Genomic DNA, 57,671 nt, shown 5'->3' on the forward strand with positions numbered 1-57,671 from the left:
GCGAGGCTTGCCCGCGAAGGCGGCCTGACAGCCGCCCAATCTCTTGCAGGCATACGCCAACCCACTGTGGGAGCGAGCCTGCTCGCGATGACGGCCTTACAGGCAAAGATGTTTATTGATCGCTAAAAACATCAGAACCTTCCCACAAGTCTTTCAGGTTGTCCGTCGGAAGTGGCCTCTCTAATCTCCAAAATCCGTTCTTACCCATATATTGCAAGACTACTTGGAGAATCAGATGACGAAGCCCGCTAGCGGCCACGTCCTCTCATCCGCCTTGGACACATTGGTCAAACGTCCTCTAAATCAAGCAGATGACGCGGCGCTTGTCAGCGCGGCCAAAGCTGTTTGGTACTCAAAATTGAATCTTGAGAGTGAAGTTTCAATTTTTCTGAGTCGCCACACAGACGAGGTCGAGCTTCGTCGTGCAGCCTACTTGCTCGAGCGACTTACTCGTTTTTCGTGCGTGTCTGATGGTCGCGTGTCGGAAACTCTCAATGCCCTTGAGCTATTTGAACACTCGGCTTCCAGAGAAGTATCACCACAATCGGCCGTTTCGCTTCGCCATCGCCGTGATGACCTCGCCGTCACTTGGGGGTTAAGTGAGGGGCTTGGGTCTGAAGGCTCAATCCCTCATGTCTTTCCAGACTCGGCACTACGAAGCTGAACAGCGCGCAACGTTTTCCTGAGCTTAAGCTGCATTACAAGAACCCGGCCTAGGTCGGGTTTTTGCTGTCCGCTTGGATAAGTGATGGTGTTTATTCGTCAGGCAAAACATCAGAACCTTCCCACAAGTCTTTCAGGTTGTCCGTCGGAAGTGGCCTCTCTAACCTTCCGATGTCGCTGCCAATTCAGCGACCGGGACTGCAAGCCCGAAGAATCGTTAGGCGCTTATAGGCGCCGCATCAATAAGTGATGTCGGTCGCTCCAATTTTTTAGGAGCTCCACCATGATTGAAGACAATCCCAATTCCCCGGAAACAGACGTAGAAGATGTGGAAACAAACATTGAAAACGAATCCGTTTCCCCCTACGCCTGCCTCAATTCCAAAAAACTCCACGACGCCGCGATCCGTGCACTCGATCACTATCTCGCGCCACCTTCCCGGAAGAAGGCCAAAGCCGGCCAGCGTCCAAGTACGATTTTCGTGGTCGCGCCGAACGTAGATTCCGAAACGCTGCTGGCCCATGCCTGTGAGACCCTGGCTTCGGCGAATGTCATGGCCAGTGAGTTGGCGTTCGACGTCACTGGGCCGGCGTGCAATCTGGCCCTGGGGATTCAGCAGATGATTTCGTTGGCGGAGTTGTCGGTGAACCGGGTGTTGGATCAGGTGGATCCGCAGGGGTAGCACAATGAAAAAAGCCCGTTGGACCTGTGGCGGTCAGCGGGCAGATTTTCATTGGTCGTGAGGGCCTCTTCGCGGGCAAGCCTCGCTCCTACGGGGTATGTGTCGGTTGCCCCCCGTAGGAGCGAGGCTTGCCCGCGAAGACTGACTCTCAGGCGCCAAAAATCTAAACCTTGGCACTCACCTCACTGCGATTAACCAAAGCTTCCAGCGCACAACTCAAACTCGCTGCCTTGTCGCCAATCAACAGATGCCAAACTCCACCATCCAACTGACTGACACCCATGCAACCCAGCGCTTTCAACTGACCCTCCGACAACGCCTTGCCATCCGCCAGTTGCAACCGAATCCGGGTCATCGCCACGCAATCCATTTGCAGCACATTGTCGCCGCCGCCCAGCGCCTTCAGCCATTGCTGGGCTTCTGTGTTCGCCACGGTGGCAGTTTCAGGTACGTCGATAACAGCAACGGGGGAGGTGATAACCGCGCGCCCCAAAGCCGGCATCGCCAACCGTATCTCATCGGCAATGCTGTCTGCCATCGGCCCAACTACGACCTGCAAACTTCCACCCTTACCCGGACGAACAACAGCCATCGCGCCCAACGCTTTCAAGTCCGCATCGGATGCCTTATTGCGATCAACCATGTCCAGCCGCAACCGTGTCGTGCACGCACCCACCGTGATCAGATTCTGCGCACCGCCCAGCGCCTTGATGTAAGCCCCGGCGCGCTCGTTCTTGGTGATCACAACTTTGTCGCCAGTCGGAACATCTTCACGCCCCGGCGTCTTCAAATTGAACCGGCGAATACAGAAATCAAACACCACGTAGTAGATCACCGCATACGCCAGCCCTACCGGAACCACCCGCCAGCCATTGGTGGATTCACCCCAGCCCAGAATCATGTCGATGAAGCCGCCTGAGAAGGTAAAGCCCAGGTGAATGTTCAGCAGGTTGGTGATCGCCATCGACAAACCGGTCAGCAGCGCATGCACCAGATACAGCATCGGCGCGAGGAACATGAAGGCGAATTCGATCGGTTCGGTCACGCCGGTCAAAAATGAGGTCAGGGCCATGGACAGGAAGATCCCGCCCATGACTTTGCGTCGTTCTGGCAAGGCGTTGCGGTACATCGCCAGGCAGGCGGCGGGCAGGCCGAAGATCATCATCGGGAACATGCCGGTCATGAACTGGCCACCTTTCGGGTCGCCGGCAAAGTAGCGTGACAGGTCGCCTGTCACCAGGGCGCCGGTGGTGGGGTCGGTGAAGTTGCCGAACACGAACCACGCCATGTTGTTGAGGATGTGGTGCAGGCCGGTGACGATCAGCAGGCGGTTGAACACGCCGAAGACGAAAGCACCGAAGCTGCCGCTCTCCATCATTAACGTGCCGAAGCCATTGATGCCGTGCTGGATCGGCGGCCAGATGAACCCAAACACGACGCCCAGGCCGACGGCGGCGAACCCGGTGACGATCGGCACAAAACGCCGACCGCCGAAGAATGCCAGGTACTCCGGCAACTTGATGTCTTTGAAGCGGTTGTACAGCGCGCCGGCCATCAGGCCAGCGACGATCCCGGCGAGCATGCCCATGTTGATGCTCGCATCGAGCACTTTGAGGGTGGATATCATCACCAGATAGCCAATGACCCCGGCCAGGCCTGCGGTGCCGTTGTTGTCCTTGGCGAAACCGACCGCGATGCCGATGGCGAAGATCAATGCCAGGTTGGCGAAGATCACCTGACCGGCGTCGTGGATGATCGCGATGTCCAGCAGGTCGGTGTCGCCCAGGCGCAGCAGTAACCCGGCAATCGGCAGGATCGCGATCGGCAGCATCAGCGCACGACCGAGGCGCTGCAGGCCTTCGATGAAATATTGGTACATGGCGAATCTCCCTGGATTTTGTTGTAGTTGTTCAGCTCAGAGGCCAGTGCTGATGACAAGCGTGACGCACCGCGCTGGCGCTGCTCAGCTTGAGCAGGTCCTGGCTGATGCGTCGGCATTCGCTGGCGTCGAGGTGGCGGACGCGGTCCTTGATTTCGCCGATCTGCACCGGGCTCACCGACAACTCGCTGACCCCCAGCCCAATCAACACTGGCGTGGCCAACGGATCGGAGGCGAGGGCGCCGCAGACGCCGACCCAACGGTTGTGCACAGCCGCGCCGGCGCAGGTCTGGGAGATCAGCCGCAGCAATGCCGGGTGCATCGCATCGACGCGGGAGGCGAGGCCAGCGTGGTCGCGGTCCATGGCCAGGGTGTATTGGGACAAATCGTTGGTGCCGATGGACAGGAAGTCCGCGTGTTCGGCCAGTTGCTCGGCCAGCAATGCGGCGGCCGGAACTTCGATCATCACACCCAGCTCCGGGCGTTGGCTAAGGCCGAGTTCGCCGCACAGCGCATCCAGACGCTGGCGGATGTGCAGCAATTCATCGACTTCGGTGACCATTGGCAGCAGGATCCGGCAGCGCGACAACGGGCTGACCTGCAGCAGTGCGCGCAATTGCTGATCCAGCAGTTCCGGGCGGACCTGAGCCAGACGAATGCCGCGTAAACCGAGCACCGGATTTGCTTCCACGGGCAGCGGTAAATAGTCGAGTTGCTTGTCGCCGCCTACGTCGATGGTGCGGATGATCACCGATTTGTCGCCCATGGCATCGAGCACAGCCTGATAGGCGATGCGCTGTTCCTGTTCGTCCGGCGCGGTGTTGCGGTCCACAAACAGAAATTCGGTGCGCAGCAGGCCGACGCCATCGGCGCCATTGGCCAGTGCATCGGCCGCTTCAGCGCTGGAAGCGACATTGGCGGCGACTTCGATTTGCAAACCATCCAGTGTCAGTGCCGGGGTGTGAGCCTGCGCCTGTTGAAGAGCGCGACGTTGTTGATGATCGAGTTGCGCCTGATGCACCTCGACCAGGCGCTCGGCGTTCGGCATCAGTTCGAGACGTCCGCCGTCGGCATCCAGCACCACCGCTTGACCTTGCTCCTGATCGAGCAGCGTCGAACCCAGCGCAACCATGCACGGCAAGCCTTTGCCGCGAGCGAGAATCGCCACATGGGAAGTCGCGCCACCTTCGGCCATGCACAACCCGGCCACACCTTGCTGGCTCAGTTGCAGCAGGTCGGATGGCGTCAGCTCATGGGCCGCGACAATGGCGCCGGCCGGCACGTCGTAATGCCAGGTTTCACCGAGCAGGGCGCGCAGCACGCGTTGTTTGAGGTCGCGCAGGTCGTTGGCCCGTTCGGCCAGCAACGGGCTGCCGAGTTGCTGAAGCACCTCGCATTGCACGTCGATGGATTGGCTCCAGGCGTGAGTCACGGCGCTGCCGTGGTCGATGGATTGATGAGCCGCGTCAAGCAGCGCCGGGTCTTCGAGCAGCGCCAGATGCGCGGCGAAGATCGCTTCTTCGTCGGTTTTTTTGTGCTTCTTCGCTTGGCTCAACGTGTTGTCGATTTCACCGCGTACCTGAGTCAGGGCGGTGTTCAGGCGCTGACGTTGTTGCTCCGGCTGATGATTGCCGGTATCCATCGGCAGGCTGATCGAGTTCAGACGAAACAACGGCCCAGCCACCAGACCGGGAGCTGCACACACGCCGTGCAACACGCCCGCTTCGGCAGGGCGATTGCGTTGGATTTTCGGTGCTGGCGCAGCGGCGTGGCTGTCTTCGGCCAAGGCTGTGGATAACGCCGCCAACAGGGCTTGCAGCGCAGCCTCGGCGTCCGGTCCCTGGCAACTGACTCTGATTTCATCTTGCTCACCGACGGCCAGCCCCATCAGGCCGATCAAACTGTCGCAAGCGGCCGATTTGCCGGCGAAGTGCAGCCAGGATTTGCTCGTGAACTGTTGGGCGGTCTGGCGGATCAGTGCGGCGGGCCGGGCGTGCAGGCCGCCGCGATGGGCGACATGAATATGCCCCTGAACCTCGATGCCGACGACCTCAATGTCGATCTGCACACCGTTGACCGCTTTCGGCACGATGTGCAATAGCGGATCGCCGACCTTCACCGATTTCAGCGTAATCGGCCGCGCCTGAAAGTCTTGGCTGTTAGTCAGGATCATCAGGCTGACCAGGCTTTTGCACTGCTGCGCGACCTGGTCCAGGTCATAACGCAACAACGGCTGGCCATTGCTGACGCGCGCACCTTCCTTGACCAGCATCGAGAAACCGACGCCCTGCAATTCGACCGTATCGAGGCCCAGGTGCAGCAGCAACTCGGCACCGTTATCGGCGCGCAAGGTGATGGCGTGGCCGGTGCGGGCAACGTGGATCACGACCGCTTCACAGGGCGAGTACAGGGTGTCGTTCAGCGGGTCGATGGCAATCCCGTCGCCCATGGCGCCGCTGGCGAACACCGGGTCCGGGACTTTGGCGAGTGTGAGCACCGGGCCGCTGAGCGGGGCGCTGAGGGTCAGCTCTTTATTGTTGTTGTGCATGGCTCGGTCTCATCAATAAAAACTACGGTTCGGATCAACTCGCCCTGTACGGATCAACTTGTCAGCTCCTACGGAGGTATTCATCCGCCAGCAAATAGGCATGGATACCCATCGGTTCAGTGCGTGCGTGTCACTTTGCTCAAATGACGTGGCTGATCGGGGTCCATGCCGCGGGCGACGGCCAAGCCTGCGGCCATGACGTAGAAACTCTGGATCGCCAGAATCGGGTCCAGGGCCGGGTGTTCGGCGCGGCTCAGGGGCAGGTCGCGCTCGGCGACGTCATCCGGCGCGGCCAGTAGCACGCGGGCGCCGCGTTGGCGCATGTCGGCGGCCAGGCTCAGCAACCCGGCCTGCTCGGCGCCGCGCGGGGCAAAGATCAGTAATGGGTAGTTCTCGTCGATCAGCGCCATTGGGCCGTGCCGGACCTCGGCGCTGCTGAAGGCTTCGGCCTGGATCGCCGAGGTTTCCTTGAATTTGAGGGCCGCTTCCTGGGCGATGGCGAAACCGGCGCCACGGCCGATCACCATCAATCGCTGGCAATCACGCAACGCATCAATGGCCAGGCTCCAGTCCTGTTGCGCCGCGTCGCGCAGACCTTCCGGCAGGGCAAGACCTGCTTCCAGCAACTCCACGTCTTCTTTCCAGTGGGCGATCAGGCGGGCACTGGCGGTGAGGGTGGCGATAAAACTCTTGGTCGCGGCGACGCTGCTTTCGGTGCCGGCGCACAGCGGCAGGCTGAATTCGCAGGCGGCTTCCAAGGGCGAGTTCTCGGCGTTGACCATGGAGATGCTCAGGGCGCCGCGCTTGCGCAGCAGACGCAGGCTGTTCACCAGATCCGGACTTTGTCCCGACTGCGAGAAGGCGAACGCGACTTGGCCACTGACCTTCAACGGTGCTTGCTGCATGGTCACCACCGACATCGGCAACGACGCGACCGGGATGCCCAGTTGCTGCATGGTCAGGTAGGCAAAGTAGCTCGCGGCATGGTCGGAGCTGCCGCGAGCGACAGTCATCGCCACTTGCGGCGGCTGACGGCGCAGGCGTCCGGCGATCTCGATCATCGGCGGGTCGAGCTGCTGCAACTGGGCTTGCACGGCCTCGAACGAGGACAGCGCCTCTTCAAGCATTTTTGAAGTCAATGTCTTCTCCTTCGACCATGACGGCGGTCAGTGTGAGTGAGCGGTCCAGCCGCACGCAGTCGGCCCAGGCGCCGGGTTGCAGGCGTCCGCGTTCTTGAAGGCCGAGGTAGTCGGCGGGGAATTGCGAAAGTCGTTGCGAGGCCTCGCTGATCGGTAAACCGATCTTCACCAGGTTGCGCAGGGCTTGATCCATGGTCAGGGTGCTGCCGGCCAGCGTGCCGTCGGGCAGGCGCACACCGCCCAGGCATTTGGTCACGGTGTGGCTGCCGAGTTTGTATTCGCCGTCCGGCATGCCGGCCGCGGCGGTGGAATCGGTGACGCAATACAGGCACGGGATCGAGCGCAGCGCCACGCGGATCGCGCCGGGGTGCACGTGCAACAAGTCCGGAATCAGCTCGGCGTATTTGGCGTGGGCCAGCGCCGCGCCGACGATGCCCGGCTCGCGGTGATGCAGCGGGCTCATGGCGTTGTAGAGGTGGGTGAAACTGCTGGCACCGGCCGCAAGCGCAGCGACGCCTTCCTCATAGCTGCCCAGCGTATGGCCGATTTGCATACGCACGCCGCGAGCGCTGAGGGCGCGGATCAAACCGTCGTGACCGGCGATTTCCGGGGCGATGGTGATCACCCGGATCGGCGCCAGCGCCAGGTATTCTTCGACTTCGGCCATCAACGCGGTGTGGGCGAAATTCGGCTGAGCGCCGAGTTTGCCGGGGTTGATGTATGGGCCTTCGAGGTGCACGCCGAGGACTCGGGCACTGCCTTTTGGCCGCTGCTCGCAGAACTCGCCGACGTCCTTGAGCACTCGCGAAATCTCTTCGTTCGGCGCAGTCATGGTGGTCGCCAGCAGCGATGTGGTGCCAAACCGCACGTGGGTTCTGGTGATGGTTTCGAAGGCGGGCGCGCCTTCCATGATGTCTTTACCGCCGCCGCCGTGAACGTGCAGATCGATGAAACCCGGCAGCAGGTAAGGCAGGTCGTTGTCCGCTGGGTCGCACGGCTGGCCTTCGATAGACACGACCTTGCCGTGTTCGTGGATCAGCCGGCCGCGAACCCAGCCGTGGGCGGTGAGGATGTTGTCTTCGGACATGATCGGTTCTCGTTTGCTCGTTTAGCGACGAAGCTCTTTATCTGCGGAGCTCTGCGACAAAGTCGTAGTAGTCGTTGCGGCAATAGGTGTCGGTGACTTCGATGGGCGTGTTGTCTTCCGTGTAGCCGACCCGGGTCATCAGCAGCATGGCGGTGCCGGGAGCGATACCCACCAGGGCGGCGAATTCGTCCGAGGCGTTGATCGCCTGAATGTGTTGCAGGGCGCGGACTACCGGTTTGCCGATGCCGTCGAGGTATTCGTAGAGTGAATCGCCCACCGCTTGCGGCTTGGGAATGATCGAGGCGGGCAGGGTGCTCATCTCGATCGCCATCACTGTGTCGTCGGCTTTGCGCAAGCGTTTGAGCCGCGCGACTTTGTCGTTGGGCGACAGGCCAAGGCGGATCAGTTCTTCGTGGGTTGGCGGGGTGATTACCCGTTCCAGCCATTGCGAGCCGGGGACGAAGCCCTTGAGCCGGAGCATTTCACTGAACCCCGAGAGTCGCGACAGCGGTTGTTCCAGGCGTGGCGTGATGAACGTGCCTGAGCCTTGATTGCGCCGGATCAGGCCTTGCTCGAACAGCACTTCCAGTGCTTTGCGCGCGGTGACGCGGGAGATGCCCAGCAGTTCGCTGAGATTGCGCTCCGACGGCATGGCCTGCTCGGCTTTCCACTGGCCGGCATGGATCGCCGCTTCCAGATTGCGCGCCAGTTGCAGGTACAACGGCGTGGGCTGGGTGTCGTCAGGGCGTAGGGCCTGGAGGTCATTCATGTAGGTTTGGTCCGATGCGGATGTGGGATTGTTGTCGCCCGGTTGTGGGACGAAACCTAATACCACTTAAATACCATGTCAATGCCAGTACTTTACTGTGGGCGCGATAAAGCCTGGTGTGCTGGAGGCTCTTAAGGGAGGCTGGTTCTAAGTGGTATTAGAGAAGGGGGTTTTGAAAGCAAAGATCGCAGCCTTCGGCAGCGCCTACAGGGGGAATTGGTATCTACCCGGTAGGCGTTGCCGAAGGCTGCGATCTTTTGAATTTATTTTTCGATGCCGACCGAAGGTAGTCACTCGATCGTTCCTACGCTCTGCGTGGGAATGCCTCTACGGACGCTCCGCGTTCGGCTTTAAGTGGGACGCGGAGCGTCCCAGGCTGCATTCCCACGCGGAGCGTGGGAACGATCATCAAGAAGCTCGTCGCCAGCTTTGAAGGTAGCCGTTAAGGGCGAATCTCAATCATCGTGCCATCCGGCACCAAACCCCAAACCTCGCGCATGTCCATATTGCGCATGGCGATGCAGCCATCGGTCCAGTCCAGTGTATGGAACAGGTCTTCGGGGTTGTCTTCGGTGTCTGGGGTGCCGTGGATCATGATCATGCCGCCAGGCTCGACGCCTTCGCGCCGGGCACGGGCGGAGTCGCTGATATTAGGGTAGGAGATGTGCATCGCCAGGTTGAAACGTTCGCTGATCTTGCGCCAGTCGACCCAATAAAAGCCTTCGGGGGTGCGCTTGTCGCCCTCCATCAGCTTCGGCCCCTTGGGGCGTTTCCCCAGGGAAATGCGATAGGTCTTGATCGGCTTGCCATCATTGATCAATTGCAATTGATGGGCTGATTTGAGAACCAGAACTTTATCGATGACTTTGCCATCCAGCGTTTCCGTGGAGGAAGCCTGGGTGACAGCGACGAACGATAAGCAAAAAACAGCAAGCAACCAGCGCATTGAAACGATATCCCTAGGAGGTGTCGCGACTATTTATTTTATAGGTGCTTTTATGTGTAGCAGCTTTAAATGATGGCAGGCTGGACCAGCGGCGGGATCGATTCGGACCGCACGGGGTAGACCTCCGTCCGCCGGTCAGCGAAGAAGCATTCTAAGGTACGGCCCACCGTGCGGAAAGCCAGTTCGGCCCAAGGGATGTCGGCTTCTTCGAACAGTTGCACTTCCAGGCTCTCGGGACCCGCGGAAAAATCCAGGTCCACCAGCTCTGCGCGAAAGAATACATGCACCTGGCTGATGTGTGGCACGTCGATCAGCGTATAGATACTGAGGTTGCGCACCCGGGCACAGGCTTCTTCGGCGGTCTCGCGAATGGCGGCCTGTTCGATGGTCTCACCGTTTTCCATGAACCCGGCGGGCAGGGTCCAGTAACCGCGCCGTGGCTCGATGGCGCGACGGCACAGCAGCACCTTCGAACCCCAGACCGGCACGCAACCGGCGACGATATTGGGGTTCTGGTAATGGATGGTATGACAGCTATCGCAGACAAAACGCAGGCGCGAATCGCCTTCGGGAATACGCTGGGTTACCGGGTTGCCGCACTGGCTGCAAAATTTCATGCTTGGGTTCCTGAATGCTGCGCCTATCTTGGCGTGCAGCGGTGTCGGTCGGCAAGTTGTCGTTTCGCGACATGAGGCTGTTCGGGGCTTGGGCGGCCGGTGCGATTGGTGCATGATGCAGGGTAAGGCACAGATCGAGAAGACTCATGCTGGACGAGCTACTGCACCGGGTAAGCAATCACACGCCGCGTACGCTGGAAACAGACCGACGTTTCCCTGAAGCCGCGGTATTGGTGCCTATCACGCGCAGTGACGAACCGGAACTGGTCCTGACCCTTCGCGCCAGCGGGCTCTCGACCCATGGCGGCGAAGTCGCCTTTCCTGGCGGTCGACGCGACCCCGAAGACCCAGACCTGATTTTTACCGCCCTGCGCGAAGCCGAAGAAGAAATCGGCCTGCCGCCGGGGCTGGTTGAAGTGATCGGCCCGCTGAGCCCATTGATCTCCCTGCACGGCATCAAGGTCACGCCCTATGTCGGCGTGATTCCGGATTTCGTCGAATACCAGGCCAATGACGCCGAGATCGCCGCGGTGTTCAGTGTGCCGCTGGAATTCTTCCGCAAGGACCCGCGCGAGCACACCCACCGCATCGACTATCAGGGCCACAGTTGGTACGTGCCGAGCTACCGTTATGGCGAATACAAGATCTGGGGACTGACGGCGATCATGATTGTCGAGTTGATCAACCTGCTCTATGACGCGAAAATCAGCCTGCATCAACCCCCCAAGAGTTTTATCAACACCTGAAGCCATCGTTCGCATGGCATGAGTCTGCGGCTGCCTGAGCCTTTGAGGACAATAAGATGAAATACCGCCTGGGCGACGCCCGCGTCGACACCCATCCGCAGAGCTGGGTCGCCCCCAATGCCGTGCTGGTGGGCAAGGTCAAACTGGAAGAGGGCGCCAACGTCTGGTTCAACGCCGTGTTGCGTGGCGACAACGAACTGATCCTGATCGGCAAGAACAGCAATGTGCAGGACGGCACCGTGATGCACACTGACATGGGCTACCCGCTGACCATTGGCACCGGCGTGACCATCGGCCACAACGCGATGCTTCACGGCTGTACGGTGGGCGATTACAGCCTGATCGGTATTAATGCGGTGATTCTCAACGGCGCGAAAATCGGCAAGAACTGCATCATCGGCGCCAACTCGCTGATCGGTGAGGGCAAGGAAATTCCGGACGGTTCGCTGGTCATGGGCTCGCCGGGCAAAGTCGTACGCGAGTTGACCGAGCCGCAAAAGAAGATGCTCGAAGCCAGCGCCGCTCACTATGTGCACAACTCGCAGCGCTACGCCCGCGATCTGGTCGAGCAGGAAGAATGAGCACCACTGAACGACCGGTTCCATCGCCGTGCGTGAACATTTGTGCGCTGGATGAGGATGACATTTGCACCGGGTGTCAGCGCACGGTGGAAGAAATCACCCGCTGGAGCCGGATGGACAACGCAGAGCGGCGCAAGGTGTTGGGGTTGTGTCATGAGCGGGCGAAGTCGAGTGGGTTGATCTGGATGCTGCCATCCAAATCCGATTCCTGATGGTTGTACGCGGTTCTGTGGCGAGGGGGCTTGCCCCCGTTGCGCTGCGAAGCGGCGCTAAACCTGCGACTTTGTTCTTTCAGGCGTATGGCATTTGCTGATTTCACGACTGCTGCGCAGCCGAACGGGGGCAAGCCCCCTCGCCACAAAGCTCCCTAGCCACAGGTTATCTATGCGTTGAGGATGAAGTACCCTGTGCACCAAAATCGACAGGTACTTTCGCCCCATGCTCTTCCTGATCGCCTACATCAGCAGCGTCGTGCTGATCAATTACGCCTTCTCCAGCGCCCCGCACCTGGACATCATCTGGTCGGCCTGGGGTGGGCTGGTGTTCGTGTTGCGGGACATGGTGCAAACCCGTTTCGGCCACGGCGCGATCGCGGCGATGCTGGTGGCGTTGGTGCTGTCCTATGTCACTTCTGACCCGTCTATCGCACTGGCCAGCGCGATCGCATTCGCCGTGTCCGAGTGCATCGACTGGCTGGTGTTCAGCATCACCAAGCGACCATTGCATGATCGCCTGTGGATAAGTTCGGCCCTGAGCATTCCCCTCGACACCTTCATCTTCTTCGGCATGATCGATGCCTTCACTCCGGCCGTGATCCTCACCGCCATGGGTTCGAAGTTCGCAGGTGTGACAGTCGTGTGGCTGATCATGGCCTGGCGCTTGCGTAATCAGGCCGTCGTCAGCAGAAGCTAAACCCTCAGGTTCATGTAAAATGCCGCGCTTTCTCCCCATGGGAAGCGTGCCAGGCACCGCATCCCTCGATGATCCGCTTCTTGAGGACCTGAGATGACCCGTATCGGAACTCCATTGTCGCCAACCGCGACCCGCGTATTGCTGTGTGGCTGTGGTGAGTTGGGCAAGGAAGTGGTGATCGAGCTGCAACGCCTGGGCGTTGAAGTGATTGCTGTGGATCGCTACGCCAATGCGCCAGCCATGCAAGTCGCCCATCGCAGCCATGTGATCAACATGCTCGACGGCGCAGCCCTGCGTGCAGTGATCGAAGCCGAGAAGCCGCACTTCATCGTGCCGGAAATCGAAGCCATCGCCACCGCGACCCTGGTGGAGCTGGAGTCCGAAGGCTTCACCGTGGTTCCGACCGCTCGCGCCGCGCAGTTGACCATGAACCGCGAAGGTATCCGTCGCCTGGCCGCCGAAGAGCTGGGCCTGCCGACCTCGCCGTACTACTTCGCCGACACGTTCGAGGACTACAGCAAGGCTGTCGACGATCTGGGTTTCCCATGCGTGGTCAAACCGGTCATGAGTTCCTCGGGCAAAGGCCAGAGTCTGCTGCGCAGCGTTGATGACGTGCGCAAGGCCTGGGATTACGCTCAAGAAGGTGGTCGCGCCGGTAAAGGTCGCGTGATCATTGAAGGCTTCATCGACTTCGACTACGAAATCACCCTGTTGACCGTGCGCCACGTTGGCGGCACTACATTCTGTGCGCCGGTTGGCCACCGTCAGGAGAAGGGCGACTACCAGGAATCCTGGCAACCACAAGCCATGAGCCCGGTTGCTCTGGCTGAATCCGAGCGCGTTGCCAACGCCGTGACCGAAGCCCTGGGTGGCCGTGGTCTGTTTGGCGTCGAGTTGTTCATCAAAGGTGATCAGGTGTGGTTCAGCGAAGTCTCGCCGCGCCCGCATGACACCGGTCTGGTGACCCTGATTTCCCAGGACCTGTCGCAGTTCGCACTGCACGCACGGGCGATCCTGGGCCTGCCGATTCCATTGATCCGCCAGTTCGGTCCATCGGCTTCGGCGGTGATTTTGGTGGAAGGGCAGTCGACTCAGACCGCATTTGCCAATTTGGGCGCTGCGTTGAGCGAGCCGGATACCGCGTTGCGTCTGTTCGGCAAGCCTGAGGTCAATGGCCAGCGTCGGATGGGTGTGGCGTTGGCGCGTGATGAGTCGATTGAAGCGGCTCGTGCGAAAGCGACCCGTGCTTCTCAGGCCGTTGTTATAGAGCTGTAAACCGAGGCGCGCCATTCGCGGGCAAGCCTCGCTCCTACAGGTCATTTGTTGAACGCACTACTGTCGTTTGACGTGATCCCTGTAGGAGCGAGGCTTGCCCGCGAAGCTTTTGGCTTCAAGCAACCCGATTCAAATCGTTATGCCGCGTCTCCTTCAGGCACAGCACAGCAATCAGACTGAGCACCGCCGCCCCCGACACATACCCGCCGACATAACTCAAACCGCCCATCGCCACCAGTTTCTGCGCAAAGAACGGCGCCGCTGAGGCTCCGACAATGCCGCCCAGATTGTAGGCCGCCGACGCGCCGGTATAGCGCACGCGGGTCGGAAACAGCTCCGGCAGCAGTGCACCCATCGGCGCAAACGTCACGCCCATCAGAAACAGTTCAATGCACAGGAACAGCGCCACACCCCAGGTCGAGCCTTGGGTCAGCAGCGGTTCCATCAGGAATCCGGACAGAATCGCCAATACGCCACCGATGATCAGCACCGGTTTGCGCCCGAAACGATCACTCGCCCAAGCCGACAGCGGTGTCGCGGCCGCCATGAACAGCACGGCGAAACACAGCAGGGCGAGGAAGGTTTCGCGGGTGTAGCCGAGCGTAGAAACACCATAGCTCAGCGAAAACACCGTCGAGATATAGAACAGCGCGTAACACACCACCATCGCCCCGGCACCCAGCAGCATCGGCGCCCAGTATTGGCTGAACAGCTCGACCAGCGGGATCTTCACCCGTTCCTGACGAGCCATGGCATTGGCGAATACCGGGGTTTCGTGGAGCTTGAGGCGCACATACAGGCCCACCATCACCAGCGCGGCACTGAGCAGGAACGGAATCCGCCAGCCCCACGAACGGAACTGCTCGTCGTTCAGGCTCATGGCCAGGGTCAGGAACAGGCCGTTGGCCGCCAGAAACCCGATCGATGGGCCGAGTTGCGGAAACATGCCGTACCAGGCGCGCTTGCCTTTGGGCGCGTTCTCAGTGGCCAGCAATGCGGCGCCGCCCCATTCACCGCCCAGCCCCAGGCCCTGGCCGAAGCGCAGCACGCAAAGCAGGATCGGCGCCCAGGCGCCAATGCTGTCGTAACCCGGCAGCACGCCGATCAACGTGGTGCACACGCCCATCAGTAGCAGGGAGGCGACCAGTGTCGATTTACGCCCGATGCGGTCACCGAAGTGGCCGAACAGCGCCGACCCCAGTGGCCGCGCAAGGAAGGCGATACCGAAGGTGAGGAACGCCGACAGCATCTGGGCGGTGCCGGAGGTTTGCGGAAAGAACACCGGGCCGATCACCAGCGCCGCGGCGGTGGCATAGACGTAGAAGTCGTAGAACTCGATGGCCGTGCCGATGAAACTCGCGGTGGCTACCCGGGTGGCGGAGTTGGTTGGTTGAGCAGGCGTGGTGTCGCTGAACGTTGTGCTGGTCGTCATGCGGTAATCCCTGACAGTCATGTGCCCCAGTGGAGCGAATTATTATGGTCGAATACCCAGGGATGTGGGTTTAACGCAGAGTGCGGGTAGCACGGGGTATGGCGGGGCTGGGTAAGCGGCTCGATTATAGGAAGGCGGCTAATGATTCAACAAGCGGCTTGGAGGATGCGATGGCTTCTGTGGCGAGGGAGCTTGCTCCCGCTCGGGCGCGTAGCGGCCGCAAACGGCTGAATGCATTCTTTCAGGCTAATCGCGCTGTCTGTGATCGGGCCTGCTTCGCAGTCCAGCGGGAGCAAGCTCCCTCGCCACAGGCAAGCCCCTAGCTACAGGGTGGGGCTGTCAGATTTTGGAAAGGGCTGGCACTGAGCTGGTATGCCAGATCAACACCCGCGTGACGCGATTGTCTTCCGTCTCCAGAATCTCCAGCCGATAACGCCCGATCTTCAGGCAAACCGCGCTGTCCGGAATCGTTTCCAGCGCCTCGGTCACCAACCCGTTGAGGGTTTTCGGGCCATCGCTGGGCAGGTGCCAACCAAGGCTTTTGTTCAATTCGCGAATCGACGCCGCACCCTCGATGACCAAACGCCCATCGGCCTGCGGATGGATGTGCGGGTTATCCAGGCTGTGCTGACTTTCGAATTCACCGACGATCTCTTCGAGAATGTCTTCCAGGGTCACGATGCCCAGCACTTCTCCGTATTCGTCGACCACCATGCCCAAGCGCCGCTGCTGCTTGTGGAAGTTCAGCAATTGCAGCTGCAGTGGGGTGCTTTCCGGTACGAAGTACGGTTCGTGGCTGGCTGCCAGCAGCGCTTCCCGCGTCAGGCTTGAATCCGCCAGCAAATGACGGATCTGCCGGGTGTTGAGCACCGCTTCGACCTGGTTGATGTCGCTGTGGAATACCGGCAGGCGGGTGCGTCTGTTATGGCGCAGTTGCTCGATGATTTCTTCGAGGGAATCGTCCAGATTGATTCCGTCGACGTCACTGCGCGGCACCAGAATATCGTTGACCGTGATGTTATCCAGCGCGTGGATACCTGACAGCGAATGCGGGCGAGTGGCGGCGTGTTCGTGATCGTCGTGCCGATCTGCCGGTACCTCGTCTTCGCTTTGCTGCACCACATTGATTTTGCGGGCGAATGGTCGCATCAGCAGTTGGCTGATGGCATTGAGGAGCCAGGCAGCCGGGTAGACGATCTTCAAGGGTATGCCGAGCAGTGTGTTGCCCAGGCTCAGGACAGCATCCGGATAGCGCGCGGCAAGGGTGCGCGGCAGGTAGTCGGCGAACACCAGCAGCACCGCGCTGGCACCGAGACAGGCGATCCATGGACCGTTTTGTGCCCAGGTGAAAATCGCCAGCAAGGTGCTGATGACCACCACCAGCGCGCGACACAGGGTGTTGCAGAGGATCAGGCTGTTGAGTGGGAAACTCAGCTTGGCCACGGGTTTGTCGCTCGAGCGCGAGGCCGTGCGCTGGGCCAGCAGTTGCTGTTGTGCAATTTCGATGGCGGTAAACAGCCCCGACCATAAAATCAGCAGGGCCAGCACCGCGAGCATCGGCCCTATGGGCAAGTCGTCCATTAATGCCGCCCGTCAGATATGCAGAATGTATTCGCGGACCAGCTTGCTGCCGAAGTACGCCAGCATCAGCAGGCAAAAACCGGCAAGGGTCCAGCGGATGGCTTTGTGTCCGCGCCAGCCGAGGCGGTTACGCCCCCAAAGCAGCACGCTGAACACGATCCAGGCCAGGCACGCCAGCAGGGTTTTATGCACCAAATGCTGGGCGAACAGGTTCTCGACGAACAGCCAGCCGGAGATCAGCGACAGCGACAGCAGGCTCCAGCCGGCCCAGAGGAAACCAAACAGCAGGCTTTCCATGGTTTGCAGCGGCGGGAAGTTCTTGATCAGCCCGGAAGGATGCTTGTGTTTGAGTTGATGGTCCTGAACCAGCAGTAACAAAGCCTGGAACACCGCGATGGTGAACATGCCATAAGCGAGGATCGACAAGAGGATGTGGGCGAGAATGCCGGGCTCTTCGTCAATGATCTGCACCGTACCGGCGGGGGCGAACTGTGCCAGCAGCACGGTGGCGGCGCCCAGCGGGAACAGCAATAGCAGCAGGTTTTCCACCGGGATCCGCGAGCAGGCCAGCAGGGTCAGGGCGATGACCGCCGCGGCGATCAGGCTGGCGGCGCTGAAAAAGTCCAGGGCCAGGCCGATCGGTGTCAGCAGATAGGTGATCAGGCTGACGCTGTGGGCCAGCACGGCCAGCACACCGAGCGTGACCAGCAGGCGCTTGTTCGCCTTGGCGCCGGTGGCCAGACGAGTGCCCTGATAGAGGGTCGCAGCGGCATATAAGCAGGCGGCGGCGAGGGTGGTAAGCAAACTGGGTGACAAGGGGAGCATAAATCCTGTTAGGCAAGCCCGAAAGGCGCTGAGTTTGGCATAGAACCCACACAGCACGAAAGACCATGCAACCTGACGGCGAGGTGTCCGCCAGACGCAGTCTTCGCTATAATCCGCGACCTGCCCACGCCGCAGGCTCGCCGAGCACATGTTTATTCCGGTCTGGGCCGCCATTATCCCGGTCTACACAGGGCCTGAAAGGATCGCGCAATGTTTGAAAACTTAACCGACCGTCTCTCGCAGACGCTGCGCCATGTCACCGGCAAGGCCAAGCTGACCGAAGACAACATCAAAGACACCCTGCGCGAAGTGCGCATGGCGTTGCTCGAGGCCGACGTCGCCTTGCCGGTGGTCAAAGACTTCGTCAACTCGGTCAAGGAGCGCGCTGTCGGCACCGAGGTGTCGCGCAGCCTGACGCCGGGCCAGGCCTTCGTGAAAATCGTCCAGGCCGAACTCGAAAGCCTGATGGGCGCGGCCAACGAAGACCTGAACCTGAGCGCCGTTCCTCCTGCCGTCGTGTTGATGGCCGGTTTGCAGGGTGCGGGTAAAACCACCACCGCCGGCAAACTGGCGCGCTTCCTTAAAGAGCGCAAGAAGAAGTCGGTCATGGTCGTGTCCGCGGACGTTTACCGTCCGGCGGCGATCAAGCAGCTTGAAATGCTCGCGGGTGAAGTGGGCGTTACCTTCTTCCCGTCCGACCTGAGCCAGAAGCCGGTCGAGATCGCGCAAGCCGCTATTAAAGAAGCAAAACTGAAATTCATCGACGTGGTCATCGTCGATACCGCCGGTCGTCTGCACATCGACGAAGAGATGATGGGCGAGATCAAGGCGCTGCACGCCGCGATCAACCCGGTCGAAACCCTGTTCGTGGTCGATGCAATGACCGGCCAGGACGCCGCCAACACGGCCAAGGCCTTCGGCGATGCGCTGCCGCTGACCGGTGTGATCCTGACCAAAGTCGACGGCGATGCCCGTGGCGGTGCCGCGCTGTCGGTACGTGCCATCACCGGCAAGCCGATCAAGTTCATCGGTATGGGCGAGAAGAGCGAAGCGCTCGAACCGTTCCATCCTGAGCGTATTGCGTCGCGCATCCTTGGTATGGGCGACGTGCTCAGCCTGATCGAGCAGGCCGAACAGACCCTCGACAAAGACAAGGCCGATAAACTGGCCAAGAAGCTGAAGAAGGGCAAGGGCTTCGATCTCGAAGACTTCCGTGATCAGCTGCAACAGATGAAAAACATGGGTGGCCTCGGTGGCCTCATGGACAAACTGCCGAACATCGGTGGTGTGAATCTGGCGCAAATGGGCAACGCCCAGGGCGCGGCAGAGAAGCAGTTCAAGCAGATGGAAGCCATCATCAACTCCATGACCCCGGCCGAGCGCCGCGACCCTGAGCTGATCAGCGGTTCGCGCAAGCGCCGGATCGCCATGGGTTCCGGCACTCAGGTGCAGGACATCGGTCGCTTGATCAAGCAGCACAAGCAGATGCAGAAGATGATGAAGAAGTTCTCCGCGAAAGGCGGAATGGCCAAAATGATGCGCGGCATGGGCGGTATGTTGCCCGGCGGCGGCATGCCGAAAATGTAAAAAATTCGCGCCGGCAGTCATGTCGGCGCTGCCCACATGGAAGTGGGATCTCCAGCAAACCCGCACTTGGCGGGAGCTGACTGGCCGTTTTCAACGACGGCTCTATAGCAAATCTGGATGGCGACCGATAGGCCGCCGGAAAAAGACATTTGCAAAAGTCCGGATATTCCTTAGAATATGCGGCCTTTCGGGCACCTATGCCCGCTGTGCCTTTAGATTTGCAGCACCGACTACAGGAACGATGTTCACATGCTAACAATCCGTCTTGCCCTTGGCGGCTCCAAAAAGCGCCCGTTTTACCACTTGACCGTAACCGACAGCCGCAACCCGCGTGACGGTTCGCACAAGGAACAGGTTGGTTTCTTCAACCCTGTTGCTCGTGGTCAAGAAGTTCGTCTGTCCGTGAACCAAGAGCGCGTAGCCTACTGGCTGAGCGTTGGTGCACAACCTTCTGAGCGCGTTGCTCAGTTGTTGAAGGAATCTGCTAAGGCTGCGGCCTGAGCAATATGAGCGCGACGCCAGCTGTTGCCGATGATTTGATCGTTATTGGCAAAATTTATTCTGTTCATGGCGTTCGCGGCGAAGTGAAGGTGTATTCCTTTACTGATCCGACTGAAAACCTGTTGCAGTACAAAACCTGGACGCTCAAGCGCGAAGGCAATGTGAAACAGGTCGAGCTGGTCAGCGGACGTGGGAACGACAAGTTCCTGGTCGCAAAGCTCAAGGGTCTTGATGATCGTGAAGAAGCACGTCTTCTGGCTGGTTATGAGATCTGTGTGCCGCGCAACCTGTTCCCTGAATTGACCGACGGCGAGTACTACTGGTACCAGCTGGAAGGTCTGAAGGTTATTGATCAACTCGGGCAATTGCTCGGGAAAATCGATCATCTTCTGGAAACCGGCGCCAATGATGTAATGGTGGTCAAGCCTTGCGCTGGCAGCCTGGATGATCGCGAACGCCTGTTGCCCTATACGGAGCAATGCGTGTTGGCTGTCGACCTTGCCGCAGGCGAGATGAAGGTGGAATGGGATGCGGACTTCTAAGCGTGGCTAACTTGCGCGTAGAAGTGATCAGTTTGTTTCCCGAGATGTTCTCCGCCATCAGCGAGTACGGCATCACCAGTCGGGCGGTGAAACAGGGGCTGTTGCAGCTCACCTGTTGGAATCCGCGAGACTACACGACGGATCGACATCACACTGTGGACGATCGCCCATTTGGCGGTGGTCCGGGCATGGTGATGAAGATCAAGCCCCTGGAAGATGCATTGGTTCAGGCCAAGGCAGCAGCCGGGGAGGCGGCGAAGGTAATTTACCTGTCCCCCCAAGGCCGTCAACTGACTCAGTCGGCGGTACGCGAGTTGGCGAATCTGGATGCATTGATCCTGATTGCCGGCCGCTATGAAGGCATTGACGAGCGTTTTATTGATGCTCATGTCGATGAAGAGTGGTCGATTGGCGACTATGTACTGTCTGGCGGCGAGCTGCCGGCGATGGTCCTGATCGATGCGGTTACACGACTGCTGCCTGGAGCTTTAGGGCATGCAGACTCCGCCGAGGAAGATTCCTTTACGGATGGTTTGCTGGATTGCCCGCACTACACCCGACCGGAGGTGTATGCGGATCAGCGTGTTCCCGACGTATTGCTAAGTGGCAATCACGCGCATATCCGGCGTTGGCGTTTACAGCAGTCCCTTGGTAGGACCTTTGAACGACGCGCCGATCTTCTGGAAAGCCGCTCGCTTTCTGGAGAAGAGAAGAAGCTGCTCGAGGAATATATCCGCGAGCGGGACGATAGTTAACAACGTATCGATGGTAGATCCGACGATTTACCTTAGGAGCACAGCATGACTAACAAAATCATCCTTGCACTCGAAGCAGAGCAGATGACCAAAGAGATCCCTACCTTTGCCCCGGGCGACACCATTGTCGTTCAGGTGAAAGTGAAGGAAGGCGACCGTTCGCGTCTGCAAGCGTTCGAAGGTGTTGTTATCGCCAAGCGTAACCGCGGCGTAAACAGTGCTTTCACCGTTCGTAAAATCTCCAACGGTGTTGGCGTAGAGCGTACTTTCCAGACCTACAGCCCGCAAATCGACAGCATGGCCGTTAAGCGTCGCGGTGACGTACGTAAAGCCAAGCTGTACTACCTGCGTGACCTGTCCGGTAAAGCAGCTCGCATCAAGGAAAAACTGGCTTAAGTCCAGCTTCCGATGCAGAAAAAAGCAGCCTACGGGCTGCTTTTTTGTTGCCTGCGATTTACCTGTAGGAGCGAGGCTTGCCCGCGAAGACGGACTTACATTCAACATTGATACTGGCTGATATGACGTCTTCGCGGGCAAGCCTCGCTCCTACAGGGGGGCACGACGTGGTCACCGCAATTGCATCAGCACTGTGAAGGCCTCTGCAGCTATGAAAGACTTACTCTCGGATTCCAGCTACCTGAGCCTTTATGCCCGCCATCGATCATCCACTAATAGACCAATTCCTAGACGCTCTGTGGCTGGAGAAAGGCCTTTCCGATAACACCCGCGATGCCTACCGCAGCGACCTGGCCCTGTTCAACGGCTGGTTGCAGGAAAAAGGGTTGGAGTTGATCAATGCCGGCCGCGAATTGATCCTCGATCACTTGGCCTGGCGTCTGGAGCAAAACTACAAACCCCGCTCGACAGCGCGATTTCTCTCCGGCGTGCGTGGCTTCTATCGCTATTTGCTGCGGGAAAAGCTGATTGCAGTCGATCCGACCTTGCGCGTCGATATGCCACAACTGGGTCGACCATTGCCTAAGTCCTTGTCGGAAACGGATGTGGAGGCCTTGTTAAAAGCACCTGATCTGAGCGAAGCCATCGGCCAGCGCGACCGCGCCATGCTCGAAGTGCTTTACGCCTGTGGCTTGCGGGTCACGGAGCTGATCAGCCTGACGCTGGAGCAGGTCAACCTGCGCCAGGGCGTGCTGCGGGTGATGGGCAAGGGCAGCAAGGAGCGGCTGGTGCCGATGGGTGAAGAGGCGATTGTCTGGGTCGAGCGCTACATGCGCGATGCCCGTGGCGAGCTGCTGGGCGGACGTCCCAGCGATGTGCTGTTCCCCAGCCTGCGTGGCGAGCAGATGACCCGACAAACCTTCTGGCACCGCATCAAGCACCAGGCCAAGGTCGCCGGTATCGGCAAGTCGTTGTCGCCGCATACCCTGCGCCATGCCTTCGCCACGCACTTGCTCAACCATGGTGCCGACTTGCGGGTGGTGCAAATGCTGCTCGGCCACAGCGATCTCTCGACCACCCAGATCTATACTCACGTCGCCCGCGCACGTTTGCAGGACCTGCACGCCAAACATCACCCACGCGGCTAGCGCAGCTCCTGGCATGGGAATGCTGGCCTGTGGTGAGGGGGCTTGCCCCCGTTGGGTTGCGAAGCAGCCCCTTTTTGGCGATCTCTATCCGATATATGGACCGAGGCGTGAGGATTGACGACTGCTGCGCAGCCGAACGGGGGCAAGCCCCCTCGCCACGGGGGCCTTATGTGGTAGGCTTTGCCGGTTTGTACGATGGGCGGTTATGACCCGGTGTTTCGGCACGGGTGTTCTGATCGTCCCATTTGTCCGCCTTCAGGAGTTCTCATGCGTCTGACCCAGATTTTCGCCGCCGCAGCCATTGCGTTGGTCAGCACCTTTGCCGTCGCCGATGACGCGGCCGACAAAGCCATTCGTAAAAGCCTGGAAAACCTCAAGCTTGACGTGCCGGTCGAAACCATCACCGCCAGCCCACTGCCAGGTCTGTACGAAGTCAAGCTCAAGGGCAGCCGCGTGCTTTACGCCAGCGCCGACGGCCAGTATGTCGTTCAGGGTTACCTGTTCCAGCTCAAGGACGGCAAACCGGTCAACCTGACCGAGAAGACCGAGCGCCTGGGCATTTCAAAACTGATCAACAACATTCCAGTGGCTGAAACCGTGGTTTATCCGGCCATCGGCGAAACCAAGTCGCACATCACTGTTTTCACCGACACCACCTGCCCGTACTGCCACAAGCTGCACGCGGAAGTGCCGGCGCTGAACAAGCTGGGTATCGAAGTGCGTTATGTTGCGTTCCCGCGCCAAGGCCTGGGCTCGCCGGGTGACGAGCAACTGCAAGCCGTGTGGTGCTCCAAGGACAAGAAAGCCGCCATGGACAAAATGGTCGATGGCAAGGAAATCAAGGCCGCCAAGTGCGAGAACCCGGTCTCCAAGCAGTTCGCCCTCGGTCAGTCGATTGGCGTGAACGGTACACCGGCCATCGTTTTGGCCGACGGACAGGTCATTCCGGGCTACCAGCCTGCGCCACAAGTCGCCAAACTGGCATTGGGCGCGAAATAATTTCGCATCGTCATGGTCAGCCTTTGACGATCATGGTTCGGCGGCAATATTGTCGGGCCATTAATAGAGAGCCGCGAGTATGCGGTTGTTTTCACGGCCGGCCTTGAGTCGGCCGTTTTATGGGGAGTTCACAGTGAAACCGGTCAAAGTAGGCATCTGTGGGTTAGGGACCGTCGGTGGCGGTACCTTCAACGTACTTCAGCGCAACGCCGAGGAAATTTCTCGTCGTGCCGGGCGTGGAATCGAAGTGGCACAAATTGCCATGCGCACGCCAAAGCCTCAGTTCCAGACGACCGGTATTGCGATTACCAACGATGTGTTCGAAGTGGCCACGAACCCTGAGATCGACATCGTTATAGAGCTGATGGGCGGCTACACCGTTGCCCGCGAGCTGGTACTCAAGGCCATCGAGAATGGCAAGCATGTGGTCACCGCGAACAAGGCACTGATTGCCGTTCACGGTAATGAAATTTTCGCCAAGGCTCGCGAGAAGGGCGTCATCGTGGCGTTCGAAGCGGCCGTGGCCGGCGGCATTCCGGTGATCAAAGCGATCCGTGAAGGTTTGTCCGCCAACCGCATCAACTGGGTGGCCGGGATCATCAACGGCACTGGCAACTTCATCCTCACCGAAATGCGTGAGAAGGGCCGGACCTTCGAAGACGTCCTCGCCGAGGCGCAAGCCCTGGGTTACGCCGAAGCGGATCCGACCTTCGACGTCGAAGGCATCGATGCGGCTCACAAGCTGACGATCCTGGCGTCTATCGCGTTCGGCATTCCGCTGCAATTCGACAAGGCTTACACCGAAGGCATCACCAAGCTGACCACCGCTGACGTGAACTACGCCGAAGCGCTGGGCTATCGCATCAAGCACCTGGGCGTGGCGCGCAGCACCGCGGCCGGTATCGAGCTGCGTGTGCACCCGACGCTGATCCCGGCCGATCGCTTGATCGCCAACGTCAACGGCGTGATGAACGCGGTGATGGTCAACGGTGACGCCGCCGGTTCGACCTTGTTCTACGGCGCCGGCGCCGGCATGGAGCCGACGGCTTCGTCGGTGATCGCCGACCTGGTGGACGTGGTTCGCGCCATGACGTCCGACCCGGAAAACCGCGTACCGCACCTGGCCTTCCAGCCGGATTCGCTGTCGGCCCATCCGATCCTGCCGATCGAAGCCTGCGAAAGTGCTTACTACCTGCGCATTCAAGCCAAGGACCATCCGGGCGTGTTGGCTCAGGTGGCGAGCATCCTGTCGGAGCGCGGTATCAACATCGAATCGATCATGCAGAAAGAAGTCGAAGAGCATGACGGTCTGGTGCCAATGATCCTGCTGACTCACCGTGTGCTGGAACAGCACATGAGTGACGCGATCACCGCCCTGGAAGCGTTGGAAGGCGTGGTCGGCCCGGTCGTACGGATCCGCGTCGAGCACCTGAACTAAATTAAAGCAGCGGCAAGCTGCAAGCCTCAAGCGACAAGTTAAGGCGGTCTGGCGTTAACTTGTAGCTTGAAGCTTGAAGCTTGAAGCCCAAACCGAAGGTTTGCCCCTATGCGTTATATCAGTACCCGCGGCCAGGCACCGGCCCTGAATTTTGAAGACGTCCTGCTGGCAGGTTTGGCCACGGACGGCGGCCTGTACGTGCCGGAAAACCTGCCACGTTTCACCCAGGAAGAGATCGCTTCCTGGGCCGGCCTGCCGTATCACGAGCTGGCCTTCCGGGTGATGCGCCCGTTCGTGACCGGCAGCATCCCTGATGCCGATTTCAAAAAGATTCTTGAAGAAACGTATGGCGTGTTTTCCCACAACGCCGTTGCGCCACTGCGTCAGCTCAATGGCAACGAATGGGTACTGGAGCTGTTCCACGGCCCGACCCTGGCATTCAAGGACTTCGCCCTGCAACTGCTGGGTCGTCTGCTCGACTACGTGCTGGAAAAGCGCGGCGAACGTGTGGTGATTGTTGGCGCTACCTCCGGTGACACCGGCTCGGCGGCGATCGAAGGTTGCAAGCACTGCGAAAACGTCGACATCTTCATCCTGCACCCGCACAACCGTGTGTCCGAAGTGCAGCGTCGCCAGATGACCACCATCTTCGGCGAGAACATCCATAACATTGCCATTGAAGGCAACTTCGATGACTGCCAGGAAATGGTCAAGGCCAGCTTCGCCGACCAGAGCTTCCTCAAGGGCACGCGCCTGGTGGCGGTGAACTCGATCAACTGGGCGCGGATCATGGCCCAGATCGTTTACTACTTCCACGCAGCCCTGCAACTGGGTGGCCCGGCGCGTTCGGTGTCGTTCTCGGTGCCGACCGGCAACTTCGGCGATATCTTCGCCGGTTACCTGGCGCGCAACATGGGCCTGCCGATCAACCAGTTGATCGTCGCCACCAACCGCAACGACATCCTGCACCGCTTCATGAGCGGCAATCAGTACGTCAAGGAAACCCTGCACGCCACGCTGTCGCCGTCCATGGACATCATGGTGTCGTCGAACTTCGAACGCCTGCTGTTCGACCTGCACGGTCGCAACGGCGCGGCGATTGCCGGTTTGATGGACACCTTCAAGCAGGGCGGTGGTTTCAGCGTCGAACAGGAACGCTGGACCGAAGCACGCAAGCTGTTCGATTCGCTGGCCGTGGACGACGCCCAAACGTGCGAAACCATTGCCGAAGTCTTTGAGCAAACCGGCGAGCTGTTGGACCCGCACACTGCCATCGGCGTGAAGGCCGCGCGCGAATGCCGTCGCAGCCTGGATATCCCGATGGTGATCCTGGGCACGGCCCATCCGGTCAAATTCCCGGACGCAGTGGAAAAAGCTGGTGTAGGAAAAGCGCTCGAACTACCTGCACATCTTTCTGATTTGTTTGAGCGAGATGAGCGTTGCACCGTGTTACCGAACGACTTGAAAGCCGTGCAGGCCTTTGTCAGTCAGCATGGCAACCGCGGCAAGCCGCTGTAACCGGTAAAAGCTGTCACATTTTGAAGCCCGTCTCCTGACGGGCTTTCTCATTTCTGCATGCCACAATTGCCGGGTTTCGTAAAAGAAGAGCCGCCCATGAAGGACGGGCGAGACGATCACCAAGGAAGTGGCAATGCTGTTTTTCAGAGGGTTTAAACCAGCCGTGTGCTGGATGTTTTTGCTGGGCGCCCTGGGCTTTGGGCAATGGGTAAAGGCCGCACAATTGGCGACACATGAACCCCGGGAGTCAGCCACCGTCGCACGCATTGAGCTGAATGCTCAGGAGCGGCAATGGATTGCTGAACATCCGATGGTTATCGTCGCGTCGGCGCAGTACCCGCTGTACCTGTTCAAGGATGAGCACGGTCACTGGAGCGGTTTGAACAACGATGTGCTCAACCGCATCAGCGCCATGACAGGGTTGCGGTTCGTCCATGAAGAGTCTTTTTCCACCGACCAACTGCTGGAGCGGCTGGAAAGCGGCGCGGCGGACATGAGCACGACACTGGCAATGAATGACGAGCGCAAGGTGTTTCTGGATTTCAGCCATGCGTTCGGCGGGGCGGGCTGGGTACTCGTGGGGCTGGCCGGCACGCCTGCGTTACAGTCCCTGGAACAGCTTTCGAAAAGAGTTCTGGTACTGCCGGCCCGGCACGCTCTGGAGGGGACGATTCGTCGTGACTACCCGGCGATCGAGCTGCGCTCGGTCAAAACCTACGCTGAAGCCCGGGCACTGGTGGAAAGTGGCGAGGCCTACGCCACCATTGAAAACGAAATCGGAGCGCAGCTCTACCCTTCGGGCCGGCTCAAGGTAGGGCATGCGGTGGAAGGCAAATGGGAGGCTGATCATTTGGCCGTCCGCAAAGGACAGCCGCAGTTATTGAGTATCCTCAACAAGGCGCTGGAGGCATTTCCACCCGCCGAGTTACTCGCCATACGGCTGCAATGGCTGAATGGAATTGCTCCGGTACACGCGCCCTCGGCCTGGCAGCGGATAACCCAGTGGGGTTGCTGGAGCCTGTTCATCGTTAGCCTGTTCGGCTTGCTCTCATTGCTTTGGAACCGCCGGCTCGCTGCACTGATCAAGCAATGTCGGGACGCCGAGAAAGACCTCAATGACCAGCTCGCATTTCAGCACGCATTGATAGACGCCATGCCCGACCCGATGTTCGTGCGTGATCTGGAAGGGCGTTTGATCATGTGCAACAAAAGCTATGAGGAGCGCTTGTCGACCCGTTTCGACCAGGTTCAGGGGCGACAACTGATCGAACTCGATGTCTTGCCCAAAGAGACTGCCGAGCAGTTGCACGCCGAGTTCATGACTCAGCTCGGTACTCGCAAGACCCGCTTCAGCGAACGTCAGTTGATGTTCAAGGACGGAGTCAGGGATATCTACCAGTGGACGGTGCCGTTCTACAGTGCGGACGGTCAATTGCGAGGACTGCTGGGCGGATGGAGCGATATCGGCCAGCGCATAAGGCAGGCATGAATTGGCAATACCTGTCAGTTAAGTGAAGGCCAAGACCTGTGGCGAGGGGGCTTGCCCCCGTTGGACTGCGAAGCAGTCCTAAAACCTGCAACCTCATTCTGCCAAGCACACCGCATGCACCGAATTTGCGACTGCTTCGCAGCCGAACGGGGGCAAGCCCCCTCGCCACAGGTTTTGCACTTGGCATCCTTTCTTAACTGAGTGGCATGAATAATCTGTTTTTTTACTGTCATCTTTACCGTGCATGCTCTATCTACCAGAGGCGCCGGTGCGCCTGTCGTTGGAATCCAGAACTTTCTTCTCGGGCCTGTGGTCATTTACTGTGGACACACCCCAGGCACTTTGTTTTCGGACTATTGAGTGGTGATCGAGATGGAAAGTATCAGTCTATTGCTCGGTGAGGCTCTAAGCCCGTATCAGGTCACGTTGACCCCATCGGGTGCCCATGGCGAATGCCTGGTGACACTGAAAAGTGCGAGCGGCGCTACGGTGGTCGAACGGACGTTCAATCAGGCCCAGTTAACCGATAAACGTCTGCTGACGGATGTCGTCGACGGGCTGCACCGTGACGTGCTGATCGCTGAAGGACGCCTGGAGCCCTGTGTCATCGCGGCGTTGCGCAATGCTGCTCAGGACAAGATCCTGGCCAGCCGAAATTGAATTGTTTTTTGTGGGAACCTTCCTGCGCCAAGGTCAGTCAGACCATGTAACAGCAGGATCAAGCATTGTGCTCCGGTGCTTGTAGCTTGTTGTTACTGGTCTTTATGTAGGCCACGTTTAACCCCGAGTCGTCTCCCCACTTCTCGGGGTTTCTTTTTGTCTGCGATTTGTCACTGCGCGGCCTGACGCTCGAAAAAGGCTTTGGTTTCTTCCAGGTAGTCCTTGCGTCTTTGCGGATCGAGCCAGTCGGCGTACAGCGGGTCCAGGCGCTCGCGGGGCAGGGCGCGCAATAGCTGATTGATTTCACTGATTGCCTGTCGCCCCTGGGGCGTATTCGAGCAACCGATGTACCCGGACAAGTATTTGCCCGTGCCTTTGACCGAATAGAATTCCAACTGCTCATCGGTAATATTTTCCTGACGAGCCTGATAGCGGATTTCCGGCCAGTAACCCAAGACCACCTGCAAACGACCCAGGCGCTGCATCTGCAACAGACTGCCGAGGGCGTTGTTGCCGTAGTGGGGCATCAGCGCGCCGGGCGGCGCCTGTTGCAGCAGCGTGTCGAGGAACTGACCGTAACGGCGCTCGGCGACCACACCGACTTTCTCTCGACCGCTGGCCAACAGTGCTGCCAGATCGACTTCATCACCAAAGAGAAAGGGCTCCAGCACCGACCGATCTTCACGTCGAATCACCAGCCCATTGCTGACGGCCCGGAAGGCTGGAATGGAAAAGGCGATCCATTGTTCGCGCTCCTTGCTCCAGATCAGCGAGGGATCGCAGGTAAAGGATTCTTCATGGAGCATTTGCATGCCGCGGGCGCGATTGACCCGCATCAGAGTGTGTTCGTACTGCGGCATACCGGCGATCAACAGCGGCATCAGTTGATCGATAACCCCCTGGCCTTTTTTCGGGCCTTCGAAGATCGTCACGGGCGGCAGATCGCGCAGCAGCCAGAGCAAATGTTCTTTAGGTTGCGCCAGGGCCGGAGATATCAGCCCCGCCAACAGCCCGAGCACCGCCAGCACACGCCCGATGCCGGCGTAATCGATTGCGGATGAAAGCAGGCGCTTCAGCTTAGATGGCCCCGTCTTCACGTAGCCGTGCGATCTGTGCCGGGTCGTAGCCAAGGTCGTGGAGGACCTGCGCATTGTGCTCACCCAGCTGCGGCCCGACCCATTCGGAGCTGCCGGGCGTCTCAGAGAGTTTTGGCACAATGCCGGGCATCTTGAAGTCCTTGCCGTCGGGCAGCTTGGCTTGCAGGAACATTTCCCGGGCCAGGTACTGCGGATCACTGAACATGTCTTCGGCACTGAAGATCCGGCTGGCGGGAACGTCGGCCTGATTCAGTTGCTCGATCACCGCGTCCAGTGGCAGTGAGTTGACCCAGCGATCAATCACCCCGTAAATTTCGTCGCGACGGCTATCGCGTCCGTCGTTGCTGGCCAGCACAGGGTCGTTGGCCAGGTCTTCGCGACCGATGATCAGCATGAAACGCTTGAAGATCGCATCGCCGTTGGCGCCGATCTGCACGTGTTTGCCATCGGCGCTGGTGTGAATGGAGGAGGGCGTGATGCCCGGCATGATGTTGCCGGTGCGTTCGCGGATGAAGCCGAACACATCGAACTCTGGAACCATGCTTTCCATCATGGCGAAGATCGCTTCGTACAACGCCACATCCACCACTTGTCCCAAACCGCCATTGACCTCGCGATGACGCAAGGCCATCAGTGCACCGATAACGCCCCAGAGCGCGGCAATCGAATCACCGATGGAAATACCGGTGCGCACCGGCGGCCGGTCCTCGAACCCGGTGATGTAGCGCAGGCCGCCCATCGACTCACCGACCGCACCGAAGCCCGGCTGATCTTTCATCGGCCCGGTCTGGCCAAAGCCCGAAAGCCGCACCATCACCAGTTTCGGGTTCAGTGCATGCAAGACTTCCCAACCCAGGCCGAGTTTCTCCAGCACGCCGGGGCGAAAGTTCTCGATCAGGATGTCCGCTTCGCTGAGCAGCTGTTTCAGAATCGCCAGGCCATCCGGGTGTTTCAGGTTCAGGGTCAAAGACTTTTTGTTACGCGCCTGAACGAACCACCACAGCGAAGTGCCTTCATACAACTTGCGCCATTTGCGCAACGGGTCGCCGCCGTCCGGGGACTCGATCTTGATCACTTCGGCGCCGAACTCGCCGCAAATACGCGAGGCAAACGGCCCGGCAATCAACGTACCCAATTCGATGACTTTCAGACCGGAGAGCGGTTTGTTGGAAAACGGCATGCTGAATCCTGTAGGACAAAGGCTGAGCGGATGCAGAGTTTTAACATAGGCCGACGTCCATCGCCCAAAGTTGATCGCCTTCAATTCGTGGATTGCCTGTTGCATCGGTTAGACTTGCCGCCTTTCCTCGTATCAAGAAGCCCGTTCATGGCCCAGCCGTCCACGACCTACAAGTTTGAACTGAACCTCACCGACCTCGACCGCAGTGTCTACGAGAGCGTGAAGCAGACCATCGCCCGTCACCCTTCGGAAACCGAAGAGCGCATGACCGTGCGGCTGCTGGCCTACGCCTTCTGGTACAACGAACAGCTGTCCTTCGGTCGCGGTCTGTCAGACGTGGATGAGCCAGCGCTGTGGGAAAAGAGCCTGGATGATCGTGTCCTGCACTGGATCGAAGTCGGTCAGCCAGACGCCGATCGCCTGACCTGGTGCTCGCGCCGTACCGAGCGCACCAGCCTGCTGGCTTACGGGAGTCTGCGTGTCTGGGAAACCAAAGTGATCCCGGCGATCAAAAACCTGAAAAACGTTCACATCGCCGCTGTGCCCCAGGAAGTGCTGGAAACCCTGGCCAAGGACATGCCACGCGTTATCAAGTGGGATGTGATGATCAGCGAAGGAACGATTTTCGTCACCGACGACCGTGGTCAGCACGAAGTCCAGTTGCAGTGGCTGAGCGGTGAACGCGGTTGATTATTCGCCGTTGAACCGCGTTACCCGGTTTTATCCTACGTATTCAAGAGAAGCACCTGTCACCCCATGCGCATCGAACCTCGCCTGTTGCCCGACACCCTGCCATTCCTTGGCGATATTCCACCGCTGCTGACTCGCCTTTACGCAGCGCGGGGCGTGCAGTCCGAGGCTGAACTGGACAAGAGCCTGGCGCGGCTGATTCCGTACCAGCAACTCAAAGGCATCGATGCGGCGGTGGATTTGCTGGTGACGGCCCTGGAGCAACGTCAGCGGATTCTGATCGTCGGCGATTTCGACGCCGATGGTGCGACGGCCAGCACCGTGGGCATGTTGGGGTTACGCCTGTTGGGCGCGGCGCATGTCGACTATCTGGTGCCGAACCGGTTCGAGTACGGCTACGGCCTGACGCCGGAGATCGTCGAAGTGGCGCTGACCCGCGAGCCGCACCTGCTGATCACCGTGGACAACGGCATCTCCAGCGTCGAAGGCGTGGCGGCGGCGAAAAAGTCCGGGCTCAAGGTACTGGTCACCGATCACCACTTGCCCGGCGATGAACTGCCCTTGGCCGATGCCATCGTCAATCCGAATCAGCCGGGTTGCGAGTTCCCGAGCAAAGCCTTGGCCGGTGTCGGGGTGATCTTCTATGTACTGATGGCCCTGCGCGCGCGCTTGCGCAGCCTGGGTTGGTACGAGAGCAAGCCGCAACCGAACATTGGCGAGTTACTGGACCTGGTGGCGCTGGGCAGCGTCGCCGACGTGGTACCGCTGGATGCCAACAACCGGATTCTGGTGCATCAGGGCCTCGAGCGGATTCGCGCCGGGCGTGCGCGGCCGGGGCTCAAGGCGATCCTGGAAGTGGCCAAGCGTGACCATTCGCGCATTACCTCCACCGACTTGGGGTTCATCCTCGGCCCGCGTCTGAACGCGGCAGGGCGACTGGACGACATGAGCCTGGGCATCGAATGCCTGCTCACCGAAGACGCGAGTGCTGCCCGTGAAATGGCCGCTCAGCTCGACGGCATGAACCAGGACCGCAAATCCATCGAGCAGGGCATGCAGCGTGAGGCGCTGGCCCAGCTCAAGGATCTGCCGGTGGAGTCGATGCCGTTCGGCCTGTGCCTGTTCGATCCCGAGTGGCACCAGGGCGTCATCGGAATCCTCGCCTCGCGTATGAAAGAGCGCTATTTCCGTCCGACCATTGCCTTTGCCGATGCCGGCGATGGCCTGCTCAAGGGCTCGGGGCGTTCGGTGCAGGGCTTTCATATTCGCGACGCCTTGAGCGTGGTCGCGGCGCAACATCCGAACCTGATCAGCAAATACGGCGGCCACGCCATGGCGGCAGGCCTGACGTTGCCGGAAGCGAATTTTCCGTTATTTGCCGAGGCCTTTGACGCTGAAGTGCGTCGGCAAATGCGCGAAGAAGACCTGACCGGGCGTCTGCTGTCTGACGGCACCTTGGCGGTCGAAGAGTTTCACCTGGAACTGGCCCGCGCCCTGCGTCACGCCGGGCCGTGGGGGCAACACTTCCCGGAGCCGCTGTTTCATGGGGTGTTTCAACTGGTTGAGCAGCGCGTCGTCGGTGAACGACACCTCAAAGTGGTGCTGAAGAGTGAATGCGGTTCGGTGAAGCTTGATGGAATCGCCTTCGGTATCGACCGTGATATCTGGCCGAATCCGACCATCAAGTGGGTGGAATTGGCCTACAAACTCGACCTCAATGAGTTCCGTGGGAACGAGACCGTTCAGTTGATGATTGCTCACATCGAACCGCGTTAAGGCCTTCGCGGGCAAGCCTCGCTCCTACAGATCACCGAAATCTGTAGGAGCGAGGCTTGCCCGCGAAAGCAATTTCCCTCACACCGAATCTCTCTAAACCCTCCCTCATCCCCCGATGTCGACTAGTCTCTAAGCACTGCTTGATTATCCTTGTGACGTCTTGTCGAATTTTTTGCCCGCGGGGGCGGGTGCTGCACCTTTTTTCCTGTCACTCGTCGACTATTCAAACAGAACCCTGGAGCCTGCCCACTGATTCGAGAGGTGCCCCATGAGTCTGCTGCTTGAACCCTATACCCTTCGTCAATTGACCCTGCTTAACCGCATCGCGGTGTCACCGATGTGCCAATACTCCAGCGTCGATGGGCTAGCCAATGACTGGCATCTGGTCCACCTGGGCAGCCGTGCTATCGGCGGCGCTGGTCTGGTATTCACCGAAGCCACGGCGGTCACCGCTGATGGGCGCATTACCGCCCAGGACCTCGGCCTCTGGAATGATCAACAGATCGAACCCTTGCAACGTATTACGCGCTTCATCGCCGCCCAGGGCGCCGTTGCCGGCATTCAGTTGGCGCACGCCGGGCGCAAGGCCAGTACGCATCGGCCGTGGCTCGGCAAGCATGGCAGCGTCAAGCCGGAGGACGGCGGCTGGACCCCGGTCGGCCCTTCGCCGATCGCTTTCGACCCTCAGCACACACCACCCAAGCAACTCGATGAGGGCGAGATCGCTGAGGTAATCCAGGCCTTCGTCGATTCAGCCAAACGGGCGCTGACCGCCGGTTTCAAAGTGGTCGAAGTACATGCCGCCCACGGTTACCTGTTGCACCAATTTCTTTCGCCCCTGAGCAATCAGCGACGCGATCAGTACGGCGGTTCGTTCGAGAATCGGATTCGGCTGGTGCTGCAAGTCACCGAAGCGGTGCGTGCCGTGTGGCCTGAAGAGTTACCGGTGTTTGTGCGAGTGTCGGCCACCGATTGGGTGGAAGATGGCTGGAACCCCGATGAAACCGTGGAGCTGGCGCGACACCTCAAAGATCTGGGCGTGGACCTGATCGATGTCTCATCGGGCGGGACGGCGGTGAACGCCGAGATTCCTACAGGCCCCGGTTATCAGACCCGTTTCGCCGAGCGCGTACGCAAGGAGTCAGGCATTGCCACTGGCACCGTAGGAATGATCACCGAACCGGCCCAGGCCGAGCACATTCTGCGTACCTGTCAGGCCGACATCATCTTTCTCGCCCGGGAACTGTTGCGTGATCCGTATTGGGCGCTGCATGCCGATGATGATCTGGGCGGGCACAAGGCTGTCTGGCCGGCGCAATATCATCGGGCGACCCATCGTGACCAGCCGATTCATGAATCGGATTTGCGTGACTGAAGGGGGCTGTAAACCAAAAAGCCCCGGTCGTGTTGACCGGGGCTTTTTTGCGTTTCTGTGCTGAGATATTTGTTGTCTGTCAGGCCGTCTTCGCGGGCAAGCCTCGCTCCTACAAGGCGGAGCGTTCATCACCGATCCCGTAGGAGCGAGGCTTGCCCGCGAAGGGGACCGCCCAGACAACCTCTTACCCTCAGGTGTACTTACGCTTATCAGGTGCAGGCGGGAAATACTGGTACAACCAGGTTTCACTCAACGTCCGGTCATTGGTGCGAATGAACAACCGCAGTTCCACCGGAGCCACGCTGTCATTGGTCGGGTACCAGTCGAAGGTAATGCGGTAGCCCTTGATGTCATCGAGCACCAACACGTTGAAGTCCTTCACTTGCCCATTCGAGCAGGTCACCACCGGCTCGATCCCCGCGCCTTCGGGCAAGCGGTCCAGACCACCACCGGTGAAATCCACGGCAAAGCGTCGTGCCCAGACCTCTGGGTAATGCTCGCCCGGCGCCCAGCCTTCAATGAAACCGCCCATGCCCGAACGGGTCGCGTTGACCCGTGCCAGAGGCGTACTCACCGGCGGCAGGGCACTCCAGTAGAGCTTGTAGCCATAGTTGAGGGAGTCCCCGGCCGCGACCGGTTTTTTCGGCGTCCAGAATGCAACGATGTTATCCAGGGTTTCGCCGGTTGTAGGAATTTCCAGCAAATCGATAGAGCCTTCGCCCCACGCGGTTGTAGGTTCTACCCACAGACTCGGGCGCTTGCTGTACCAGTCGACGGTGTCTTGATAATTGGCGAACTCGTGATCGGTCTGCACCAGGCCGAAACCTTTAGGATCGGTGTCGGCGAAGGCATTGAATTGCAGGGTGGCCGGGTTGTTCAGCGGGCGGCAGATCCATTCGCCGTTGCCGCGCCACATCGCCAGGCGATCGGAATCGTGGATTTGCGGGTGAATGGTGTCGCACATGCGCCGTTCGTGAGTGCCGCAGCTGAACATGCTGGTCATCGGTGCGATGCCCAATTGCTCGATGGCGGTGCGGGCATTGACGTGGGCGTCGACCTCCATCACCACACGCTCGGCCTGGCAATCGATGTCAAAACGGTAGGCGCCAGTGGCGCTCGGCGAATCGAGCAGGGCATAAACCACGAAACGGGTGCTGTCCTTGTCTGGTGTCTCGAACCAGAACTTGGTGAAGTCCGGAAACTCTTCGCGCTTCTTGGCGTACGTATCGATCGCCAGGCCGCGGGCTGACAAACCGTACTGGCCGGTGGCATCTACCGCACGGAAATAGCTGGCGCCGAGGAACGACAACACGTCGTGCTTATCCAGCTCCGGGGCCTTGAACAGCTTGAACCCGGAGAAGCCCAGATCGCCTTTGAGCTGTTTAGTGTCGACGGTGGTTTTTTCATAGTTGAACAGCGACGGGCGGAAATGCACCTCGCGCGCCAGTCGAGTCTTGGGATCGACGCTGTACATGCGCACCGGTTGCTTGAAACCCATGCCGACGTGGAAAAACTGCACGTCCAGCTGACCTTTCAAGTCCTTCCACAGCGAGTGATTGCCGTCGTAGCGGATCGCGTTGAAGTTCTGCGGTGTCATGGTCGCCAGCGTCGGCGGCAGCACCTGTTTGGTGTCCTGATAAGGCTTGCCGGCGAGCTGTTTGGCCTGGCTCTTCAGCGCTTCGAAGTCGAACGCCACAGCGTCGCCATCAGCCGCGCTGCTGCCAGCCCAGGCGTGTGCGGTCAATAGACCGGTGGCCGAAAGACCAGTGTAAGCCGCGATGGCCATGGAGGCTTTGAGCAAATTCCTGCGGTGCATAAGTACAACCTGTCGTGAACAATCCCGCGCCGTTCCTGGCACGTGCTGGATCAGAAATAACGGTTCGGACATGCCTTGGCCAAACGCAACGGACTTTAGAGCAGATGCCAATAAGCTTAAACCGTTCAGTTGCAGAGCAAAAATGATTGATGGCACCGCGACAGCGCGGCAATGAAACAAGAAATGTCAGGTAACGTTTCTCACGGCACTTTCTGATTTATAGGGCATATCTGCTTTTTTCGACTAATTACTCTAAAAACCGCTTTTCAGCGCCGATTTTATTTCTATTCTATGGGCATGACCGGTTTCGGCCCTTCAGGCCGGTGGGTTCAGCGCGTACAAGACGGCCGCTGAAATGGATAGGGCGATGCGGTTTTGCAGTTTTCTCTGACGTATAGAAGGACATCGTCCATGTCGAAAGTACAAGGCATCACTGAAATGTTAGGACTCTTTCCCTGCTTGACCACCGGTCGGCGAAGGCGTCGGCTCAGTTCGGAGGAGTTGAAGTTGGTGGAGCGGTATCGCGAACTGTCGGAGAGCGACCGGATTGCGATGCGGTATCTGGTGGATGCGATGAGGAGTGTTTCGCGGTTTTAACGGTAGGAGATCGAGGGATGTTGGAAAACCAGAGGGGCGGACTGTAAAAGTCCGTCCCTTTGTGCATCAGTTCAACGACTACAAATCAAATCGTGAATGGCCGCTGTGCCTGCATCAGATCAGGCATGTCCCGCCATTTGATCCAGGCCTGATGCTGCCAATGCAGCAGCGGCACAGAGATCCCAGCCCACTGCAACGAACTCAGGCTCGGGATGTTTCCCACCGATGCTGCGTTCGAATCACGCAGCATTGGCATGACCTCATTGCTCAGCCACTGGCGCAGGTTTCGGTTTTCCGGGACGAAATGATGAACGAGCAGGGCATACATCCCTGATTCGCTGACCATCAGTGATTCGGTCGTTTTACCGTTCTTCAGCAGCCACACATATTGGCGTTGATCAGGATCGAGCTTCAGGGTGAGTCGTTGGTCCAGCGGTCGACCCATTAAGCGACCAAGGTCTTGGACACAGAACCAGGCTTGGTTGTCCTGCATAAAAGCGTGGAGGAAGCGATTGTGACGGGTGAAGACAGTAGGAGTGTAATGAGGATGGATTTCAGAGGGATTTAGCGTGTGCTCAAGCATTTTTCGACTCCATGTTGAAAAGGAAGCCGCCACTAATCCTTCGACAGATTGGGGTGGCGGACCGCGCGGCGTTCGAAGTCGGAACATTCTCGATCAACATGTAAGCCGAGAGGCCCGCGCCACACGGCCCACCATAAAGCGAAGCTGAAAGGCAAAAATTGCCCCAGTTCATATGGGGGCGCGGATGCGCCATGTTGATGATGTTCCGGCTTCGACCCCGGGTCGCTGATTTGGCAGCGACGAGGTAAAGCCTATCGTTCAGGCGCTCGCGGCGCCAAGTCTACTCTGGCGACGCTTGTTGTAGGAATCGTTGCCTTTACTTGAAGGTTCCATCTGTAGGAATTTCCTGTTTTTGCACGAGGTGCAGAGAGACAGCGCCAAATGAATGGTTTTTCCTATATTTATTCTGCTTTCCGGAGTTAAGTGCAGGATTTCTACATGTTGATCGAATTTTCGGTTTCCAATTATCGCTCCTTCCGTGAGGCGCAAACCCTGTCCATGGTGGCGACTCCACGCCTGAGTAAAAAGCGCAATGTAATCAAACCTTCCGTGAGTGGTGAAAAACTACCGGACTTGTTGAAGGTTGCGGCGATTTACGGGCCTAACGCGTCCGGTAAATCTTCTCTTATCCAGGCGATGGGGATCATGGGACGCCTGCTTGCAACGACCCCCTCCTCAAATGATGATCCGCTGCCGGTTTCACCGTTTCGTTTTGACCCGCAGCTCAAGGACGAACCCAGTTTTTTTGAATACAACTTCATTCAAAAAGGGCTCCGATATCGGTTTGTCCTGTGCATTACTTCGCAACGGATAATCAAGGAACAACTGGTCTCCTATCCCAAAGGGAAAGAAACACTGCTGTATGAACGTCGTTTTGGTGATGAGGGAGAGCAGTATGTTTTTGGTTCAAGTCTTGAGGGGGGGAAAGATGTCCACAATGCCTGGCGGCGCCTGACGAGCCCAAAGGTGTTGTTTATTTCACAGGCCGTTGCGAATAGCAGCGAAGAGCTGACTCAGTTGCGAGCGCCGTTTACCTGGTTTCAAACCGGTCTTCTTGTCATTGAGCAGAACAATATGATGGGGCTGTCTGCCGCCTCAATCAGATTTTTGCAGGTGGCCTCGGACTACACAGTCGATTTAAAGGAGTTCTTAAGGGCAGTGGATATTCCGGTGTCTGCTATTCAACTCAATACTGAGGATGCAGATGCTGTTCCGACCAAGAAGAAGCTCACGCTTAAAGAATTCTTCGCAACGGCGCAAAAAGACAAAGTGACCCTGACACATACAAGTCTTTTGGGAACAGCAGAGTTTGATTTTTCAGAGGAGTCCGGAGGCACAAAAAACCTGATTGGCTTTTGGTTGCCCTGGTTCATGATCAATCGCGCAGATGGAAGCGGGATACTGTCTGTCGATGAGTTGGACAGCAGCCTCCATCCTGAAATAGTTGCTGATCTGATCGGGAAACATCTCGATAGCGGATTGGATACTCAGCTGATCTTTACGACACACGATACTCATCTAATGAATGAAAAAATTCTGCGGCGTGATCAGTTCTGGATCACTGAGCGCGATGCCAATGGAGCAACCAGTGTTTTTTCCGTTCACGATTTTGAAGGGCGAGAGGGGGAGGATGTTGAGAAACGCTACTTTGAAGGCCGTTACCGCGGTTTGCCTCTGATTAGGCGGGGGTGACTAATGGTGCACTCAATAAAATCATTTGATCGGAAGAAATCAAGATTCAAGCCTCAGCCCCAAGTGCTGGTTCTCTGTGAAGATAGCAAGTCAGGAAAACGGTATCTGGAGGAGGCTGCGTTTCATTTTCGCGCCAAAGCTCAGGTAGAAATTGCCCACTGCGGCGTCACGCACCCGAGCGGAATTGTAGAAAGAGCCATTGCCCGTCAGAAGCGTTTCGACAAAGTGTTTTGTGCATTGGATCGCGATACGCACCAATGTTTTGAGAGAGCGATAGATCTGGCGAGACCTCATCCGAAAATCAAAGTCATAGCATCGTTTCCCTGTTTTGAGTTTTGGCTTCTTTTGCACTTCGGTTTTAATCGAAAGCCATTTAGAGCTGTTGGGAAAAACTCTCCGGGCGACTTGGTAGCCAAGAGCCTCAGAGAAAAACCGAACATGGATAAGTACCAGAAGGGCAAAGGCATCAGCTATTTTGCTCAGCTATTGGGTGAGCCTTTTCAGAAAGCCAGAGCTTTGGCACCCAAGATTCTCGAAGACGTCGCCATCAGCGGCGAACCCAATCCCAGTACCGAAATCCATCTGCTGATGGATGAATTCGAAACCCTCTCCAAGCCTCAGCCGATCTAGCACCATCAACCCTGCCAAGAGATGTGGTCAGCATTGATGGTGTTATATCGGTTCAATTTGTTTGGCTTTTGGTGTGGGACCTGGTGGTGCACGGGCCATTCGCGAGCAAGCCCGCTCTCACAGAGATTGCGCAAATCCTGTAGGAGCGAGCGGTGCGGCGATCCGACTTGCCCGCGAAGCTTTCAATGCTTGAACATCACGTGCCGAACAACGGTGTAATCCTCCAGCCCATACATCGACATGTCCTTCCCATAACCAGACAGTTTCTGACCGCCATGCGGCATTTCGCTGACCAGCATGAAGTGGGTATTCACCCAGGTGCAGCCGTATTGCAAGCGTGCAGACAGGCGATGGGCGCAGCCGACGTCCGCGGTCCAGACCGACGACGCCAGGCCGTAGTCTGAGTCGTTGGCCCAGGCCAGTGCCTGTGCTTCATCGGTGAACTTGGTGACCGACACTACCGGGCCGAATACTTCACGGCGCACGATCTCGTCGTCCTGTTGCACGTCGGCCAGCACCGTTGGCTCAAAGAAGAAGCCATTGCCTTCCACCGCTTTGCCGCCCGTGATCAAACGGATGTGTGGTTGCGCCATCGCACGCTCAACCAAACCGGTCACGCGGTCGCGATGTTGTGCGCTGATCAACGGGCCAAGCTCCGTCGAGGGATCGTCCTGCAAGCCGTACTTGATACTGCTGACGGCCGCACCGAGCTTCTCGACGAACTGGTCGTAGATGCCTGCTTGCGCGTAAATGCGGCAGGCGGCGGTGCAATCCTGACCAGCGTTGTAGAAACCGAAGGTGCGAATGCCTTCCACGGCGGCGTCGATGTCCGCATCGTCGAAGATGATCACCGGTGCCTTGCCGCCCAGTTCCATGTGCAGGCGTTTGACGTTGCCGGCGGTGCTGGAAATGATGTTCGAGCCAGTGGCGATCGAGCCGGTCAGCGACACCATGCGCACTTTCGGATGATTGACCAGTGCGGTACCGACCGCAGAACCACGGCCGTACACCAGATTAAGTACACCAGCCGGGAAGATGTCCGACGCCAGTTCTGCCAGGCGCAGGGCGGTCAGCGGGGTTTGTTCCGACGGCTTGAGCACCACGGTATTACCGGCGGCCAGGGCCGGGGCGATTTTCCAGGCGAGCATCATCAGCGGGTAGTTCCACGGCGCGATGGAGGCAATCACGCCCACCGGGTCGCGGCGGATCATCGAGGTGTGGCCGGGCAGGTATTCCCCTCCCAGCGCACCGCTCATGCAGCGACTGGCGCCGGCGAAGAAACGGAACACGTCGGCAATCGCCGGAATCTCGTCGTTCAGCGCAGCGCTGTAGGGTTTGCCGCAATTGTCCGACTCCAGTTTGGCCAGCTCTTCGCCATGGGCTTCGACGATGTCGGCGAGTTTGAGCAGCAGCAACGAGCGTTCTTTCGGCGTGGTTTGCGACCAGGCTTGGAAGGCGTTGTCGGCGGCACGCACGGCGGCGTCGACCTGGGCTTCGCTGGCTTCGTTGATTTCTACCAGCACACGGCCAAGGGCCGGATTGAACACGGCTTGGGTAGGGCCGTCGCCGTTGACGAGTTGGCCGTTGATCAAGAGTTTGGTTTGCATGGCTATGTCCTCATCGAAGCTGTTGTTTTTCTGTCTGAACCGAACCCCTGTAGGAGCGAGGCTTGCCCGCGAAGGCGTCCTCAAGAATGTCAAAAGCTTCGCGGGCAAGCCTCGCTCCTACAGGAGATTGTTGTTGTCTGTTCCTGATCTATTTCCCGCCACTGCCTGCAACGCTTTCCCCGCCACGGGTCAGGTAATAAGCGCCGAGGATCGGCAGCATGGTCACCATCATCACCAGCATCGCGACGACGTTGGTGACCGGCACATCCCGTGGGCGGCTGAGCTGGTTGAGCAGCCACAGTGGCAAGGTGCGTTCATGGCCGGCGGTGAAGGTGGTGACGATGATTTCGTCGAATGACAGCGCAAACGCCAGCATACCCCCGGCCAGCAATGCCGAACCAAGGTTCGGCAGGACGATGTAGCGGAAGGTCTGCCAACCGTCGGCGCCGAGGTCCATCGAGGCTTCGATCAAACTGTATGAAGTGCGGCGCAAGCGGGCGATGACGTTGTTATAGACAATCACCACGCAGAAGGTCGCGTGACCGACGATGATGGTGAACATCCCTGGCTCAATCCCCAAGGTCTTGAAGGTCGCCAGCAGCGCGATGCCGGTGATGATCCCCGGCAGGGCAATCGGCAGGATCAGCATCAGCGAGATGCCTTGCTTGCCGAAGAAATCCCGTCGGTACAACGCCGCCGATGCAAGGGTGCCGAGGACCATCGCAATCAGCGTCGCGACGGCCGCGATTTGCAACGACAGCTTGATCGCTTCCAGTACGTCGGGCCGGGAGAACGCCACGCCGATCCACTTCAGGGTAAAGCCCTTGGGCGGAAAGCTGAACGCCGCGTCTTCGGTGTTGAAGGCGTAGAGGAAGATGATCAGGATCGGGAAGTGCAAGAACACCAGCCCGCCCCAGGCAGCGATGCGCAGGCCCAGGGATGCCCGGTCTTGAGATGAAGCATCAGAGCGCATCGAAAGCCCCCAGACGTTTGACGATGGACAGGTAAATGGCGATCAGCACGATCGGCACCAGCGTGAAGGCCGCCGCCATCGGCATATTGCCGATCGCTCCTTGCTGGGCGTAGACCATGCTGCCGATGAAGTAGCCCGGCGGGCCCACCAGTTGCGGCACGATGAAGTCGCCCAGGGTCAACGAAAAGGTGAAGATCGAACCGGCGGCGATGCCTGGAATCGACAGCGGCAGAATCACTTGCATGAAGGTCTGACGCGGTTTGGCACCGAGGTCGGCCGAAGCTTGTAAAAGCGATGGCGGCAGGCGTTCCAGTGAGGCCTGGATCGGCAGGATCATGAACGGCAGCCAGATGTAGACGAACACCATGAACCGCCCCAGGTGCGAGGTCGACAAGGTGCTGCCGCCGACCCCCGGAATCCCGAGCACGAACTGCAACACCGGCTCCAGCCCCAGCTGTTGAACAAACCACTGGGCCACTCCGCCCTTGGCCAGCAGCAAAGTCCAGGCATAGGCCTTGACGATGTAACTGGCCCACATTGGCATCATCACCGCGATGTAGAAAAACGCCTTGGTCTTGCCGCTGGTGTAGCGCGCCATGTAGTAGGCGATCGGGAACGCCACGACCGCACTGGCGATCGACACGACGACGGCCATGCTCAGGGTGCGCAGGATGATGTCGAAGTTCGACGGCTGGAACAGCGCGGTGAAATTCGCCAGGGTCAGGTCGGGCGTGACCGCCATGGTGAAGTCATCGAAGGTGTAGAAGCCTTGCCATAACAGGGTCAGCAGCGAACCGAGGTAGATCGCGCCGAACCACAGCAACGGCGGCACCAGCAGCAACGACAGATACAGGTTCGGCCGGCGGTACAGCAGGTTGGAAAATCGGCGCAGCGGCGAGCCTCTGGCCGGGGTTTGAGGGGGCGCTACGCTGTTCATCTCACACCCCGCCCACAACATTATCGTGCAGCGGGATCATCGCTTCACGCGCCCAACGAGCGCTGATGCGTTGCCCGGTCTGATGTTGCGTGCTGACGTCCAGCCACTGAACGTTGGCCTGGCTGATGTTCAGGGTCTGGCCGTTTTCCAGTTTCAGTTCATAGCGGGTGGCGCTGCCTTGGTACTGGATGTCGTGCAGCAGGCCACTGACTTCGATTTCATGGCTGGCCAGCGGGCCTTCGGCGAAACGCACGTGTTCCGGGCGGATCGAAAACGGTTGTGGATTGCCGCTCAACTGCTGCGCCAGATCGCCGCGAATCACGTTGGACGTGCCGACGAATTCGGCGACGAACGTGGTTGCCGGTTTCATGTACAGATTGCGCGGTGTGTCGACCTGTTCGATGCGGCCCTTGTTGAATACGGCCACGCGGTCGGACATCGACAGCGCTTCGGTCTGATCGTGAGTGACGAAGATAAACGTGATGCCGAGCTGACGTTGCAGCTTTTTCAGTTCGCCTTGCATTTGCTCGCGCAGTTTCAGATCGAGGGCGCCCAAGGGCTCGTCGAGCAGCAACACGCGAGGGCGATTGACCAAGGCGCGGGCCAGGGCTACACGCTGACGCTGGCCACCGGAGAGTTGCACCGGTTTACGCTCGCCGTAGCCGCCGAGGGCGACCATATCGAGGGCTTCTTCGGCGCGTTTCTGGCGTTCGGACTTGCCGACACCTTTGACTTTCAAACCGTAGGCGACGTTGTCGAGTACGTTCATGTGCGGGAACAGTGCGTAATCCTGGAACACGGTGTTCACGTCACGCTGATACGGCGGCAGACCGGCGGCTTCGGCGCCATGAATGCGGATGGAGCCAGCACTGGGTTGTTCGAAACCGGCGATCAGGCGAAGGCAGGTGGTTTTGCCCGAGCCGGAGGGGCCCAGCATGGAAAAGAACTCGCCGTCCTGGATATCGATGGAAACCCGGTCAACGGCCTTCACTTCGCCGAACTGTCGGGAAACGTTGGTGAACTGGACTGCAAGCGTCATGGTGCGGAGCTCCAAAAAGGCGAGGATCGTCACAGTGGCCTTGCCTGGACTTCTGAAAAATCTGAATCGTGATCGATGGGCTTTTGTGGCGAGGGAGCTTGCTCCCGCTGGAGTGCGCAGCACTCCCAAAAAAGGGTTAATGCGGTTTACCTGGTAGACCGCAGTGACTGGTTTTTGGGAGTGCTGCGCACTCCAGCGGGAGCAAGCTCCCTCGCCACAAGTATTCCTCGCCAACTATGTACCGAGTGTTACCTGCCACCCATAATCGCAATGTAATCCTGGGTCCAGCGGCTATAAGGCACAAACTTGCCGCCCTCAGCCTGCGGGGTTTTCCAGAAGGCGATCTTTTCGAACTGGTCGAAACCGTTGGTCTTGCAACCCTCGGCTCCCAGCAATTCGCTTGCCTTACACGCCGCCGGTACCGCCGGCAGCGAGCCGAACCAGGCGGACACATCGCCCTGGACTTTCGGTTGCAGCGACCAATCCATCCACTTATAGGCACAGTTCGGGTGCTTGGCCTCGGCGTGCAGCATGGTGGTGTCGGCCCATCCGGTGGCGCCTTCTTTGGGGATGGTCGAGGCGACGGGCTGTTTCTCGTTCATCAAGCCGTTGACTTGATAGGGCCAGGAACTGGAGGCCACTACGCCTTCATTCTTGAAGTCACTCATCTGCACGGTGGTGTCGTGCCAATAGCGATGGATCAACTTTTGCTGGGCGCGCAGCAGATCGAGAACGGCTTTGTACTGTTTCTCGTCGAGCAGGTAAGGATCCGTGATGCCCAGTTCCGGCTTGGCGGTTTTCAGGTACAGCGCCGCGTCGGCGATGTAGATCGGGCCGTCATACGCTTGCACGCGGCCCTTGTTGGATTTGCCGTCGGACAACTTCTGCTCTTCGAACAGCACGCCCCAACTGGTAGGCGGCTGCGTGAACACCTTGGTGTTGTACATCAACACGTTCGGGCCCCATTGATAAGGAGTGCCGTAAGTCTGGTTGTTGACCACATACCACGGTGCATCCTTGAGGCGTGGATCGAGATTCTTCCAGTTGGGGATCAGGTCGGTGTTGATCGGCTGCACACGTTTGCCCGCGATTAACCGCAGGGAGGCATCACCCGATGCCGTCACCAGGTCGTAACCGCCCTTGGCCATCAGGCTGACCATTTCATCGGACGTACCGGCCGTCTTGACGTTGACCTTGCAGCCGGTTTCCTTCTCGAAGCCGGTCACCCAGTCGTAGGTCTTGTCGGTTTCGCCCCGTTCGATGTAGCCGGGCCAGGCGACGATATCCAGCTGACCTTCGCCGGCGCCGACAGCTTTCAGCGGCTCGGCGGCCTGCAGGCTGGTGCTGGCCAGCAGCGCCGTGGTGATTGCACTGAGCAGTGCGGTCTTGTGCACAAGCATGGGTGAACCCTCTTCTTTAAATTATGGTCGGGGCAATGTTGAACGGGGTGATGCGCCGTGAGTGGCTTGTTATTAGCTTAGTGCGCTTTGTGAGAGGCAGATTGAGGCCGGGCTGTCTTATGGATTTATCCAGCCTAGTGCGCGGTCCCACGGTCGACAAATCTCAAAGGCTGCATTCGATGAAATAGTTTACGTGGGGGCGCGTTCCAGCCTGTTTGCCTAAGCGTGAGCAACATCTGGAAGCACTCTCATCGAGAGGCGTCGGGCACTTTCGATCTAGGCTGGTGGCCTTAAAGATCCGGTTAACCCGAATTCGTGGAGGCAGCAAAAATGAACACTCGTGGATTGCTCGATCAACTACTCAAATCCGGTCAGGATCTGTTGCAGAACAAGGCTGGCGGCGTCCAGAACAAAGCGTCCAGCGGTGGTTTGGGCGGTTTGCTTGGAGGCTCCAGTGGTTCGGGTGGCCTCGGCAGTGTGTTATCCGGCGCCGGCGGCGGTGCTCTGGCGGCTGGCGCCATGGGCCTGTTGCTCGGCAACAAGAAGGTGCGCAAGGTCGGCGGCAAAGTGGCTATCTACGGCGGTCTCGCGGCATTGGGCGTGATTGCCTACAAGGCGTACGGTAACTGGCAGGCCCAACAAGGCACCGCAGCCACAACCGAACCGCAAACTCTCGACCGCTTGCCGGCGGCCCAGGTTGAGCAACATAGCCAGGCGATTCTCAAGGCGTTGGTGGCCGCGGCCAAGGCTGACGGGCATGTCGATGAGCGTGAGCGCCAATTGATCGAAGGCGAGTTCAGCAAGCTCGACAATGATCAGGAGCTGCAACACTGGCTGCACGCCGAACTCAACAAACCGCTGGACCCGACCGATGTCGCCCGCGCCGCCAGCACGCCGGAAATGGCGGCTGAAATGTACATCGCCAGCGTGATGCTGGTGGATGAGGAGAACTTCATGGAGAAGTCCTATCTGGATGAACTGGCACGGCAGTTGAAGCTGGAGCCGGGGTTGAAGGCCGAGTTGGAGAAGCAGGTGCGTCAGGTGTCATCGTCACTCGGGTGAACTAACAACAGATACGATATACCGAATTTTTAATACCGTCGAAACCCCATCAACGCTGATTTCAAGGTTGATGGGGTTGTTGTTTGAAGTTGGATGCAGTTCGTCTGAGATAGATTTAGGGTCTTGGCTAGTAATTTTTGATATTAAATTCGCCTTTTAATGTTTTGCCGTTTTCTAACGTCATCTCGTAAGTACCCTGCGCTTGGCGTCGATTATCGCTGAGCTCGACGTACAATTTTCCTGATGTTGCTAGTGAATGGTTTTCTTTTATCTGAGCGGTCCATTTTACTGGAGACCCGTCGGGTATTGCCGAGTATTGTCCATCCTTTTGTACCTTGGAAATGCCAAGGGCAATATGCTCTTGAACTGCTCCTGAGGTGCGGCTGCCGACAAAGTAAAAATCATCTCGCGGTGTTCTGTGAAAAAGCACGGACTTGGCTGAAAATACTTCATTTCCATTTTCGTCTTTTGCGGTGAATGTTCCGGTGGCTGTTGTCTTTTCTAAGAGTAGTTGGCTGATTGTGTCTACTTTAGCGTTCATGTCTGTGCCTTTTTTAAAAATTTAATATCAGGGTTGTTGTGTCGCTTGGGGTAGATTAGAAGTAAGTGGCTAGGGTGACTACTGTCAGATGTGATAGTTGTTTAGCGTTTTTCTGAATGGCGGTGTGTTTGTTTTATTCTAATTTTGAGACGTAGTTTTATTAGAAATGGGTTCTCTCGGTTTGAGTTCGTGCTGAATAACCTCGATCCACCGGGTTAAAGCAACTGTACTGCGGCAAAAGGGCGTTGGTGGTGAGGGGGGCACCGTTGGGTGGCGAGCCGTCCCAAAACTTGTGGATACATACAGGCACGCCGCATCGCCACAATGTTTGTCAGGAACACCGCGTAATCGTTCTTCGCGGGCCAGCCTCGCTCCTACAGGATCGTGTCGCGTACGACCATTAACCGTAGGAGCGAGGCTTGCCCGCGAAGGCGGTGTGTCAGGCAACAGATTTTCACTGGGTGGACGCTATCGCGAGCAGGCTCGCTCTCACACGTTGATTACTGGCGCGCACAGACTGTGTGTTCACTGCAGATCTACTGTGGGAGCGAGCCTGCTCGCGATGGCGTCTTCGACCGCGACAACTTTCCCCAATGACCGATCCACGGTCCGTTTCTACCGAATCCCGGCTTTTAGTCGACAGGATGAGAAGCGGAGCTCAGCGTCTGATAAATGAAACGCCACCCTCGGCTATACTCCCTCGCAATTTGAACCGCACCGAGGACTGACTGTGAAGAACTGGACATTGCGCCAACGCATTTTGGCGAGCTTTGCGGTGATTATCGCGATCATGCTGTTGATGGTTGTGGTGTCCTTTTCTCGGCTGATGAAGATCGACGCCAGCGCAGAAAAGGTCCGTACCGATGCGGTTCCCGGGGTGTATTTCAGTTCGATGATGCGCGGTGCCTGGGTCGACAGTTATAACCTGACCCAGCAAATTGTCGGTCTTTCCGGGCGTCGCGAGATAACACCCGCCGACCACGCCATGTACAAGAGCTTCGAAGAGCGCTTGAGCGAGCAGATGGTCAATTACCGCAAGACTATTTTCACCCCCCAGGATCAGGCCGCATTCGATGAATTCGAAGCGCGTCATCAGCTCTTCAATCAAGAGCTGACCAACGTCCTCGACCTCTATCAGCGCAAAGAGTACGAGTCAGCGCGTCTTGCCCTGGAGCAGAAGCTCACGCCGGCCTGGGTCAATGGGCGCAAGCAGTTGAACACCCTTATCGAAGTGAATCACGACCTGGCTGACAGAGCCACGCTGGCCATCGGCGAAGCGGTGACAGCCGCCAAAATCAGCATGGGCGTCTCTCTGCTGGTGGCGATCATCGTCGCCGGCCTCTGTGGCCTGCTGCTGATGCGCGCGATCATGGCCCCAATGAATCGCATCGTGGAGATCCTCGAAATCATGCGCACCGGCGATCTCAGCAGTCGCCTGGATCTTGATCGCAAGGACGAGTTCGGCGCGGTGGAAACCGGCTTCAACGACATGATGACCGAGCTCACCTCGCTGGTGTCCCAGGCCCAGCGCTCCTCGGTGCAGGTCACCACGTCGGTCACGGAAATCGCCGCGACATCCAAACAGCAGCAGGCCACGGCCACCGAAACCGCTGCCACTACCACCGAAATCGGTGCGACATCGCGTGAAATTGCCGCCACCTCGCGGGATCTGGTGCGCACCATGACCGAAGTCTCCACCGCCGCCGATCAGGCTTCGGTGCTGGCCGGTTCCGGTCAGCAGGGCCTGGCGCGCATGGAAGACACCATGCACTCGGTGATGGGCGCGGCCGATCTGGTGAACGCCAAATTGGCGATCCTCAACGAGAAGGCCGGCAACATCAATCAGGTGGTGGTGACCATCGTCAAAGTCGCCGACCAGACCAACCTGTTGTCCCTGAACGCCGCGATCGAAGCCGAGAAGGCCGGTGAATATGGCCGTGGGTTTGCCGTGGTCGCCACCGAAGTGCGGCGCCTGGCGGACCAGACTGCCGTCGCCACGTACGACATCGAACAAATGGTGCGCGAGATCCAGTCGGCGGTGTCGGCCGGGGTCATGGGCATGGACAAGTTTTCCGAAGAAGTGCGCCGTGGCATGTCCGAGGTGCAGCAGGTCGGCGAGCAGCTGTCGCAGATCATCCATCAGGTTCAGGCGCTGGCGCCACGGGTGTTGATGGTCAACGAAGGCATGCAGGCCCAGGCCACCGGCGCCGAGCAGATCAACCACGCGCTGGTGCAGTTGGGCGATGCCAGCAGCCAGACCGTCGAATCTCTGCGTCAGGCCAGTTTCGCCATCGATGAATTGAGCCAGGTGGCCGTGGGGCTGCGTGGCGGCGTCTCGCGATTCAAAGTCTGATGAGCGAGCTCGCGGTCAAGCGCGGCGCGGTGATGCCGGTGAAGCAATCGTTGTTTCTGGTGTTCCGCATCGGCAACGAGCGTTATGCCTTGCAGGCCATCGAGGTGGCCGAAGTGCTGCCGCAACTGCCGTTGAAACCGATTCCCCGGGCGCCGGACTGGGTGGCGGGGGTATTCGCCTATCGCGGCGCGGTGGTGCCGGTTATCGACCTCAGCGCCCTGACGTTTGGCCAACCGGCCCAGGCCCGAACCAGCACGCGGCTGGTGCTGGTGCACTATCGGCCGGATGAGGCGACGCCTGCGCAATTGCTCGGGCTGATTCTGGAACAGGCCACCGACACGTTGCGCTGCACCCCGGCGGACTTTCAGCCTTATGGCCTGGACAATCGCCAGGCGCCGTACCTGGGGCCGGTGCGCGAAGATGCCCAGGGTTTACTGCAATGGGTGCGGGTTGCCGATTTGCTGGACGAACAGGTCCGCGCCTTGTTGTTTCCCTCGCCGCCGTTGGACCTGGCGCAGTTTGAGGAGCAGGGATGAGCAGCGATCAAAGGTTTTTCGATTTCCTCAAGGAACGTATCGGCCTGGATGTGGGCTCGGTCGGCCCGGCGATCATCGAACGCGCGGTGCGCCAGCGCTGCACGGCGGCTCGGGCGCTAACGGCTGATGAGTACTGGCACACCTTGCTGGGCTCGCGCGACGAACAACAGGCGCTGATCGAAGCGGTAATCGTCCCCGAGACCTGGTTTTTCCGTTACCCGGAATCCTTCGCCACGCTGGCGAAACTGGCGGCCAAACGTCTGGCGGCGATCAATAACATGCGCGCCCTGCGGATTCTCAGCCTGCCGTGTTCCACCGGCGAAGAACCGTACTCCATCGCCATGGCGTTGCTCGATGCCGGGCTGGCGCCGCATCAGTTCAAGGTTGACGGCATGGATGTCAGCCCGCTGTCGGTGGAAAAGGCCAAGTTTGCGCTGTATGGCAAGAATTCGTTTCGCGGCCAGGACATCGACTTCCGCGAACGGCATTTCACGGCCGAAAACGACAACTATCGCCTGAGCGGGCGCGTGCTTGAACAGGTGCGCTTGCAGGTCGGCAATCTGCTGGATCCGGCCTTGCTGGCCAGTGAGCCACCTTATGACTTCGTGTTCTGTCGCAATTTGCTGATCTATTTCGATCAGCCGACCCAGCAGCAAGTGTTCGAAGTGCTCAAGCGCCTGACCCACGTCGACGGCGTGCTGTTTATCGGCCCGGCGGAGGGCAGTCTGCTGGGCCGTTTCGGCATGCGCTCGATCGGTATCCCGCAGTCGTTTGCGTTCAGTCGTCAAAGTGCGCCGGAACCGCTCGCGACCTTCGCGCCGACGCCGCTGCCGGTGCAACAACCGGTACGCAGCGTGACACCGCCGCCAGTGCGTAGTCGGCCTTTCGCAACGGTCGTGCCGATGCCTCCGGTTGCCACTGCCACCCCTTCGAAAGCCACCCCTTCGGACGCTGCCACGCTGCTGGCGAACATCGCCGCGCTGGCCAATGAAGGCAAAAGCGCTGAGGCCCGCGCCGCGTGCGAAAGTTTTTTGCGCAGTCACGAGCCAGTGGCGCAGGTGTTCTATTGGCTGGGGCTGCTCAGCGATGTCGCCGGCAGCGCCCTCGAGGCCCAGGGTTTTTATCGCAAGGCGTTGTACCTCGAACCGCAACACCCCGACGCGTTGATGCACCTGGCCGCCTTGCTGCAATCCCAGGGCGACACGGCGGGTGCCAGACGATTGCAGGCCCGCGCCGCCCGCAGCGAGCGCGCCGCAGACAGTGAGCGTAAACGATGAGCGCCGCCGACACCTTGAGCGTCACCCATGAAGATGCCCAGGCCATCGACGACTGCTGGAACCGCATCGGTATCCACGGCGACAAGTCCTGCCCATTGCTGAGCGAGCACATTCATTGTCGCAATTGCGCGGTGTATTCGGCTGCCGCCACGCGCTTGCTTGACCGCTATGCGTTGCAGCAGGACGACCGCGAGCAAGTTTCCACCATGGCCGGGAGCGATGTGAAAACCCGCTCGTTGCTGATGTTTCGCCTCGGCGAAGAATGGTTGGGCCTGGCCACTCGCAGCCTGGTCGAAGTGGCGCCGCTGCAGGCGATTCACTCCTTGCCGCATCAGCGCTCCCGGGCGTTGCTCGGCGTGGCGAATGTGCGCGGTGCGTTGGTTGCTTGCCTGTCGCTGGTGGAACTGCTGGGGCTCGACGCTACCAATGGCGTGGCGTCCGGCGCGCGGGTGATGCCGCGGATGCTGATCATTGCCGCCCACGGCGGGCCGGTGGTGGTACCGGTGGACGAGGTCGACGGGATTCACGCCATCGACGAGCGCATTCTCGAGGCGGCGTCTCAGTCCGGCACTCAGACCAGCGCCAAATACACCCGTGGCGTCTTGCAATTCAAAGGTCGCAGCCTGCGTTGGCTGGATGAAGAACAGCTGCTGTCCGCCGTGACCCGGAGCCTCACATGACCCCCGAGCAAATGCGTGACGCCTCTTTGCTGGAACTGTTCAGCCTCGAAGCCGAGGCCCAGACCCTGGTGCTGAGTGCAGGTCTTTTGGCGCTTGAACGTGATCCGACCCAAGCCGATTACCTTGAGTCGTGCATGCGCGCCGCCCACTCGCTCAAGGGCGCTGCGCGGATTGTCGGTGTCGATGCCGGGGTCCGTGTCGCCCATGTGATGGAGGATTACCTGGTCAGCGCCCAGGAAGGGCGCCTGTACCTGCGGCCCGAACACATTGATGCACTGTTGCAAGGCACCGATCTGCTGATGCGGATTGCGACGCCGGGCAATGCTCCGGCGCCTGCGGATATCGACGCTTACGTCATCTTGATGGGACGGCTGCTTGATCACATGGCGGCCACTGCCCCCATGACGCCGCCGATGGCAGAACTTCAGCTGGAACCGCCGACGCCCAAGGTTGAGCCGCCCATGCCGGCCACCACCGAAGCGCCCCTGGCAGCGCCCGCCGAGCCAGCGCCCACGACTAAACGCACCACCGAAAGCGGCGAACGCGTATTGCGCGTCACGGCCGAGCGCTTGAACAGCCTGCTCGACCTGTCGAGTAAATCCCTGGTGGAAACCCAGCGACTCAAGCCGCACCTGGCCACTATGCAGCGCCTTAAGCGCATGCAGAGCAACGGCTTACGGGCCCTGGAAAGTCTCAACGTCCATCTCAAAGACCATGCCTTGAGCCTCGAAGCCCAGGAAGCCTTGGGCGATGCCCGTCGGTTACTGGCGGAGTCCCAGCGATTGCTGGCGGAAAAAAACGCCGAGCTCGATGAGTTCGCCTGGCACGCCAGCCAGCGTGCGCAGGTGTTGTACGACACGGCGCTGGCCTGTCGCATGCGGCCATTCGCCGACGTGCTGAGCGGGCAAGTGCGCATGGTCCGCGACCTCGGCCGCAGCTTGGGCAAACAGGTGCGGCTGGAGATCGAAGGCGACAAGACTCAAGTCGATCGCGACGTACTGGAAAAACTCGAAGCGCCGCTGACGCACCTGCTGCGCAATGCGGTGGATCATGGCATCGAAACCCGGGAACAACGGCTATTGGCCGGCAAACCTGAGGAAGGCCTGATCCGGTTGCGAGCGTCCCATCAGGCCGGTTTGCTGGTATTGGAGTTGAGTGATGACGGCAACGGCGTCGACCTGGAAAAACTTCGTCGCAACATCGTCGAGCGGCAGTTATCCCCAGCCGAAACCGCTGCCCAGTTGAGCGAAGAAGAGCTGCTGACGTTCCTGTTTCTGCCGGGTTTCAGCCTGCGCGATTCCGTCACTGAAGTCTCCGGGCGTGGCGTCGGGCTGGATGCGGTTCAGCATATGGTTCGCCAGTTGCGCGGTGCCGTGATGCTGGAGCAGACGGCAGGCGCGGGCAGTCGTTTCCATCTCGAAGTGCCGCTGACGCTGTCGGTGGTGCGCAGCCTGGTGGTGGAAGTCGGTGACGAGGCGTATGCCTTCCCGCTGGCGCACATCGAGCGCATGTGCGACCTGGCGCCGGAGGATATTGTGCAGGTCGAAGGCCGACAGCACTTCTGGTACGAAGGCCGGCATGTCGGGCTGGTCGCCGCCAGTCAGCTGTTGCATCGCCCGGCGAGCCAGAACAACGAGCAGACGCTCAAAGTCGTGGTCATACGCGAGCGCGAGGCGATCTACGGGGTGGCGGTCGAACGGTTTATCGGCGAGCGCACGCTGGTGGTGCTGCCGCTGGACGAGCGCCTGGGCAAGGTGCAGGACATTTCCGCCGGAGCCTTGCTCGACGACGGCTCAGTAGTGCTGATCGTCGATGTCGAAGACATGTTGCGTTCGGTGGACAAACTGCTCAATACCGGGCGTCTGGAGCGCATTGCCCGGCACGCCAATCAGGCCGTCGAAGCGGCACGTAAACGGATTCTGGTGGTGGACGACTCGCTGACCGTTCGTGAGTTGCAGCGCAAATTGCTGCTCAATCGCGGCTATGACGTCGCGGTGGCGGTGGACGGTATGGATGGTTGGAACGCCCTGCGTTCGGAGGATTTCGATCTGCTGATCACCGACATCGACATGCCGCGCATGGATGGTATCGAGCTGGTGTCTTTATTGCGCCGCGATAACCGCCTGCAATCCCTGCCGGTGATGGTGGTGTCCTACAAGGATCGCGAAGAAGACCGCCGCCGTGGACTGGACGCCGGAGCCGACTATTATCTAGCCAAAGCGAGTTTTCATGATGACGCTTTGCTGGATGCAGTGGTTGAGCTCATTGGAGGCGCGCGGGCATGAAAATCGCTATCGTCAATGACATGCCCATGGCGGTAGAGGCGTTGCGCCGCGCTTTGGCGTTCGAACCGGCGCACGAGGTGGTCTGGGTCGCCAGCAATGGGGCCGAGGCGGTGCAACGTTGCACCGAATACACCCCGGATCTGATCCTGATGGATTTGATCATGCCGTTGATGGACGGCGTGGAAGCGACCCGGCGAATCATGGCCGAGACCCCGTGCGCGATTGTCATTGTCACTGTCGACCGCGAGCAGAACGTGCACCGGGTGTTCGAAGCCATGGGTTACGGCGCGCTGGATGTGGTTGATACCCCGGCTATCGGGGGCGGCAATCCCCAGGAAGCCGCCGCACCGCTGCTGCGCAAGATCATGAACATTGGCTGGCTGATTGGCGAGCAGAGCAATCGGGTGCGATCGGCACCGAGCTCGCACCGCCACTCGTCCTCGCGCCAGCATTTGGTGGCCATCGGTTCATCCGCTGGCGGGCCGGCGGCGCTGGAAGTGCTGCTCAAAGGCCTGCCTCGAGATTTTTCGGCGGCCATCGTGCTGGTCCAACATGTGGATCAGGTGTTCGCCGCCGGTATGGCCGAATGGCTTGCCAGCGCCAGTGGCCTGGACGTGCGCCTGGCCCAGGAAGGCGAACCGCCGAAAAGCGGCACGGTCCTGCTGGCCGGGACCAACCATCACATTCGATTGCTGAAAAACGGCACACTGGCCTACACCGCCGAACCGGTCAACGAGATCTATCGACCTTCGATCGATGTGTTTTTCGAAAGTGTGGCCAGTTACTGGAGCGGTGACGCCGTGGGCGTTCTGCTGACCGGTATGGGGCGCGACGGCGCGCAGGGGCTTAAACTCATGCGCCAACAGGGCTACCTGACCATCGCTCAGGACCAACAAAGCAGTGCGGTGTACGGCATGCCGAAGGCGGCCGCGGCCATCGACGCGGCTGTGGAAGTTCGCCCACTGGACAAGATAGCGCCACGATTGCTGGAGATCTTCTCAAAATGACTATCATTAGCAGCAATCGTGGCCAATGCAGTGCTCAGGTGACCGCACATGAATGATTTACAGCTCGACGACTTCAAGACCGATGAAAACGCCGCCATGGTGTTGTTGGTGGACGATCAGGCGATGATCGGCGAGGCGGTGCGGCGTGGTTTGTCGAACGAAGAAAATATCGACTTCCATTTCTGTGCCGACCCGCACCAGGCCATCGCCCATGCGATTCGTATCAAGCCGACGGTGATCCTTCAGGATCTGGTCATGCCCGGCCTCGACGGCCTGAGCCTGGTGCGCGAATACCGTAATCACCCGGCGACCAAGGATATTCCGATCATTGTCCTGTCGACCAAGGAAGACCCGCTGATCAAGAGCGCGGCGTTTGCCGCCGGCGCCAATGATTACCTGGTCAAACTGCCGGACAACATCGAACTGGTGGCGCGCATCCGCTATCACTCGCGCTCCTACATGACCCTGCTGCAGCGTGACGCGGCGTACCGCGCGCTGCGGGTCAGCCAGCAGCAGTTGCTCGACACCAACCTGGTGCTGCAACGCTTGATGAACTCCGATGGCCTGACCGGGCTGTCGAACCGCCGGCATTTCGACGAATACCTGGAGCTGGAGTGGCGGCGTTCGCTGCGGGACCAGACTCAATTGTCGCTACTGATGATCGATGTCGACTACTTCAAGTCCTTCAACGACAGCTTCGGCCACCTCGAAGGCGATGAGGCCTTGCGCAAAGTCGCCACGGCGATTCGCGACGCCAGCTCCAGACCTTCGGACTTGCCGGCCCGTTACGGCGGCGAGGAGTTCGTCCTGGTCTTGCCCAACACCTCGCCGGGCGGTGCGCGAATGGTGGCGGAAAAACTGCGCCAGACCGTGGCCGGGTTGAAGATCCCGCACATTTTCCCGACCGAGGGTTCGAGCCTGACCATCAGCATCGGCCTGTCGACCATGATTCCGCAGCCGGGCAGCGATTGCCGGCAATTGATTTCGGCGGCGGACAAGGGGCTGTACCTGGCGAAGAACAATGGGCGTAATCAGGTGGGGATCGAGTAGCGGGCGACCGGGTTTGTGAATATAGATCTCTTGGTTGGCAAATACCCCTGTGGCGAGGGAGCTTGCTCCCGCTGGGCAGCGAAGCGGCCCCTTTTATCCGCAAAAAAGAAGGGGACTGCTGCGCAGTCCAACGGGAGCAAGCTCCCTCGCCACAGATTTACTCGGCGTTCGCTTTAATCAGTCGCCGCTAAAGCCGCCAGGCGGGCTGCCGTGACAGCTTGATTACGTTATACTCGCCGGCTTTCAAAAGTTCGCCAACGAGTGCTGCCCGCCATGGAAATCAACCCGATCCTTAACAGTATCAAGGACCTGTCCGAGCGCTCCGAAACTATTCGGGGGTATCTTTGACTACGATCAAAAGCATGAGCGTCTGACTGAAGTCAATCGCGAGCTTGAAGATCCGTCTGTCTGGAACAACCCGTCGTACGCTCAGGAACTGGGCCGCGAGCGGTCGCTGCTGGCTCAGATCGTCGAAACCCTCGACGAAATGCACAGTGGCCTGGCCGATGCCAAAGACTTGTTGCTGATGTCCGCCGAAGAAGAAGACCAGGCCGCCGTCGATGACGTCGCTGCCGAAGTCGAGCGCCTGCGCGAGTCCCTGGAAAAACTCGAATTCCGTCGCATGTTCAGCGGTGAGATGGATGCCAACAACGCCTACCTGGATATCCAGGCCGGTTCCGGCGGCACCGAGGCCCAGGACTGGGCCAACATCCTGCTGCGCATGTACCTGCGCTGGGCGGATAAACGCGGTTTCGACGCGACCATCATGGAGC

General features: G+C 59.1%; 52 protein-coding genes (1 of these 52 running past the window's edge). 32 read left to right on the top strand and 20 right to left on the bottom strand.

Annotated elements, in window-relative coordinates; genetic code table 11:
• Positions 1-946: 946 nt before the first annotated feature.
• Entirely contained in the window at positions 947-1,345 is a 399-nt protein-coding gene (locus tag PMI18_RS21955) for a DUF6124 family protein (protein WP_007897536.1), read from the top strand.
• Between the two features lie 163 nt (positions 1,346-1,508).
• Here PMI18_RS21955 and nagE read toward each other — a convergent pair whose 3' ends face one another.
• The 7 genes from nagE to PMI18_RS21920 all read right to left on the bottom strand — a co-directional run bounded on the left by nagE (position 1,509) and on the right by PMI18_RS21920 (position 10,330).
• Entirely contained in the window at positions 1,509-3,224 is a 1,716-nt protein-coding gene (nagE, locus tag PMI18_RS21950; protein ID WP_007897539.1) for an N-acetylglucosamine-specific PTS transporter subunit IIBC, read from the bottom strand.
• 31 nt (positions 3,225-3,255) lie between these two features.
• Entirely contained in the window at positions 3,256-5,772 is a 2,517-nt protein-coding gene (ptsP, locus tag PMI18_RS21945) for a phosphoenolpyruvate--protein phosphotransferase (protein ID WP_007897541.1), read from the bottom strand.
• A 116-nt stretch (positions 5,773-5,888) separates the two neighbouring features.
• Positions 5,889-6,899, bottom strand: coding sequence for an SIS domain-containing protein (locus PMI18_RS21940; protein WP_033036069.1), 1,011 nt, complete (start codon positions 6,897-6,899; stop codon positions 5,889-5,891).
• The gene (gene nagA, locus PMI18_RS21935) at positions 6,892-7,998 is read right to left on the bottom strand and encodes an N-acetylglucosamine-6-phosphate deacetylase (RefSeq protein WP_007897545.1); all 1,107 of its coding nucleotides are present in this window, start codon (positions 7,996-7,998) and stop codon (positions 6,892-6,894) included. The genes PMI18_RS21940 and nagA overlap by 8 nt, the downstream gene beginning before the upstream one ends.
• Positions 7,999-8,035: 37 nt before the next feature.
• Complete coding sequence (locus PMI18_RS21930) at positions 8,036-8,767, bottom strand: GntR family transcriptional regulator (protein ID WP_007897547.1); 732 nt, start codon at positions 8,765-8,767, stop codon at positions 8,036-8,038.
• Positions 8,768-9,209: 442 nt separating this feature from the next.
• Positions 9,210-9,713: a L,D-transpeptidase family protein gene (locus PMI18_RS21925; protein WP_007897548.1), complete on the bottom strand. Its 504-nt coding sequence runs from the start codon at positions 9,711-9,713 to the stop codon at positions 9,210-9,212.
• A 65-nt stretch (positions 9,714-9,778) separates the two neighbouring features.
• Complete coding sequence (locus PMI18_RS21920) at positions 9,779-10,330, bottom strand: NUDIX hydrolase (protein WP_007897549.1); 552 nt, start codon at positions 10,328-10,330, stop codon at positions 9,779-9,781.
• A 146-nt stretch (positions 10,331-10,476) separates the two neighbouring features.
• Here PMI18_RS21920 and PMI18_RS21915 point away from each other — a divergent pair, with 146 nt between their 5' ends.
• From PMI18_RS21915 to purT, 5 genes are all read left to right on the top strand, one after another.
• Positions 10,477-11,076, top strand: a complete 600-nt coding sequence (locus PMI18_RS21915; RefSeq protein ID WP_007897550.1) for a CoA pyrophosphatase — start codon at positions 10,477-10,479, stop codon at positions 11,074-11,076.
• Between the two features lie 56 nt (positions 11,077-11,132).
• Positions 11,133-11,657 carry a gamma carbonic anhydrase family protein gene (locus PMI18_RS21910; RefSeq protein ID WP_003221962.1) on the top strand — a complete coding sequence of 175 codons (525 nt, stop codon included), beginning with the start codon at positions 11,133-11,135 and terminating at the stop codon, positions 11,655-11,657.
• Positions 11,654-11,869 (top strand): DUF1289 domain-containing protein, encoded by a 216-nt coding sequence (locus PMI18_RS21905; RefSeq protein ID WP_007897551.1) that lies wholly within the window; start codon positions 11,654-11,656, stop codon positions 11,867-11,869. Before PMI18_RS21910 ends, PMI18_RS21905 begins: the two co-directional genes overlap by 4 nt.
• Before the next feature lie 226 nt (positions 11,870-12,095).
• Positions 12,096-12,569 carry a VUT family protein gene (locus PMI18_RS21900; protein WP_007897552.1) on the top strand — a complete coding sequence of 158 codons (474 nt, stop codon included), beginning with the start codon at positions 12,096-12,098 and terminating at the stop codon, positions 12,567-12,569.
• 93 nt (positions 12,570-12,662) lie between these two features.
• Complete coding sequence (purT, locus tag PMI18_RS21895; protein WP_007897554.1) at positions 12,663-13,844, top strand: formate-dependent phosphoribosylglycinamide formyltransferase; 1,182 nt, start codon at positions 12,663-12,665, stop codon at positions 13,842-13,844.
• A 115-nt stretch (positions 13,845-13,959) separates the two neighbouring features.
• Here the strand turns inward: purT and PMI18_RS21890 are convergent, their stop codons facing one another.
• The 3 genes from PMI18_RS21890 to PMI18_RS21880 all read right to left on the bottom strand — a co-directional run bounded on the left by PMI18_RS21890 (position 13,960) and on the right by PMI18_RS21880 (position 17,682).
• The gene (locus PMI18_RS21890) at positions 13,960-15,276 is read right to left on the bottom strand and encodes an MFS transporter (RefSeq protein ID WP_007897555.1); all 1,317 of its coding nucleotides are present in this window, start codon (positions 15,274-15,276) and stop codon (positions 13,960-13,962) included.
• Positions 15,277-15,615: 339 nt separating this feature from the next.
• On the bottom strand, positions 15,616-16,857 hold the full coding sequence (locus PMI18_RS21885) for an HlyC/CorC family transporter (RefSeq protein WP_007897556.1): 1,242 nt from the start codon (positions 16,855-16,857) through the stop codon (positions 15,616-15,618).
• A 12-nt stretch (positions 16,858-16,869) separates the two neighbouring features.
• Positions 16,870-17,682 (bottom strand): cytochrome C assembly family protein, encoded by an 813-nt coding sequence (locus PMI18_RS21880; protein ID WP_030129838.1) that lies wholly within the window; start codon positions 17,680-17,682, stop codon positions 16,870-16,872.
• Positions 17,683-17,892: 210 nt separating this feature from the next.
• On the opposite strand from PMI18_RS21880, the gene ffh reads away from it, so the two are divergent.
• From ffh to PMI18_RS21825, 11 genes are all read left to right on the top strand, one after another.
• Complete coding sequence (gene ffh / locus PMI18_RS21875; RefSeq protein WP_007897558.1) at positions 17,893-19,269, top strand: signal recognition particle protein; 1,377 nt, start codon at positions 17,893-17,895, stop codon at positions 19,267-19,269.
• A 249-nt stretch (positions 19,270-19,518) separates the two neighbouring features.
• Complete coding sequence (gene rpsP / locus PMI18_RS21870) at positions 19,519-19,770, top strand: 30S ribosomal protein S16 (RefSeq protein ID WP_003198088.1); 252 nt, start codon at positions 19,519-19,521, stop codon at positions 19,768-19,770.
• A gap of 5 nt (positions 19,771-19,775) precedes the next feature.
• Positions 19,776-20,312: a ribosome maturation factor RimM gene (gene rimM / locus PMI18_RS21865; RefSeq protein WP_007897576.1), complete on the top strand. Its 537-nt coding sequence runs from the start codon at positions 19,776-19,778 to the stop codon at positions 20,310-20,312.
• Positions 20,294-21,067 carry a tRNA (guanosine(37)-N1)-methyltransferase TrmD gene (gene trmD / locus PMI18_RS21860; RefSeq protein ID WP_173860472.1) on the top strand — a complete coding sequence of 258 codons (774 nt, stop codon included), beginning with the start codon at positions 20,294-20,296 and terminating at the stop codon, positions 21,065-21,067. Before rimM ends, trmD begins: the two co-directional genes overlap by 19 nt.
• 45 nt (positions 21,068-21,112) lie before the next feature.
• Positions 21,113-21,463, top strand: a complete 351-nt coding sequence (rplS, locus tag PMI18_RS21855; RefSeq protein WP_003175895.1) for a 50S ribosomal protein L19 — start codon at positions 21,113-21,115, stop codon at positions 21,461-21,463.
• 251 nt (positions 21,464-21,714) lie between these two features.
• Positions 21,715-22,611: a site-specific tyrosine recombinase XerD gene (xerD, locus tag PMI18_RS21850; RefSeq protein ID WP_007897597.1), complete on the top strand. Its 897-nt coding sequence runs from the start codon at positions 21,715-21,717 to the stop codon at positions 22,609-22,611.
• A 267-nt stretch (positions 22,612-22,878) separates the two neighbouring features.
• Positions 22,879-23,610 (top strand): bifunctional protein-disulfide isomerase/oxidoreductase DsbC, encoded by a 732-nt coding sequence (dsbC, locus tag PMI18_RS21845; protein WP_007897598.1) that lies wholly within the window; start codon positions 22,879-22,881, stop codon positions 23,608-23,610.
• A gap of 133 nt (positions 23,611-23,743) precedes the next feature.
• The gene (locus tag PMI18_RS21840; protein WP_033036080.1) at positions 23,744-25,048 is read left to right on the top strand and encodes a homoserine dehydrogenase; all 1,305 of its coding nucleotides are present in this window, start codon (positions 23,744-23,746) and stop codon (positions 25,046-25,048) included.
• Between the two features lie 108 nt (positions 25,049-25,156).
• A complete protein-coding gene (gene thrC / locus PMI18_RS21835; RefSeq protein WP_007897604.1) occupies positions 25,157-26,566 on the top strand; it encodes a threonine synthase in 1,410 nt (469 codons plus the stop codon).
• A gap of 133 nt (positions 26,567-26,699) precedes the next feature.
• Positions 26,700-28,055, top strand: coding sequence for a transporter substrate-binding domain-containing protein (locus PMI18_RS21830; RefSeq protein WP_007897605.1), 1,356 nt, complete (start codon positions 26,700-26,702; stop codon positions 28,053-28,055).
• A 372-nt stretch (positions 28,056-28,427) separates the two neighbouring features.
• On the top strand, positions 28,428-28,715 hold the full coding sequence (locus PMI18_RS21825; protein WP_007897606.1) for a DUF3509 domain-containing protein: 288 nt from the start codon (positions 28,428-28,430) through the stop codon (positions 28,713-28,715).
• 170 nt (positions 28,716-28,885) lie between these two features.
• On the opposite strand, the gene PMI18_RS21820 is transcribed toward PMI18_RS21825, so the two are convergent.
• Together PMI18_RS21820 and PMI18_RS21815 are read right to left on the bottom strand one after the other, a co-directional pair.
• Positions 28,886-29,812: a TIGR02285 family protein gene (locus PMI18_RS21820; RefSeq protein WP_007897607.1), complete on the bottom strand. Its 927-nt coding sequence runs from the start codon at positions 29,810-29,812 to the stop codon at positions 28,886-28,888.
• The gene (locus tag PMI18_RS21815) at positions 29,793-30,992 is read right to left on the bottom strand and encodes a CaiB/BaiF CoA transferase family protein (RefSeq protein WP_007897613.1); all 1,200 of its coding nucleotides are present in this window, start codon (positions 30,990-30,992) and stop codon (positions 29,793-29,795) included. The genes PMI18_RS21820 and PMI18_RS21815 overlap by 20 nt, the downstream gene beginning before the upstream one ends.
• A gap of 147 nt (positions 30,993-31,139) precedes the next feature.
• On the opposite strand from PMI18_RS21815, the gene PMI18_RS21810 reads away from it, so the two are divergent.
• From PMI18_RS21810 to PMI18_RS21800, 3 genes are all read left to right on the top strand, one after another.
• Entirely contained in the window at positions 31,140-31,682 is a 543-nt protein-coding gene (locus tag PMI18_RS21810; RefSeq protein WP_007897614.1) for a YaeQ family protein, read from the top strand.
• 66 nt (positions 31,683-31,748) lie between these two features.
• On the top strand, positions 31,749-33,458 hold the full coding sequence (gene recJ / locus PMI18_RS21805) for a single-stranded-DNA-specific exonuclease RecJ (protein WP_007897615.1): 1,710 nt from the start codon (positions 31,749-31,751) through the stop codon (positions 33,456-33,458).
• Between the two features lie 268 nt (positions 33,459-33,726).
• A complete protein-coding gene (locus PMI18_RS21800; protein WP_007897616.1) occupies positions 33,727-34,833 on the top strand; it encodes an NADH:flavin oxidoreductase/NADH oxidase in 1,107 nt (368 codons plus the stop codon).
• Positions 34,834-35,023: 190 nt separating this feature from the next.
• On the opposite strand, the gene PMI18_RS21795 is transcribed toward PMI18_RS21800, so the two are convergent.
• A complete protein-coding gene (locus tag PMI18_RS21795) occupies positions 35,024-36,649 on the bottom strand; it encodes a glucan biosynthesis protein D (RefSeq protein ID WP_007897617.1) in 1,626 nt (541 codons plus the stop codon).
• 411 nt (positions 36,650-37,060) lie between these two features.
• Here PMI18_RS21795 and PMI18_RS21790 point away from each other — a divergent pair, with 411 nt between their 5' ends.
• Positions 37,061-37,246 carry a hypothetical protein gene (locus PMI18_RS21790; RefSeq protein ID WP_007897619.1) on the top strand — a complete coding sequence of 62 codons (186 nt, stop codon included), beginning with the start codon at positions 37,061-37,063 and terminating at the stop codon, positions 37,244-37,246.
• Positions 37,247-37,331: 85 nt separating this feature from the next.
• Here the strand turns inward: PMI18_RS21790 and PMI18_RS21785 are convergent, their stop codons facing one another.
• Positions 37,332-37,829, bottom strand: coding sequence for a BRO-N domain-containing protein (locus tag PMI18_RS21785; RefSeq protein WP_007897620.1), 498 nt, complete (start codon positions 37,827-37,829; stop codon positions 37,332-37,334).
• Positions 37,830-38,267: 438 nt separating this feature from the next.
• Between PMI18_RS21785 and PMI18_RS21780 the strand changes: the two genes are divergently transcribed.
• The gene (locus PMI18_RS21780; protein WP_007897621.1) at positions 38,268-39,521 is read left to right on the top strand and encodes an AAA family ATPase; all 1,254 of its coding nucleotides are present in this window, start codon (positions 38,268-38,270) and stop codon (positions 39,519-39,521) included.
• Between the two features lie 3 nt (positions 39,522-39,524).
• A complete protein-coding gene (locus tag PMI18_RS21775; RefSeq protein WP_007897622.1) occupies positions 39,525-40,151 on the top strand; it encodes an RloB family protein in 627 nt (208 codons plus the stop codon).
• A gap of 182 nt (positions 40,152-40,333) precedes the next feature.
• Here the strand turns inward: PMI18_RS21775 and PMI18_RS21770 are convergent, their stop codons facing one another.
• The 5 genes from PMI18_RS21770 to ydcS form a co-directional block, all read right to left on the bottom strand.
• Positions 40,334-41,758, bottom strand: coding sequence for a gamma-aminobutyraldehyde dehydrogenase (locus PMI18_RS21770; protein WP_007897623.1), 1,425 nt, complete (start codon positions 41,756-41,758; stop codon positions 40,334-40,336).
• Positions 41,759-41,906: 148 nt separating this feature from the next.
• Positions 41,907-42,731: an ABC transporter permease gene (locus tag PMI18_RS21765; RefSeq protein ID WP_007897624.1), complete on the bottom strand. Its 825-nt coding sequence runs from the start codon at positions 42,729-42,731 to the stop codon at positions 41,907-41,909.
• Positions 42,721-43,668, bottom strand: a complete 948-nt coding sequence (locus PMI18_RS21760; protein ID WP_007897626.1) for an ABC transporter permease — start codon at positions 43,666-43,668, stop codon at positions 42,721-42,723. The genes PMI18_RS21765 and PMI18_RS21760 overlap by 11 nt, the downstream gene beginning before the upstream one ends.
• Before the next feature lies 1 nt (position 43,669).
• Positions 43,670-44,707 carry an ABC transporter ATP-binding protein gene (locus PMI18_RS21755; protein WP_007897629.1) on the bottom strand — a complete coding sequence of 346 codons (1,038 nt, stop codon included), beginning with the start codon at positions 44,705-44,707 and terminating at the stop codon, positions 43,670-43,672.
• Positions 44,708-44,955: 248 nt separating this feature from the next.
• Positions 44,956-46,107 (bottom strand): putative ABC transporter substrate-binding protein YdcS, encoded by a 1,152-nt coding sequence (gene ydcS / locus PMI18_RS21750; protein WP_007897633.1) that lies wholly within the window; start codon positions 46,105-46,107, stop codon positions 44,956-44,958.
• Positions 46,108-46,437: 330 nt separating this feature from the next.
• Between ydcS and PMI18_RS21745 the strand changes: the two genes are divergently transcribed.
• Positions 46,438-47,169, top strand: a complete 732-nt coding sequence (locus tag PMI18_RS21745; RefSeq protein WP_007897634.1) for a tellurite resistance TerB family protein — start codon at positions 46,438-46,440, stop codon at positions 47,167-47,169.
• A gap of 127 nt (positions 47,170-47,296) precedes the next feature.
• Here PMI18_RS21745 and PMI18_RS0129395 read toward each other — a convergent pair whose 3' ends face one another.
• Positions 47,297-47,710: a hypothetical protein gene (locus tag PMI18_RS0129395; protein ID WP_033036074.1), complete on the bottom strand. Its 414-nt coding sequence runs from the start codon at positions 47,708-47,710 to the stop codon at positions 47,297-47,299.
• A 730-nt stretch (positions 47,711-48,440) separates the two neighbouring features.
• Between PMI18_RS0129395 and PMI18_RS21740 the strand changes: the two genes are divergently transcribed.
• From PMI18_RS21740 to prfB, 8 genes are all read left to right on the top strand, one after another.
• Entirely contained in the window at positions 48,441-50,063 is a 1,623-nt protein-coding gene (locus PMI18_RS21740; protein WP_007897636.1) for a methyl-accepting chemotaxis protein, read from the top strand.
• The gene (locus PMI18_RS21735; protein WP_007897639.1) at positions 50,063-50,599 is read left to right on the top strand and encodes a chemotaxis protein CheW; all 537 of its coding nucleotides are present in this window, start codon (positions 50,063-50,065) and stop codon (positions 50,597-50,599) included. The genes PMI18_RS21740 and PMI18_RS21735 overlap by 1 nt, the downstream gene beginning before the upstream one ends.
• Positions 50,596-51,876 carry a CheR family methyltransferase gene (locus tag PMI18_RS21730; protein WP_007897640.1) on the top strand — a complete coding sequence of 427 codons (1,281 nt, stop codon included), beginning with the start codon at positions 50,596-50,598 and terminating at the stop codon, positions 51,874-51,876. Before PMI18_RS21735 ends, PMI18_RS21730 begins: the two co-directional genes overlap by 4 nt.
• The gene (locus PMI18_RS21725; protein ID WP_007897642.1) at positions 51,873-52,556 is read left to right on the top strand and encodes a chemotaxis protein CheW; all 684 of its coding nucleotides are present in this window, start codon (positions 51,873-51,875) and stop codon (positions 52,554-52,556) included. The genes PMI18_RS21730 and PMI18_RS21725 overlap by 4 nt, the downstream gene beginning before the upstream one ends.
• A complete protein-coding gene (locus PMI18_RS21720) occupies positions 52,553-54,841 on the top strand; it encodes a hybrid sensor histidine kinase/response regulator (protein WP_007897644.1) in 2,289 nt (762 codons plus the stop codon). The genes PMI18_RS21725 and PMI18_RS21720 overlap by 4 nt, the downstream gene beginning before the upstream one ends.
• On the top strand, positions 54,838-55,848 hold the full coding sequence (locus PMI18_RS21715) for a chemotaxis response regulator protein-glutamate methylesterase (RefSeq protein ID WP_007897646.1): 1,011 nt from the start codon (positions 54,838-54,840) through the stop codon (positions 55,846-55,848). Before PMI18_RS21720 ends, PMI18_RS21715 begins: the two co-directional genes overlap by 4 nt.
• A 48-nt stretch (positions 55,849-55,896) precedes the next feature.
• Entirely contained in the window at positions 55,897-56,898 is a 1,002-nt protein-coding gene (locus PMI18_RS21710; protein ID WP_007897648.1) for a diguanylate cyclase domain-containing protein, read from the top strand.
• 273 nt (positions 56,899-57,171) lie between these two features.
• A protein-coding gene (prfB, locus tag PMI18_RS21705) for a peptide chain release factor 2 (protein WP_095920368.1) occupies positions 57,172-57,671 on the top strand; the annotation gives its coding sequence in 2 pieces (ribosomal slippage) (positions 57,172-57,243 and positions 57,245-57,671; 1,095 coding nt in all); it runs 596 nt beyond the window's last position.

Origin of the sequence: Pseudomonas sp. GM102, from assembly GCF_000282555.1 — a bacterium.
GTDB lineage: Bacteria > Pseudomonadota > Gammaproteobacteria > Pseudomonadales > Pseudomonadaceae > Aquipseudomonas.

Coding starts and splice junctions, on each gene's coding strand:
- PMI18_RS21830 (WP_007897605.1), top strand. CDS start 26,700: ATGCTGTTTTTCAGAGGGTTTAAACCAGCCGTGTGCTGGATGTTTTTG.
- PMI18_RS21710 (WP_007897648.1), top strand. CDS start 55,897: ATGAATGATTTACAGCTCGACGACTTCAAGACCGATGAAAACGCCGCC.
- PMI18_RS21810 (WP_007897614.1), top strand. CDS start 31,140: ATGGCCCAGCCGTCCACGACCTACAAGTTTGAACTGAACCTCACCGAC.
- PMI18_RS21775 (WP_007897622.1), top strand. CDS start 39,525: ATGGTGCACTCAATAAAATCATTTGATCGGAAGAAATCAAGATTCAAG.
- PMI18_RS21890 (WP_007897555.1), bottom strand. CDS start 15,276: ATGACGACCAGCACAACGTTCAGCGACACCACGCCTGCTCAACCAACC.
- rimM (WP_007897576.1), top strand. CDS start 19,776: ATGAGCGCGACGCCAGCTGTTGCCGATGATTTGATCGTTATTGGCAAA.
- PMI18_RS21940 (WP_033036069.1), bottom strand. CDS start 6,899: ATGCTTGAAGAGGCGCTGTCCTCGTTCGAGGCCGTGCAAGCCCAGTTG.
- rpsP (WP_003198088.1), top strand. CDS start 19,519: ATGCTAACAATCCGTCTTGCCCTTGGCGGCTCCAAAAAGCGCCCGTTT.
- ydcS (WP_007897633.1), bottom strand. CDS start 46,107: ATGCTTGTGCACAAGACCGCACTGCTCAGTGCAATCACCACGGCGCTG.
- PMI18_RS21955 (WP_007897536.1), top strand. CDS start 947: ATGATTGAAGACAATCCCAATTCCCCGGAAACAGACGTAGAAGATGTG.
- PMI18_RS21730 (WP_007897640.1), top strand. CDS start 50,596: ATGAGCAGCGATCAAAGGTTTTTCGATTTCCTCAAGGAACGTATCGGC.
- recJ (WP_007897615.1), top strand. CDS start 31,749: ATGCGCATCGAACCTCGCCTGTTGCCCGACACCCTGCCATTCCTTGGC.
- PMI18_RS21915 (WP_007897550.1), top strand. CDS start 10,477: ATGCTGGACGAGCTACTGCACCGGGTAAGCAATCACACGCCGCGTACG.
- trmD (WP_173860472.1), top strand. CDS start 20,294: ATGGGATGCGGACTTCTAAGCGTGGCTAACTTGCGCGTAGAAGTGATC.
- dsbC (WP_007897598.1), top strand. CDS start 22,879: ATGCGTCTGACCCAGATTTTCGCCGCCGCAGCCATTGCGTTGGTCAGC.
- PMI18_RS21795 (WP_007897617.1), bottom strand. CDS start 36,649: ATGCACCGCAGGAATTTGCTCAAAGCCTCCATGGCCATCGCGGCTTAC.
- nagE (WP_007897539.1), bottom strand. CDS start 3,224: ATGTACCAATATTTCATCGAAGGCCTGCAGCGCCTCGGTCGTGCGCTG.
- ffh (WP_007897558.1), top strand. CDS start 17,893: ATGTTTGAAAACTTAACCGACCGTCTCTCGCAGACGCTGCGCCATGTC.
- PMI18_RS21760 (WP_007897626.1), bottom strand. CDS start 43,668: ATGAACAGCGTAGCGCCCCCTCAAACCCCGGCCAGAGGCTCGCCGCTG.
- thrC (WP_007897604.1), top strand. CDS start 25,157: ATGCGTTATATCAGTACCCGCGGCCAGGCACCGGCCCTGAATTTTGAA.
- PMI18_RS21905 (WP_007897551.1), top strand. CDS start 11,654: ATGAGCACCACTGAACGACCGGTTCCATCGCCGTGCGTGAACATTTGT.
- PMI18_RS21790 (WP_007897619.1), top strand. CDS start 37,061: ATGTCGAAAGTACAAGGCATCACTGAAATGTTAGGACTCTTTCCCTGC.
- PMI18_RS21920 (WP_007897549.1), bottom strand. CDS start 10,330: ATGAAATTTTGCAGCCAGTGCGGCAACCCGGTAACCCAGCGTATTCCC.
- rplS (WP_003175895.1), top strand. CDS start 21,113: ATGACTAACAAAATCATCCTTGCACTCGAAGCAGAGCAGATGACCAAA.
- PMI18_RS21770 (WP_007897623.1), bottom strand. CDS start 41,758: ATGCAAACCAAACTCTTGATCAACGGCCAACTCGTCAACGGCGACGGC.
- PMI18_RS21765 (WP_007897624.1), bottom strand. CDS start 42,731: ATGCGCTCTGATGCTTCATCTCAAGACCGGGCATCCCTGGGCCTGCGC.
- xerD (WP_007897597.1), top strand. CDS start 21,715: ATGCCCGCCATCGATCATCCACTAATAGACCAATTCCTAGACGCTCTG.
- ptsP (WP_007897541.1), bottom strand. CDS start 5,772: ATGCACAACAACAATAAAGAGCTGACCCTCAGCGCCCCGCTCAGCGGC.
- PMI18_RS21745 (WP_007897634.1), top strand. CDS start 46,438: ATGAACACTCGTGGATTGCTCGATCAACTACTCAAATCCGGTCAGGAT.
- PMI18_RS21715 (WP_007897646.1), top strand. CDS start 54,838: ATGAAAATCGCTATCGTCAATGACATGCCCATGGCGGTAGAGGCGTTG.
- PMI18_RS21825 (WP_007897606.1), top strand. CDS start 28,428: ATGGAAAGTATCAGTCTATTGCTCGGTGAGGCTCTAAGCCCGTATCAG.
- PMI18_RS21885 (WP_007897556.1), bottom strand. CDS start 16,857: ATGGACGACTTGCCCATAGGGCCGATGCTCGCGGTGCTGGCCCTGCTG.
- PMI18_RS21720 (WP_007897644.1), top strand. CDS start 52,553: ATGACCCCCGAGCAAATGCGTGACGCCTCTTTGCTGGAACTGTTCAGC.
- PMI18_RS21815 (WP_007897613.1), bottom strand. CDS start 30,992: ATGCCGTTTTCCAACAAACCGCTCTCCGGTCTGAAAGTCATCGAATTG.
- PMI18_RS21900 (WP_007897552.1), top strand. CDS start 12,096: ATGCTCTTCCTGATCGCCTACATCAGCAGCGTCGTGCTGATCAATTAC.
- PMI18_RS21925 (WP_007897548.1), bottom strand. CDS start 9,713: ATGCGCTGGTTGCTTGCTGTTTTTTGCTTATCGTTCGTCGCTGTCACC.
- PMI18_RS21785 (WP_007897620.1), bottom strand. CDS start 37,829: ATGCTTGAGCACACGCTAAATCCCTCTGAAATCCATCCTCATTACACT.
- purT (WP_007897554.1), top strand. CDS start 12,663: ATGACCCGTATCGGAACTCCATTGTCGCCAACCGCGACCCGCGTATTG.
- PMI18_RS0129395 (WP_033036074.1), bottom strand. CDS start 47,710: ATGAACGCTAAAGTAGACACAATCAGCCAACTACTCTTAGAAAAGACA.
- PMI18_RS21910 (WP_003221962.1), top strand. CDS start 11,133: ATGAAATACCGCCTGGGCGACGCCCGCGTCGACACCCATCCGCAGAGC.
- nagA (WP_007897545.1), bottom strand. CDS start 7,998: ATGTCCGAAGACAACATCCTCACCGCCCACGGCTGGGTTCGCGGCCGG.
- PMI18_RS21930 (WP_007897547.1), bottom strand. CDS start 8,767: ATGAATGACCTCCAGGCCCTACGCCCTGACGACACCCAGCCCACGCCG.
- PMI18_RS21780 (WP_007897621.1), top strand. CDS start 38,268: ATGTTGATCGAATTTTCGGTTTCCAATTATCGCTCCTTCCGTGAGGCG.
- PMI18_RS21725 (WP_007897642.1), top strand. CDS start 51,873: ATGAGCGCCGCCGACACCTTGAGCGTCACCCATGAAGATGCCCAGGCC.
- PMI18_RS21755 (WP_007897629.1), bottom strand. CDS start 44,707: ATGACGCTTGCAGTCCAGTTCACCAACGTTTCCCGACAGTTCGGCGAA.
- PMI18_RS21880 (WP_030129838.1), bottom strand. CDS start 17,682: ATGCTCCCCTTGTCACCCAGTTTGCTTACCACCCTCGCCGCCGCCTGC.
- PMI18_RS21800 (WP_007897616.1), top strand. CDS start 33,727: ATGAGTCTGCTGCTTGAACCCTATACCCTTCGTCAATTGACCCTGCTT.
- PMI18_RS21735 (WP_007897639.1), top strand. CDS start 50,063: ATGAGCGAGCTCGCGGTCAAGCGCGGCGCGGTGATGCCGGTGAAGCAA.